This is a genomic window from Fusicatenibacter sp. (assembly GCF_977045365.1).
The window spans coordinates 1-42,989 of the sequence record NZ_CDRRUH010000020.1 but is presented as its reverse complement, the minus strand read 5'-3'; the positions used below and the strand labels follow the sequence as shown (position 1 = coordinate 42,989).

38 protein-coding genes and 3 pseudogenes are annotated in these 42,989 nt (G+C 48.0%); 31 read left to right on the top strand and 10 right to left on the bottom strand.

Annotated features, from left to right (window positions below; genetic code table 11):
• From ACY2VW_RS06520 to ACY2VW_RS06510, 3 genes are all read left to right on the top strand, one after another.
• Positions 1 to 364 (top strand): tyrosine-type recombinase/integrase (locus tag ACY2VW_RS06520; protein ID WP_461877484.1); only part of this gene is annotated, 364 nt, incomplete at its 5' end.
• Between the two features lie 385 nt (positions 365 to 749).
• Entirely contained in the window at positions 750 to 1,214 is a 465-nt protein-coding gene (locus tag ACY2VW_RS06515; protein WP_461877483.1) for a low molecular weight protein-tyrosine-phosphatase, read from the top strand.
• A 229-nt stretch (positions 1,215 to 1,443) separates the two neighbouring features.
• On the top strand, positions 1,444 to 3,342 hold the full coding sequence (locus ACY2VW_RS06510; protein ID WP_461877482.1) for a glutathione S-transferase C-terminal domain-containing protein: 1,899 nt from the start codon (positions 1,444 to 1,446) through the stop codon (positions 3,340 to 3,342).
• A 122-nt stretch (positions 3,343 to 3,464) separates the two neighbouring features.
• On the opposite strand, the gene ACY2VW_RS06505 is transcribed toward ACY2VW_RS06510, so the two are convergent.
• Positions 3,465 to 3,719, bottom strand: a complete 255-nt coding sequence (locus ACY2VW_RS06505) for a heavy-metal-associated domain-containing protein (RefSeq protein ID WP_022461058.1) — start codon at positions 3,717 to 3,719, stop codon at positions 3,465 to 3,467.
• Between the two features lie 288 nt (positions 3,720 to 4,007).
• Here ACY2VW_RS06505 and ACY2VW_RS06500 point away from each other — a divergent pair, with 288 nt between their 5' ends.
• Positions 4,008 to 4,910 carry a helix-turn-helix transcriptional regulator gene (locus tag ACY2VW_RS06500; protein WP_461877481.1) on the top strand — a complete coding sequence of 301 codons (903 nt, stop codon included), beginning with the start codon at positions 4,008 to 4,010 and terminating at the stop codon, positions 4,908 to 4,910.
• Positions 4,911 to 4,970: 60 nt separating this feature from the next.
• Here ACY2VW_RS06500 and ACY2VW_RS06495 read toward each other — a convergent pair whose 3' ends face one another.
• Positions 4,971 to 5,189 carry a hypothetical protein gene (locus tag ACY2VW_RS06495; RefSeq protein ID WP_461874936.1) on the bottom strand — a complete coding sequence of 73 codons (219 nt, stop codon included), beginning with the start codon at positions 5,187 to 5,189 and terminating at the stop codon, positions 4,971 to 4,973.
• Between the two features lie 314 nt (positions 5,190 to 5,503).
• On the opposite strand from ACY2VW_RS06495, the gene pckA reads away from it, so the two are divergent.
• The gene (pckA, locus tag ACY2VW_RS06490) at positions 5,504 to 7,108 is read left to right on the top strand and encodes a phosphoenolpyruvate carboxykinase (ATP) (RefSeq protein WP_461877480.1); all 1,605 of its coding nucleotides are present in this window, start codon (positions 5,504 to 5,506) and stop codon (positions 7,106 to 7,108) included.
• 150 nt (positions 7,109 to 7,258) lie between these two features.
• On the opposite strand, the gene ACY2VW_RS06485 is transcribed toward pckA, so the two are convergent.
• Both ACY2VW_RS06485 and ACY2VW_RS06480 read right to left on the bottom strand, forming a co-directional pair.
• Positions 7,259 to 8,749: an AAA family ATPase gene (locus ACY2VW_RS06485; RefSeq protein WP_461877479.1), complete on the bottom strand. Its 1,491-nt coding sequence runs from the start codon at positions 8,747 to 8,749 to the stop codon at positions 7,259 to 7,261.
• 132 nt (positions 8,750 to 8,881) lie between these two features.
• A complete protein-coding gene (locus tag ACY2VW_RS06480; RefSeq protein WP_461877478.1) occupies positions 8,882 to 9,808 on the bottom strand; it encodes a DMT family transporter in 927 nt (308 codons plus the stop codon).
• Positions 9,809 to 10,123: 315 nt separating this feature from the next.
• Here ACY2VW_RS06480 and ACY2VW_RS06475 point away from each other — a divergent pair, with 315 nt between their 5' ends.
• The 11 genes and pseudogenes from ACY2VW_RS06475 to ACY2VW_RS06425 form a co-directional block, all read left to right on the top strand.
• On the top strand, positions 10,124 to 12,064 hold the full coding sequence (locus ACY2VW_RS06475) for an ABC transporter substrate-binding protein (RefSeq protein ID WP_461877477.1): 1,941 nt from the start codon (positions 10,124 to 10,126) through the stop codon (positions 12,062 to 12,064).
• A 99-nt stretch (positions 12,065 to 12,163) separates the two neighbouring features.
• A complete protein-coding gene (locus ACY2VW_RS06470) occupies positions 12,164 to 13,168 on the top strand; it encodes an ABC transporter permease (RefSeq protein WP_461874930.1) in 1,005 nt (334 codons plus the stop codon).
• 15 nt (positions 13,169 to 13,183) lie between these two features.
• Positions 13,184 to 14,437 (top strand): ABC transporter permease, encoded by a 1,254-nt coding sequence (locus ACY2VW_RS06465; RefSeq protein ID WP_461877475.1) that lies wholly within the window; start codon positions 13,184 to 13,186, stop codon positions 14,435 to 14,437.
• A 10-nt stretch (positions 14,438 to 14,447) separates the two neighbouring features.
• Positions 14,448 to 15,455 carry an ABC transporter ATP-binding protein gene (locus tag ACY2VW_RS06460; protein ID WP_349142975.1) on the top strand — a complete coding sequence of 336 codons (1,008 nt, stop codon included), beginning with the start codon at positions 14,448 to 14,450 and terminating at the stop codon, positions 15,453 to 15,455.
• The gene (locus tag ACY2VW_RS06455; protein ID WP_461874926.1) at positions 15,448 to 16,266 is read left to right on the top strand and encodes an ABC transporter ATP-binding protein; all 819 of its coding nucleotides are present in this window, start codon (positions 15,448 to 15,450) and stop codon (positions 16,264 to 16,266) included. The genes ACY2VW_RS06460 and ACY2VW_RS06455 overlap by 8 nt, the downstream gene beginning before the upstream one ends.
• Positions 16,267 to 16,465: 199 nt before the next feature.
• The gene (locus ACY2VW_RS06450) at positions 16,466 to 18,331 is read left to right on the top strand and encodes a sensor histidine kinase (RefSeq protein ID WP_461877474.1); all 1,866 of its coding nucleotides are present in this window, start codon (positions 16,466 to 16,468) and stop codon (positions 18,329 to 18,331) included.
• Positions 18,303 to 19,751 carry a response regulator gene (locus ACY2VW_RS06445; protein WP_461877473.1) on the top strand — a complete coding sequence of 483 codons (1,449 nt, stop codon included), beginning with the start codon at positions 18,303 to 18,305 and terminating at the stop codon, positions 19,749 to 19,751. Before ACY2VW_RS06450 ends, ACY2VW_RS06445 begins: the two co-directional genes overlap by 29 nt.
• Positions 19,744 to 21,501 carry an ABC transporter ATP-binding protein gene (locus ACY2VW_RS06440; RefSeq protein ID WP_461877472.1) on the top strand — a complete coding sequence of 586 codons (1,758 nt, stop codon included), beginning with the start codon at positions 19,744 to 19,746 and terminating at the stop codon, positions 21,499 to 21,501. Before ACY2VW_RS06445 ends, ACY2VW_RS06440 begins: the two co-directional genes overlap by 8 nt.
• A gap of 115 nt (positions 21,502 to 21,616) precedes the next feature.
• The gene (locus ACY2VW_RS06435; protein WP_082424512.1) at positions 21,617 to 21,886 is read left to right on the top strand and encodes a spore coat associated protein CotJA; all 270 of its coding nucleotides are present in this window, start codon (positions 21,617 to 21,619) and stop codon (positions 21,884 to 21,886) included.
• Positions 21,883 to 22,164, top strand: coding sequence for a spore coat protein CotJB (locus tag ACY2VW_RS06430; protein WP_461877471.1), 282 nt, complete (start codon positions 21,883 to 21,885; stop codon positions 22,162 to 22,164). The genes ACY2VW_RS06435 and ACY2VW_RS06430 overlap by 4 nt, the downstream gene beginning before the upstream one ends.
• Positions 22,165 to 22,167: 3 nt before the next feature.
• Positions 22,168 to 22,266, top strand: a pseudogene (locus ACY2VW_RS06425) (manganese catalase family protein); the annotation flags it as partial.
• A 101-nt stretch (positions 22,267 to 22,367) separates the two neighbouring features.
• Here ACY2VW_RS06425 and ACY2VW_RS06420 read toward each other — a convergent pair.
• From ACY2VW_RS06420 to ACY2VW_RS06400, 5 genes are all read right to left on the bottom strand, one after another.
• Complete coding sequence (locus ACY2VW_RS06420) at positions 22,368 to 23,798, bottom strand: recombinase family protein (protein WP_461877469.1); 1,431 nt, start codon at positions 23,796 to 23,798, stop codon at positions 22,368 to 22,370.
• Positions 23,799 to 23,966: 168 nt separating this feature from the next.
• Positions 23,967 to 24,245: a DUF4160 domain-containing protein gene (locus ACY2VW_RS06415; protein WP_461874918.1), complete on the bottom strand. Its 279-nt coding sequence runs from the start codon at positions 24,243 to 24,245 to the stop codon at positions 23,967 to 23,969.
• Positions 24,229 to 24,519, bottom strand: a complete 291-nt coding sequence (locus ACY2VW_RS06410) for a hypothetical protein (protein WP_461874917.1) — start codon at positions 24,517 to 24,519, stop codon at positions 24,229 to 24,231. The genes ACY2VW_RS06415 and ACY2VW_RS06410 overlap by 17 nt, the downstream gene beginning before the upstream one ends.
• Before the next feature lie 105 nt (positions 24,520 to 24,624).
• Positions 24,625 to 25,233, bottom strand: a complete 609-nt coding sequence (locus ACY2VW_RS06405; protein WP_461874940.1) for a manganese catalase family protein — start codon at positions 25,231 to 25,233, stop codon at positions 24,625 to 24,627.
• Between the two features lie 77 nt (positions 25,234 to 25,310).
• Complete coding sequence (locus ACY2VW_RS06400; RefSeq protein WP_461877468.1) at positions 25,311 to 25,472, bottom strand: hypothetical protein; 162 nt, start codon at positions 25,470 to 25,472, stop codon at positions 25,311 to 25,313.
• 136 nt (positions 25,473 to 25,608) lie between these two features.
• Here ACY2VW_RS06400 and ACY2VW_RS06395 point away from each other — a divergent pair, with 136 nt between their 5' ends.
• From ACY2VW_RS06395 to ACY2VW_RS06330, 14 genes are all read left to right on the top strand, one after another.
• The gene (locus ACY2VW_RS06395) at positions 25,609 to 25,899 is read left to right on the top strand and encodes a phage holin family protein (protein WP_461877467.1); all 291 of its coding nucleotides are present in this window, start codon (positions 25,609 to 25,611) and stop codon (positions 25,897 to 25,899) included.
• A 62-nt stretch (positions 25,900 to 25,961) separates the two neighbouring features.
• Entirely contained in the window at positions 25,962 to 27,074 is a 1,113-nt protein-coding gene (locus tag ACY2VW_RS06390) for an N-acetylmuramoyl-L-alanine amidase (RefSeq protein ID WP_461877465.1), read from the top strand.
• Between the two features lie 188 nt (positions 27,075 to 27,262).
• Positions 27,263 to 29,110 (top strand): glycerophosphodiester phosphodiesterase, encoded by a 1,848-nt coding sequence (locus ACY2VW_RS06385; protein ID WP_461877464.1) that lies wholly within the window; start codon positions 27,263 to 27,265, stop codon positions 29,108 to 29,110.
• A gap of 30 nt (positions 29,111 to 29,140) precedes the next feature.
• A complete protein-coding gene (locus tag ACY2VW_RS06380) occupies positions 29,141 to 30,370 on the top strand; it encodes an FtsW/RodA/SpoVE family cell cycle protein (protein ID WP_461877463.1) in 1,230 nt (409 codons plus the stop codon).
• Positions 30,371 to 30,468: 98 nt separating this feature from the next.
• The gene (gene acpP, locus ACY2VW_RS06375; RefSeq protein ID WP_119207903.1) at positions 30,469 to 30,702 is read left to right on the top strand and encodes an acyl carrier protein; all 234 of its coding nucleotides are present in this window, start codon (positions 30,469 to 30,471) and stop codon (positions 30,700 to 30,702) included.
• A gap of 142 nt (positions 30,703 to 30,844) precedes the next feature.
• Positions 30,845 to 32,296 carry a glutamate--tRNA ligase gene (gene gltX / locus ACY2VW_RS06370; RefSeq protein WP_461877462.1) on the top strand — a complete coding sequence of 484 codons (1,452 nt, stop codon included), beginning with the start codon at positions 30,845 to 30,847 and terminating at the stop codon, positions 32,294 to 32,296.
• Positions 32,293 to 34,113: an ATP-dependent helicase gene (locus tag ACY2VW_RS06365; protein WP_461877461.1), complete on the top strand. Its 1,821-nt coding sequence runs from the start codon at positions 32,293 to 32,295 to the stop codon at positions 34,111 to 34,113. Before gltX ends, ACY2VW_RS06365 begins: the two co-directional genes overlap by 4 nt.
• A 149-nt stretch (positions 34,114 to 34,262) precedes the next feature.
• Complete coding sequence (locus tag ACY2VW_RS06360) at positions 34,263 to 35,255, top strand: 2-hydroxyacid dehydrogenase (protein ID WP_461874909.1); 993 nt, start codon at positions 34,263 to 34,265, stop codon at positions 35,253 to 35,255.
• Between the two features lie 164 nt (positions 35,256 to 35,419).
• On the top strand, positions 35,420 to 35,779 hold the full coding sequence (locus ACY2VW_RS06355; protein WP_461877460.1) for a zf-HC2 domain-containing protein: 360 nt from the start codon (positions 35,420 to 35,422) through the stop codon (positions 35,777 to 35,779).
• On the top strand, positions 35,776 to 38,451 hold the full coding sequence (gene polA / locus ACY2VW_RS06350) for a DNA polymerase I (RefSeq protein WP_461877459.1): 2,676 nt from the start codon (positions 35,776 to 35,778) through the stop codon (positions 38,449 to 38,451). Before ACY2VW_RS06355 ends, polA begins: the two co-directional genes overlap by 4 nt.
• Positions 38,452 to 38,483: 32 nt before the next feature.
• Positions 38,484 to 39,083 (top strand): dephospho-CoA kinase, encoded by a 600-nt coding sequence (gene coaE / locus ACY2VW_RS06345; protein WP_117510320.1) that lies wholly within the window; start codon positions 38,484 to 38,486, stop codon positions 39,081 to 39,083.
• Positions 39,070 to 39,867, top strand: coding sequence for an MBL fold metallo-hydrolase (locus ACY2VW_RS06340; RefSeq protein ID WP_461877457.1), 798 nt, complete (start codon positions 39,070 to 39,072; stop codon positions 39,865 to 39,867). The genes coaE and ACY2VW_RS06340 overlap by 14 nt, the downstream gene beginning before the upstream one ends.
• 99 nt (positions 39,868 to 39,966) lie before the next feature.
• Positions 39,967 to 40,239: an ACT domain-containing protein gene (locus tag ACY2VW_RS06335; protein ID WP_022462719.1), complete on the top strand. Its 273-nt coding sequence runs from the start codon at positions 39,967 to 39,969 to the stop codon at positions 40,237 to 40,239.
• 19 nt (positions 40,240 to 40,258) lie between these two features.
• The gene (locus ACY2VW_RS06330) at positions 40,259 to 41,623 is read left to right on the top strand and encodes a PFL family protein (protein WP_055218854.1); all 1,365 of its coding nucleotides are present in this window, start codon (positions 40,259 to 40,261) and stop codon (positions 41,621 to 41,623) included.
• A 352-nt stretch (positions 41,624 to 41,975) separates the two neighbouring features.
• Here ACY2VW_RS06330 and ACY2VW_RS06325 read toward each other — a convergent pair.
• A pseudogene (locus ACY2VW_RS06325) lies at positions 41,976 to 42,371 on the bottom strand (IS110 family transposase); the annotation flags it as partial.
• Positions 42,372 to 42,798: 427 nt separating this feature from the next.
• On the opposite strand from ACY2VW_RS06325, the pseudogene ACY2VW_RS06320 reads away from it, so the two are divergent.
• Positions 42,799 to 42,989: pseudogene (locus tag ACY2VW_RS06320) on the top strand (extracellular solute-binding protein); the annotation flags it as partial.

The following is a 42,989-nucleotide window of genomic DNA, read 5'->3' as shown; positions in this document are numbered from 1 at the left end:
GTTCCTTTGTTTTGATAAGGATAACAAGCCTATGGTAGCAATGCATTGGGAGAAGTACTTCCAGCATGCAGTGGACAGATACAATAGTATCTATCGTGTTCAGCTTCCTAAAATCACACCACATGTTTGCCGTCATACTTATTGTTCCAACATGGCCAAGTCCGGAATGAATCCGAAAGTGCTCCAGTACCTGATGGGGCATAGCGATATTTCCGTAACTCTGAACACTTACACACATCTTAAAATTGATGATGCTAAGGAAGAGATGGAGAAGCTTGTTAAAGCACAGGCTGCAGCAGAGGAGATTTCTAAGGCGAATGGTCAGGAGAAGAAGCTTAAGGATAAAGGTTGGAAGATGGCTTAAATAAAGGATAGGGCTCGTTTAGAGCCTATATATTTTTCTTTATATTCTGCCATATACACCATCCAAATGCTGAAAAAATAGGCAATGTGTAAAATGGTTTTTGAAGGGGCGTTTTACACAGATTTTTACACAGTTTGATGGAAAAAGCACGCCAAAATGAGCCAAAATAAGCCGAAATAATGGACACAGAAAGTAGTGGAAAACCAAGGAAAATCAGGGAGTTTAGGCATGAAAAAGGTACTATTCGTCTGCTGGGGAAACATATGGAATGAACCATACAAAGCCCATAAATAAAGAGTTTTTGGAAGATGATAGTAACTTTTACACAGCTTTTACACAGTACAATTTAGACGAAATTTGAAAATCAGAAAGAGAGTTAAAATATATGATTAAAGTCTTATTCGTGTGCCACGGCAATATTTGCCGTTCGACTCTTGCTGAGAGCGTTTTCACACACAAAGTAAATTCCCTCGGCCTTGCCCACAATTTTGAAATCGACAGCTTCGCCACCAGCCGCGAGGAGATCGGCAATCCGCCGCATTATGGTACGGTGAATAAGCTGCGAGAGGAGCACATTCCGCTCGTGCCGCATCACGCGAAGCAGATTACATGGAAGGATTACGAGCGCGCCGACTACATCATCGGCATGGATACCGCGAATATCCGCAATCTGAACCGGATGCTGAAGAATGATCCGGATGGAAAGGTTTACAAATTTCTTTCCTTCGCCGGTTCCGGCCGCGATATTGCGGATCCGTGGTATACGGGAGATTTTGAGACGACGTACCGCGATGTCGTAGAAGGATGCGATGGCTTTCTGGCGTATCTGCGGCAGGAAGGGAAAATCTGAAAAACAAAGAGCGCCGAAAACAAGGCCAGTGCCCATTTGCAGAGAATGCGGCACTGGCCTTTTACTATAAGAAAATCCTATAGCCATTCCAAAGAATTAGCAATTAGACGTAACCAGACAGATATGGTATGATAACTGCATAGAAAACATAGCGAAATAATAGGAAAACAAAAGCTTTCCTATTTGAAAATTCATTCGATAGAACACGCGAAAGAGAGGCAGAAAATCAATGGCGAATTATGATTATGAGATTGTAAATGGAAGAAAAATCCGCGTAAGACCAAAAGAAACCGTATCGGAGATCGACAAAAACGGCTATTTCCGCAGACAGCCGAATCACTTCACGACTCCGTTCGGCGACGGTGAAAACGATCTGAAGGCAGAAGGTAATAAGAGATACCGTCTCGTCTGGGCAAAGCTGTGCCACTGGTCCAACCGTGCGGCGATCGTAAGAGAGCTGGAGGGTCTGGAAGATCAGATTTCCGTCAATATGGTAGAGCATGCCCCGCATGAGAAAAACCTTGGCTGGGAATACGTTTACAATGAAAACAACATCGACCCGGTGCTCGGTGATCAGTTCCTCTCTGAGGCGTATTACCGTGCTGATGATGATTACCAGGGAAGAACGACCGTTCCGGCGCTGATCGACACAACGACGGGAAAGGTAGTCAACAACGATTACAACTGGCTGACCACTTATTTCGAGGTCAACTTCCGCCCATGGCACAAAAAAGGCGCGCCGGAGCTGTATCCGGTGGAGCTGCGGGAAGAGATTGACAAGATGAATCTCTGGCTCTTCGATAATATCAACAACGCGGTATACCGCAGTTCCTTCTCCAGAAGCAACGAAGGCCATTTCGACGGTGTGAACACCTTCTACGCTGCGATGGACCGCCTGGAAAAACGGCTGGAAACCAATCGTTTTCTCTTCGGTGATTACGTAACCGATTCCGATATCCGCCTGTACGTGACACTTGCCCGTCTGGACATCCGCTATACCGCACAGCTCGGCGAGACGAAGCATCCGCTCTACACTTACAAAAACCTGTGGGGCTACGCAAAAGAGCTGTGGGAGATCCCGGCATTCAAAAATAATACCTTCTTTGCAGATTTTGCCGTGCCGCCGGCAGACGCCAAGGGAAGCGCGGAGCGAAGCTTCAATGTCCGCTTCTTAAAACAGCTCGATTTTGCACAGTTCTGGGGCAATGTGGACGATCGTTCTGCTTTATCGAGTGATCCGGAGCACAAACTGAAAGCAGAGACCGATGCCGGAACTGCACGAAGCGATGCAGATGTTGAAACAGAAAAGAACCGTGAGGATGCCGCAATCTATGCGAAGATTCACGCCATCCCAAGCACAGAATTTGCAAAATATACCGAGGAGGAGCTGCCGACGAAGAAAGATCCGGCAAGCCTTCCGCCGCTGGCTGATACCAGAGAAGAAGATTATCAGACGATTCTTGCCGAAATCCGCGAACTGCCGGACGGACCGGAGCTGTCACCAACAGCAAATGCAAAATCGTCCACAGCAGCCGCTGAAGAAGTAAAGAAAAAGATCACCGAGCCGCTGGATACGATGCTGAATGCCGTAGAACTGGCACAGTACGTAGAAAGTGCAAAACAGTTCTACGGAGCCCTTGAAGAGCTCGAAACAGCACTTGGAGCCACCCGTTTCCTGGCAGGAGACTTTGTGACCGAGGCAGACGCAGCGCTTTATGTTACCCTTGTGCGCTTTGACCTCTTATATTCCCGTTACCTCGGACCGGTGAAATACCGTGTGCAGGATCTGAAAAATGTTTCGGATTACTTAAAAGATCTGTACCAGATTCCGGCATTTGCACATCACACAGATTTTGCAGCCATCATCCGCCAGGGAAGAATTGAGGGAGAGGAAGACGGCTTCCGCGCCAGCACACACTACGATCTGGCACTTCCGAAGATTGACTGGGATGCACAGTGGAAGGTTTCGACCGAGCGTGCCTGCCTGTCCTCAGACCCGACCCATCCGATCTATCTTGGAAACAACCGCAGATTCGACATCGACCCGACCTGGTACGATCTGGGCGCAGAATCTCCGAAAAAAGAGGAGAAAGAAACGCCGCCGTCCTGCGGATGCTGCTGTGGCTGATCAAATCATAGATAAAAAATAGAAAACACCGTTTCAGAGGCAGATTTCCGAAAGAAAATAAACTTCTGAAACGGTGCTTTTTTCCGACGCACAAACTGCAAAAGGAAAGGCATGAAATCCGCTTATCGTCCGAAATGGAAAAATCCCTTTTTCTCATACGGCTCACTCGTATACGAAACCAGCTCATATCCGATGTCCTTGATCTGCTGTTTCAGATACGGGATATCGAGCGGCGCTTCGCTGATGACAACGGTCTCGCCGTTTTTTGCAGAAGAGTTTACTTTCTTTGGAGAGCAGCTTTTGCGGACTACATCATTCATATGGGATTCGCACATGCCGCACATCATACCATCAATTTTTAAGACTGTTTTAATCATACAATACCTGCTTTCTTCCAGGAATACAGCGAAACGAAAGCGTGCCGGACTGTATTCCTGGAGTTTGATGAAAAATTTGAAATCACATACCCTATCGGGGTATCTAAAATATAGCGTGGATGAAAAGAAATGTCAATAAGCTGATAAAATATGATAATTATTATCATTTAAGAAGGAAAATACGGTCATGGAAGGGCGATTCGCCGGCAGAACATGGAAACTTGCCGGAATCGCAAAGTTCGTGTTACAATTGGGACAGCAGAGCAAAACAAGAGAGGAGACAAAAATATGCTCTCACAGATGAATTACCGAAAAGAAACACAGCCCCACGGCGATGAGCTTTTTCCGCTGAGCATTCACGTTTTCGAGACAGACCTGCAGAGCACCGTGCGGGTGTACTGCCACTGGCATGAGGAAGTGGAGCTCTTTTATGCAGTAAAGGGCGAAGCTGTTTTTCATATGGATACCGAGACCTTTCTCCTGCGGGAAGGGGAGACCGCCTTTGTCAATGCAAACCGTCTGCATGAGGTAGAGGGAATCGACGGACAGGAATTTACGTTTCTTGCCGTTGTATTCCAGCCGCGTTTTCTGTCCGGCACATCGCTTGACCGGATCCAGCAGCAGTATATCGAACCAGTGCTGTCCTCCGAGATCCGTTTTCCATCCAAGACAGAGCGGGGAACACGCCTTGCAGAAAAAACGGCGCGGGCCATGCTGGAGATCCGAAATCTGCAGGAAAGAAAAGAGCCGGGCTGGGAGCTGCTGTTAAAAGCGGAACTTCTGAAAATCTGGCAGGGATATTACAGCGCGGCAGAAAAGAACAGTGGAAAAATGGATGCCTCGACGAATTACCGTGTCAGCAGAATGAAAGAGATCCTCACATACATGAATGCTCATTTCTGTGAGGATCTCGAAATCGCGGAACTGGCGAGCCAGTTTCATATGAGTGAGAGCGCTTTCTGCCGCTTCTTTAAGTCGATTATGCATATTTCCGCCGTGACGTATGTCAATAACCTGCGGATTGCCGAGAGCTGCCGGCTGCTGCTTTCCACCGAGGAGGCGATCAGCAAGATCGCGAGCGACTGCGGATTCCGAAATATCAGCTATTTTAACCGCGTCTTCCAGGACCGCATGCACCAGACGCCGGGGCAGTTCCGCAGTTTATCCGCAGAAAACCGTACTGCGATATAAGATTCGGAACTTATGAAGGCGTCTGCGATCGGAATGCACGCCGCAGGAAGAAAAGTCCGGTCATATCAGCCAGTGCCCAGCCGATCGGAATGGCGATCCAGATTCCGGCAACGCCAAGCGCCGTGGCGGAGAAAAGGTATGCCAGCGCATAATGGAAAGCTTTAAGGAAGAAAGATCCTTCCGTCCCTGATAAATCGAAAAGAGCGCACCGGCGCCCATCGACAGGGCAAACAGGATAAGAGAGCGGGAGATTTTCCCGCGGGTCAGATCGTAATACATAAAGAAACCTCTTTCCGGACATAATTGTTAATATTATAACATACAAAATCAAAAAATGTCAATTTGCAGGATGAAGTGCACAAAAATGCAATTGTCAGAAAATTTAAAAAAATAGAAGTTTATAAAATTTTTACAGATTTTGGGACACGTTCTGTAAAAAAACGGAAGATTTTCAGTTGATTTTTTTGACCTTTTATGTATAATTAGAGTAGAAGAGGCCGGCTGGTCCGGTTTCTTAAAAAGGATACCTTCAAATTTCTGCATTTTGCAGAACGAAGCAGTATTACTATCAAAGGAAAGAGGTTAATTACAAGATGGCACAGATTGATTTAACAAAGTATGGCATCACCGGTACCACAGAAATTGTGTACAACCCTTCTTATGAGCAGTTATTTGAGGAAGAGACAAAACCAGAGCTGGAAGGCTATGAAAAAGGCCAGGAGACAGAGCTTGGTGCAGTCAACGTTATGACCGGTATCTATACAGGCCGTTCACCGAAAGACAAATACATCGTTGTGGACGAGAACTCGAAAGACACTGTATGGTGGACTTCCGATGAGTACAAAAACGATAACCATCCGGCAACCCAGGAAGCATGGACAGCAGTAAAAGAGATCGCTAAAAAAGAGCTCTCCAACAAGAGACTGTTCGTTGTAGATGCATTCTGCGGCGCAAATAAAGACACCCGTATGGCTATCCGTTTCATCGTTGAGGTAGCTTGGCAGGCACACTTCGTAACCAATATGTTCATCAAACCTACCGCAGAAGAGCTTGAGAACTTCGAGCCGGATTTCGTTGTTTACAACGCATCCAAAGCAAAAGTTGAGAACTACAAAGAGCTGGGTCTGAACTCTGAAACAGCAGTAGTATTCAACATCACAAGCCGCGAGCAGGTTATCATCAACACATGGTACGGCGGAGAGATGAAGAAAGGTATGTTCTCTATGATGAACTACTATCTGCCGCTGAAGGGCATCGCTTCCATGCACTGCTCTGCAAACACAGACCTGAACGGCGAGAACACCGCAATCTTCTTCGGACTTTCCGGAACAGGAAAAACAACACTTTCCACAGACCCGAAACGTCTCCTGATCGGTGATGATGAGCACGGCTGGGACGACAACGGAGTATTCAACTTCGAGGGCGGCTGCTATGCAAAAGTTATCAACCTGGACAAAGAGTCTGAGCCGGACATCTACAATGCAATCAGACGTGACGCTCTGCTTGAGAACGTTACCGTTGATGCAGCAGGCAAAATCGACTTCAACGATAAGAGCGTAACCGAGAATACTCGTGTATCTTATCCGATCAACCACATCGAGAACATCGTTCGCCCGATTTCTTCTGCACCGGCAGCGAAGAACGTAATCTTCCTGTCTGCAGACGCATTCGGCGTACTTCCGCCAGTATCTATCCTGACACCAGAGCAGACTCAGTACTACTTCCTGTCCGGATTCACTGCAAAACTTGCAGGAACCGAGCGTGGAATCACCGAGCCGACTCCTACTTTCTCCGCATGCTTCGGCCAGGCATTCCTGGAGCTGCACCCAACCAAATATGCAGAAGAGCTTGTTAAGAAAATGGAGAAGAGCGGAGCAAAAGCATACCTGGTTAACACAGGCTGGAACGGAACCGGAAAACGTATCTCCATCCGTGATACCCGTGGAATCATCGATGCAATCTTAAGCGGTGCTATCAACGAAGCTCCGACAAAGACTATTCCGTACTTCAACTTCGAAGTTCCGACTGAACTTCCGGGCGTTGATCCGGCTATCCTGGATCCTCGCGATACCTATGCTGACGCTTCCGAGTGGGAGACAAAAGCACTGGATCTGGCTGAAAGATTCATCAAGAACTTTGCAAAATATGAAGGAAACGCTGCTGGTAAAGCACTTGTTTCCGCTGGTCCGCAGAAATAATTTTTCTGAATCGATCAAAGATAAGCCCCTGGCATGAAAGTGCCGGGGGCTTTTTTGAACGAAAATACAGCTCCCTGTCCGAGAAACCGTGAGGCGGCCGGTCGAACAGGGAGCTGTGTCAGGTTTGGCATTTTATTCAAAGAAGACAGATCAGCAGGACAGAAGCAGTTCGCGTACCATCTCTGCATCAAAGACAACGGAAGAAACGTGGTTGACTTCGATCTGATACAGTGCATTTGCCGCGATATGCTCGGCGGCCTGCTCGAGATCGCGGATACCGCTTGTGTTTTCATGGCAGGCAATGACCGCATCAAGTCCTTCCGGTGTCAGAATGCACTCACCCTCTTTCATGCCGATGCGTTTTAATACCTTCGGAAGCGCATACCGTGAGAAGATAATCTTCTTTTCTTCCGGTGTGTAGTCCGGGATTTCGATGACCGCAAAACGAGACATCAGCGGAGCACTGATCTGGTCTTTGTCGTTGGCAGTTGCAATCGGATAAACGCCGACGGTCGGAATCATACACTCGATGTAGTTGTCGGTAAAGCCAAGGTTGTCAAGCAGCGTCAGCAGTACGTCCGCCGGATTTCCGTTTCCTTTGCCGGAAGCAGCCTTGTCGAGCTCATTGATGATGAAGACAAGGTTCGATTCGCCCGCCATGGAGAACGCATCCATGATAATACCTGGCTTTGCATTGGCATAGATCCGGGAGCTTCCGGTGAGCTGCTCCGGGTCGTTGATGGAACTCATATCGAGAGTTGTCCACGGCAGCTTTAAGATTCGGGCAACGGCGTAGGCAATCTGCGATTTTCCGGTTCCCGCCGGTCCGATCAGCAGCAGTCCGTAAGCCGGAAGCGTATGTGTACGGTTGATCTGAATAATCGTCTCGATGATTCTCTGTTTCACACGCTCCATGCCGTACAGCTCTTCATCGAGGATGCGGCGCGCTTCGACCGGGTCGATGGCTTCAAAATAATTGCTCTTCCACTGGATATTCATCATCATGGAAAGCGCACGCTGTGCGTGGCGGCGCTCCTCCGGGGAAACCTCGTGGGAGCGTGCGACGGCGAGATTCCGGCGTGCCCACAGGCGGATGTTGTCCGGCAGCGTTCTTCCGGCGCAGTTCATGAAATCGGTGATGGACTGAATGCTGGTAAGCTTCATGCTGTCGCCGGTTTCCTCCTGATCCTCGTCCTCGATTTCTTCTTCCGGCGCATTGCTGGCAAGGAGACGCTCGATCATAAACTGTAAAAAGCCGTCCTCGGCGGAAAGCTTTGCACCGCCGCCGAAAGCGATCTCGCGGATTTTATAAACGGCATAGCCGTCTGCGGTCTGTGTTCCGGAAAGACGGACATTGATATGGTTTTCGCCGAGCCATTTCAACAGACTGACAAAGCGGGCATCGATCTGGAGAATATCGGCGATGAAGGTTTCGTCTTCCTCTTTAAATTCAAACGAGGTCCGTTTCGTCGGATTCGTGAAAATGCCGCAGGGATGATGCGGGAATTCTTTCTCCTTCGTATCCAGAACAAGAATCGGCTGCTCCGGGGAAGTGAACGGTGCGTTTGTGCGGAAAACAGTATACGTACATTCGGAAACTTTTGCTTTTTCCGGTGAATTGCTGAAATCAAAAACAGGCATAACAGAACCTCCTAATAAAATAATTGCTTATGAAAGCACATAGGAACAGTGTAGCACGAATTAAAAAATCCTGCAATCAATATGCAGGATTTTGTGATTTTCTGTATTTTTATGCTGAAAATATGAATGGTATTACGAAACAGACGCTTTTTTCTGGAAATCCGGAAGCTGTACGAGTACAATCGCCGCAAACATCAGAATGCATCCGAAAAGCTCACGTCCGGAGAGCGCCTGATGCAGAATGATCCATCCCGCAAGAACGGAGAAAACGGATTCCAGACTCATCAGAAGGGAAGCTGTCGTCGGATTCAGCCCTTTCTGGCCGACAATCTGCAGCGTATAACCAACCCCTGAGGAGAGAATTCCGGCATAGAGAATCGGCATCCAGGCATGCAGAAGATCGGAGAGATTTACGGTCTCAAACAGCACCATGCAGACAGCCGAAAGAAGTGAGCACGTAAAAAACTGAATGCAGGACATCTTCACACCGTCAACGAGCGGGGAAAAATGGTCGATCACCAGAATATGTACCGTAAAACCAAGCGCGCAGGCGAGTACAAGAAGATCGCCCTTCTGTAAAGAAAACGATCCGTCCGTCATGCAGAGCAGATAGAGACCGGCGACCGCAATGAGAACGGCGAGCCACACTTTAGGCTGGACGCGTTTCCGGAAAAACAGGCCGCAGACCGGAACGAGTACAATATAAAGTGCTGTAATAAAACCGGCTTTTCCAACCGTTGTATACTGGATGCCGACCTGCTGCAGCGTGGAGGCGGCAAACAGCACAATACCGCAGAGAATGCCGCCCGTCCACAGCGTTTTTCTGTCGGCAGTGTGGTCCGCCGATGCCTGCTGTGCAGAGCTGCGTTTTTCCCGTGAGGAAAAGAAGGCAATCAGCGGAAGCAGGGCAAGACCGCCAAGCAGGCTGCGGGCCGCGTTGAACGTAAAAGGTCCGACGTAATCCATGCCGGTCTGCTGTGCAACGAACGCAGAACCCCAGATCGCTGCGGTCAGAAGCAGGAGCGCCGACTGCCGGTACTTATGAGAAACAGTATTCATAATAGAAAGAACCTCCTGAAATTGATACGGTATCCATCATAGCATAAAAGAACGGAAAAAGCGAATGGAAAGACGTCGGAAAAGACAGAAAAATGGTATAAATAATCAAAATGACGAAACTGTGCAGATCTTGCAAAAACAGTACGTGTAAAAATGTACATGAAAAATCAGCTTAAAAAAGTGAAACTGAGCAAATTAACCAATACGAAATAAAAAATAGACACCAAAAACAAAAAATGGACACTGTTTTTCCGCTTTTTTTTGTATATAATGAACTCATCAAGCAAGAACGAAAACCTTAAGGAGGTAAAAAGTATGAAAAAGCGTAACATGAAAGTCCTTGCACTGCTGATGACAGTGACAATGGCAGGAACGATGCTTGCCGGATGCGGAGACAGCGGAAGCACAAGTTCCAGTTCAACAGGAGGAACCACAGCATCCTCAAGCGGAACAGCAGATGCTTCCTCAGCAAGCGAAGAAGATACCACAGCAGCATCTTCCAGCACAGCAGATGCTTCCAGCGAAGATACCACAGGTTCGGATGATGTGGTAGGAGAGCTTCCGAGAAATGAAACTCTTTACTTCGCAGGCCAGCAGTGGGGTACCGTCAACGACTACAACCCGATGTCTGCAAACTCCAACAACGCCATGGTTCTGGCACAGGGCGATGCTTCCCGTGTACTCGTATATGAGACTCTTTACATGTGGAACCCGCTGGATGCTAAAATGTATCCGCTCCTTGCAGACGGAGATCCGGTTTGGAACGATGCCCGTACCGAAATTACCGTTAAGATCAAAGCTGATGCAAAATGGAATGACGGCACACCGGTTACTGCAAAAGATGTAGCAGCTACCTATCATGCACATGTAGATAATAATTCTTCTACCGGTGCTGAGATGAAGAACTACATCGCTGATATTGTTGCAGAGGATGACAGCACAGCAGTCTTCAAACTTGTAACCGATGACTCCGGAAAAGCTGTAAACCCGGTTCTGGCAGAAAGATATCTCCCGATGCTTTACATCTTACAGGAAAACTACTTGAACACCGTGGCAGAGAGAAATAACAACGATCCGGAAGCAATTAAACTGGACAAGATGGAAGATCTCGTATCATCTGGCCCTTACAAAAAATACTTTGACAATGACCAGAACGTAGTTCTGATTCGTGATGATAATTATTGGGGACAGGCAGACTCCATGTGGGGCAAGCTTCCGGTTCCGAAATATATCTCTCACCCGATCTTTAAAGACAACGCAGCAGCTACCACAGCATTCCAGAATGGTGATGTCGATGTGGCACAGGTATTCATCACAGACCTTCAGAAATTGTGGTTAGAGCAGGATCTTCCGATTTCTACCTATATCGATGAAGCACCGTATCAGCTGTGTATGACAATGCCTACCCTGTTCTTCAATACAGAAGTAGAAGGACTGGATCAGGTAGCTGTCCGTAAAGCAATTGCTATGGCAGTTGATTACGATCAGGTTATTTCTTCAGCAATGTCCGGACAGTCTCCTACTTTCGCAGATGTTCCGCGTTCTGTTATGAACCCGACCGATGGCGAGCAGGCACTGGTGGATCAGGATGCCTTAAAAGAGTATCAGTGGTCCAATGCCGATATAGAAGGCGCTAAGAAGCTTCTGGACGACGCCGGAATCGTAGATACTGACGGCGACGGAATCCGTGAGTACAACGGAAAGAATCTTTCCTACAAGGCTGAGTGCCCGACAGGATGGTCTGACTGGAATGCAACCCTTGAGATCGTAGCAGCAGCAGGAAAGAACATTGGTATCAACATTGAGACCTACTTCCCGGAAGCAGCAAACTACAACACCGATTACAGCACTGGAAACTTCGAAATCACCATGCAGTCCGGCCCTGGTACATCGGTTGCTAACCCGTACATGAGATGTCGTTTCTTCATGAGCTCTGATTACAACGCTCTCGAGGTTAACTACAGTGGTAACTTCGGTCATTATCAGAACGATCGTGTAGATGAAATCCTTGCAGCAATTCCTCAGGAAACTGACGATGCAAAACTGAAAGATTACTACACAGAACTCTCCAAGATTATGCTGGAAGACTGCCCGTGTGTACCGCTGATGTACAGACCGCAGGTATTCCATGAGGTAAATGAGTCCGTATGGACCAACTATCCGCAGAAAGACGATGGAACCAATGTTCCTCCGATGGACTGCACGGATGGTTATGGCGTAGCAGCACTGTACAATCTGGAACTGGTTGACGGCTGATTTGCTGAACAGAAAGAAAGTACATACTGAATTGTAACAGAGGCGGCCGGAGCCGGGGTGCTCCGGCCGCTTTTACAAAATCAGAAGGAGGGTTCCTCTATGAAAGGAATGAAAAAGTATTATACGCAGAAGATCCTGTGGTATCTTCTGACGTTAGTCTTTGCGGTACTGCTGAACTTCATTCTTCCGCGTCTGATGCCGGGCGATCCGGTTTCCACTATTGCGTCCAAATCGGTAGAAGGTATGACCGATGCGACTGCAATCCAGAAAGTATATGAAGACTATGCAGCAAAATTTGGTATTAACAAACCAATGTATGTCCAGTTTTTTACCTGGGTAAAAAATGCACTTCGCGGTGATTTCGGTGTTTCTTTCAGCCAGTATCCGCGTACCGTATCCGATATTATTTCCAGCTCGGTTCTGTGGACCATATGTTTGCAGCTCCCGGCCATTATTGTTGGATGGATTCTTGGTAACCTGCTTGGTGCAATTGCAGCTTATATGAAAGGCGTTTTCGACAAGGCAATCCTTCCGGCATTCCTGTTTATCAGTAACGTACCTGCCTTTGGTATGGCAACCATACTTTTGTTTATTTTCTCACTGAAATTACATATCGCACCTGCAGCAGGCGGCTATGCGAGCAGTATGATTCCGCATATGAGCCTTGCTTTTATGAAATCTGTGCTTTCGCATTACCAGCTGCCATTCTGGTCTATCGTAATCATCACGATCGGTGGTCAGGCTATTGGTATGCGTTCGATGTCAATTTATGAATTGAATGCCGACTATGTAAAATACAGTCGTTTCCTTGGTATCAAGGATCATACGATTGTGAAATATGTGTTCCGTAACGCAATGCTTCCGCAGATCACCGGTCTTGCAATGTCCCTTGGTACCATGATCGGCGGTAACCTGGTAGCTGAGATGGTATTCAGTTACCCGGGGCTTGGAACAACGATGCTCTCAGCAGTTACCGGCCAGGATTATCCGCTGCTTTCTGCCTGTACGCTAATCATTACTATCATGGTTCTGCTGGCCAACCTGCTTGTTGAACTTCTGTATGCAGTCATTGACCCGCGTGTCAAAGCATCCCAGCAGGATTAGAAAGGAGAATACGCTATGAAAAATACAATCAAACAGATTTTTCATTCAGGAAAATTCGTGACAGGATTTGTAATCTTCTTGGCAATTCTCCTGACTATTATCATCTATCCGCTTATTGTGGCGAAAGATCCGCTGGCAATGATCGGAAACGGAAACTTTTTCAAACCGGGTACCTATCTTTCAATTCAGGATACCGTGAATTCCGGCAAAACGTATAAGATGAATGTTGATGCAACCGCAACCATCGTTGAAAGCAAACTAACAATGGACAACCGTTCTATGATGGCAGAATGGCTGGAAAAATACGGCGGTGTAGATGCCAGTGAAATCGATGTTACCGATGCGGAAGGTCTGATTGCTCTCTGGGAGGAGAAGTATGACCCAAATGCAGAGCAGAAAGGCCTTATCGCAGCAAAAAAGAAAAAATATCAGCGTCTCGACAAAGAGATCGACGGTATTTTAGAAGATGTTCCAACCATTATTGCTGAGAAAAATGAAGAGACCGGCGAGCTGGAAGAGGTTCAGAGCATCGACAGCAAGCAGTATATCAATGAAAAAGATGTTATTAACCGTCAGACCTTCGTTCTTGGTACAGATAACTTTGGCCGTGATGTTTTGACCGAATTGATCTCTGCTACAGGATCATCCCTGAAAATCGGTCTGGTTGCGGGAACGATTGCAACCCTGATCGGACTGTTCCTTGGACTTCTTGCAGGTTACCTTGGAGGATTTGTAGACAACCTGATTCTGTTCTTTACCAACCTGTTCACCGTTATCCCATCTTTCGTTCTCCTGATCCTTATCTCCTACAGCGTAGGCGAGTCTCAGAGGGGAATCATGATGGTGGCGCTCCTGATCGGAATTACAGCATGGCCGTGGACAACACGTTCCGTACGTTCTCAGGTTATTTCTCTTCGAAACCGTGACCATGTAAACCTTTCCAAGCTGTCCGGCCACAGCATGCTGCGGATTGTCCTTACCGACATCCTTCCGTACGTTGCATCCTACGTTGTTATGGCTTTCATTCTCCAGATTTCCTCCGGAATTCTGGCAGAGGCACAGCTTTCTATGATCGGACTTGGACCGGCAACCACAAAGACCGCAACACTTGGTCTTATGATGCAATGGGCAACCCAGTACAATGCACACTTAAATGGTGCATGGTGGGCTTATTTCCCGGTAATTCTTGTAATCGCACTTATTTCATTCTCTCTTAACCTGATGAACACCGGTCTTGACCAGGTATTCAACCCGCAGTTAAGAGACTAAGGAGGCAGCTATGGGAAAAGTAATGCTGGAAGTAAACAATCTGAAAACGAAATATGTAACTCGTTTTCATGAAGATGTATACGCCGTAGACGGAGTCTCCCTGAAGATTGAGGAGGGAAAATCCCTCGGTGTAGCAGGTGAGTCCGGCTGTGGTAAATCGACGCTGGCGCTGTCCCTGATGGGCTATTATTTCGCACCGCTTCACTACATCAGCGGCGATATTATCGTAGATGGAAGAAAAATTTCCGGAATGAAACCGGATGATGTCCGGAAAAATATTCTGGGCAATGAGATCGCCTACATTCCGCAGGCAGCAATGAATGCTCTGAACCCGACACAGAAAATCATCCGATTTGTAGAAGACGTTATCCATGCGCATGATCCGAAAATGCCGAAAAAGGATATTTATGATCTGGCAAAAGAACGTTTTCAGATCTTAGGCCTGCCGGAGGAGGTATTGCAGAAGCATGCGGTAGAGCTTTCCGGTGGTATGAAACAGAGAACAGTAATTGCAATTTCCACCATCCTTTCTCCGAAGGTACTGATCGCCGATGAGCCGTCATCCGCGCTGGATGTAACTTCCCAGAAGATGGTTATCAAAATGATGCGTGACCTGATGGAAAAAGGATTTATCAAATCCATGATCTTCATCACACACGAGCTGCCGCTTCTTTATAATGTAACTGACGATATCATGGTTATGTATGCCGGACAGATCGTAGAAAAAGGTACCGCAAAAGAAATGGTATTCGATCCGCTGCATCCATATTCCAAAGGTCTGATGGGATCCATCATCGTTCCGGAGGAAGGCGTAAGAGAGCAGAAGCTGACCGCAATTCCGGGAACTCCGCCAAACCTGAAGCATCCGCCGGAGGGCTGCCGTTTCGCAGACCGCTGTCCTTATGCACAGCCAACCTGCCGCGGTATGAAACCAGATGTCATCGAGCTGCCGAACGGAAGAGAGTATCGTTGTCTGATGTCCGAGAGAAAGATTCGGGAGGTGTATGCAAATGCGTGATGGTAAAGAATTAAAACCATGCCTCTCCGGAAGAGGCGTAACGAAAGTGTTTGGCTTTGGTGATGCAAAAACGGTCGCTGTAGACCATGTGGATTTCGATTTTCATGAAGGCGAATTTGTTTCCATCGTAGGAGAATCCGGATCCGGAAAAACAACGCTTTCCAAGATGCTGCTCGGACTGATCAGTGTAACCGATGGCGAAATTGATTTCCAGGGCAAACCAAGAGATATCTCGAACGGAAAGAAGAAAAAAGAGTACTGGAAAGGAATCCAGGCGATTTTCCAGGATCCGTTCGCTTCTTACAATATGTTTAAACGTGTAGATTCTGTTCTGCTGGATTGCATTAATATGCGCGGTGACAAGAATCTGCCGAAAGAAGAAAAAGAACGTCTGATGACAGAGGCCTGCAGTTTTGTAAACTTAAAATACGCAGAACTGACAAACAAATATCCATTTGAGCTGTCAGGAGGCCAGATGCAGCGACTGATGATCGCACGTATTTTCCTTCTGAAACCAAAGATTCTGCTTGCCGATGAGCCGACATCCATGATCGATGCCTGCTCCCGTGCAACAATCCTTGATATGCTGCTGAAACTGCGTGATGAGATCAATATGACGATTATCTTCATCACCCACGATATTGGTCTTGCTTACTATGTGTCCGATAATGTTTATATTATGGAGCATGGAAAATTTGTAGAGTCCGGTCCGGCAGAAGAAGTAATTCTTCACCCGACAGCAGCGTATACCAAACGTCTGATCAGCGATGTTCCGAAGATTTATGAACCGTGGGATCTGACAACGGTATAACAATGGTACGAAAGCTGTTTCCCTGGAATCATGCTTTGCGTCATATATGAGTCTTGCGAAAAGAGAGACGGTGCACGGAAAAAAAGTGTACCGTCTTCTCTTTTTTGTCCATGATTTTTCTGAAAAAATTGCTTTTTGAAGAAAAGAATGGTAAAATTGATAAGGTTACAGAACAGAAAAGAAAACTGGGGGATGAAAAATGCGAAACTGGTTTCGCGGACTGAAGCTGAACCAAAAATTTACCATAACAACGTTGATCTTTGTTTTTATTCCACTTTTTGGCATGATGTGTTTCGAGTTTAGGAGCATCAAAAAGAATGCCATAGATCATGGGGTAAATGAAGCAGTAACGGCAACAGATCTTACCTGTGCGGAGGTGAATGCAAAAGCGAATGCCTGCTCAATGGTTGTAGATACGCTGCAGGAGTATGAACCGTTGGAGAAATATCTTCTTCATCTCAGGAGGGGAGAGGAGATTTCGGAGAGCTATTATCAGCAATTTCGGAACAACAGCATCAGTATTATTGATAAAATGCAGGAGGCAATGCCGGATCTGTATCAGATCCATATTTTTGCCATGGCAGACGGTTTTCTGGAGCAGCAGCCGATCCTGTACCAGAAGGAAAAGATGAAAAACTGCGCCTGGTACCGAAGCTATCAGGGCGGAGGACAGTGGTTTTTTGATATACAGGAAAAAAATATTATCTCCGGCACCAAAAAAGAAGGTTCCCATTTGATGACTTATGTACGGGAGCTGCGGGATCAAAGCGGAGGAAGGCTTGGCGTGATCGAGGTATCCATGCGTATGGCAGACATATTTCCAGAAATCTATCGCTCCAGTGACAGCAGCTGGGCCTGCTTTATTGATGAAAATTGGAATTTATATGACTGCGGGAAAACAGCGGCAGCCTGTAAATGGCAGTCCTATCGGGGGTTGATTCTGTTCCGGGCAGGAATCCGTGACAAAAAAGAGAGTCAGCAGAGCGCTGTGATTGACCGGAAAAACGTTGCAATTGTGCTTCGGAAAGTCGATAAACTCAATGGAATGTTTGTAACACTGACCAATTTGGATGATGCAACCGGAAACATGATCAAGCAGCAGCAGAGAATGCTGCTTGAATTTGCTGTTTTCGGGCTGCTTCTGATTGTGGTAGTCAATCTGATTGTGCGTGGCCTGTTGAAGGAGTTTTATGACGTCCTGTGTGAGATGCGTCAGATTGACAATGGAACAACAAAGATAAAGGTTTGTTACAGTGCAGAAGAGATGCGGGAAATGAGTTATGGGATCAACGGAATGCTGGAGAGAATTCAGAAACAGAACGAGGAAAGCATCAAAAGGGAGGCAGCTCTGAAAGATACGGCAATCCGGGCAATGCAGAACCAGATTAACGCTCATTTTATTTACAATGTGCTGGAATCCATTAAGATGATGGCTGAGATTGATGAAGAATATACGATTTCCGATGCTGTAACGGCACTTGGCGAAATGCTGCACTATAATATGCGCTGGAATAAATTCCTGGTAACCGTGCAGGATGAGATGAATTATATTCAGAACTATGTGGAGCTGATGAATCTGCGGTATGATTTCACAATAACACTGTCTGTTCAGATGCCGGAAAATCTGTATCGGCAGGATATCCCCAAGATGTCTCTGCAGCCGATTGTGGAAAATGCAATTACACATGGAATTGAGGAGCAGGATACAGATGCTGTCATTGAAATCAAAGGAATAGAGCATGAAAAGAGCTTTGAGATTGAAATCACAGATTCCGGAATCGGCATGTCAGAAAAACAGCTTGCAATTCTGAGACGCAAACTGAGGATGCGCCTGAATTCGGATACACAGCCGAAACATGGAATCGGGCTTCGGAATGTACAGGACAGAATCCACATTCAGTTCGGAACCGAGTATGGGCTGTCGGTTTATACAAAAGAGCATTGCTATACGAAGGTGAGTATTCATCTTCCCATCACGAGGGGGAAATATTCTCTGATGGATCAAGAGGGTGACGAGAAAGAGGAAGAAAAAGAAAATGAATACACTGCTGGTTGTAGAAGATGAAAAATTGATTCGACAGGGAATCGTGGCGATGATCCGGCGAAGCAGCGTGCCGGTGGAGGAGATTCTGGAGTGTCGAAACGGAGAAGAGGCATTGGAGATTTTGAGAAAACGGAGGGTGGATGTCATGTTCACTGATATCCGTATGCCCAAAATGGATGGTCTGACACTGGTCAACGAAATGGAGGAGTTGTCACAGAAACCTGTTGTTATTGTTTTAAGCGGCTATGATGAATTTTCCTATGCGGTTGAAATGATGAAACATGGAGTTCGGGACTATATTTTAAAACCGATCAAGCGGGAGACGATAGAACAGCTTCTGGAAAATCTGGAACGAGAGCTTTCGGAGACCCGGGAAACGGAAGAAGAGGAAGAACGGTGTTTTTTAAATCAGCTCCGTTATCTGATGATGAATGCAGAAATGGCCGAAGATAAAGAATGGATGGATATGGAAAGCAGGATCCGGCGATACATCGGAAACGACAGCTTCCGGATTTTACTGACCAGCAAGGCAAATGGGGAACGGTTTTCGGAATGCAGCGGAATTCTGCTGGAAGGCGTAGAAGGAGGAGTTCTGTATCTTTTGCCGGAATCGGAGGCAGAGCGGATCATGGAAGAAAAAGATGAGAGATTCTGTCTCGGAGTGGGAAAAGAACATCGTTCTGTGATGGAAATTCCAGAGGCATACCGGGAAGCACTGCTGGCACGGGAAATGGCATTTATACAGAAAAGTCCTGTGGAAGAATATCAGAAAAAATGCTTTGAGGAAAAGCCGGAGCTGACACAGTTTCAGGAAAAATTTATCCTGCAGGTGCCGACGGAACGGGTGGATGCTATGTTGCGAAAAATGCGGAACTGGTATTTTGAGGCAGCGCATCAGAGGGTTTCCCCCTATCAGCTTCTGGCAGTAACAGAAGCAATCTGCAAAGAGCTGGATCTTTTTCATCGAGTGCCGGAAAAACAGGAAAAATGTCCGCGCCCTCTGCAGTACCGTGATGCGGATCTGTTTCTGAATGCGTTTGAAGAATGGATACACGTTTACAGGGAAAGCCTGAAAAGTCAGACGGCCGGAAAAGAAAAAATGGAAGAGGCAATTTCATATATTCGGGAAAATTATGCAAAAGATCTGAATATGGCGATGGTATCTAACCATATTTGTATGAATTATTCGCTGTTTTCAGCAGCGTTTAAAGAACATACCGGTGTGAATTTTGTGAACTATCTGAAGGAGATCCGCATTGCGGAGGCAAAGCGTCTGTTGATTCAAACAGAAGATAAAATTACGGAAATTGCCAAACAGGTTGGATTTGAAAATGATAAGCATTTCATGAAATCATTTAAAACGGCATGCGGCGTATCACCGTCTGAGTTCCGAAAAGATTACAAAATGGTTTCCAACGGAAAGGGAGGACAGGATGAGTAAAGAAAAAGAAACCGGAAAAGAGAAGGGAAGAATCCGCCAGCTGGCGCGGTATTACATTCCATATAAGGGATTGTTTTTTACCGACATGTTTTTTGCAATGCTTGGAGCAGCCATTACACTGGTGATTCCGCTGATTGTACGGTATATTACGAGTACGGTTGTGGAAAAGCCGCTGGAGCAGGCAACGGGTGAGATTATCCGCCTCGGTATTCTGATGATTGTTATGGTTCTGGTCGAAATGTACTGTAACTTTTATATTGCCTATTACGGCCATGTAATGGGGGCGCGGATTGAGCATGATATGCGGAACGAGATCTTCGGCCATTATCAGAAGCTTTCGTTTGCTTTTTTTGATAACCAGAAGGTCGGCCATCTGCTGTCCCGCATTACAAGCGATCTGTTCGATATCAGTGAGCTTTTACATCATGGGCCGGAGGATATTGTCATTTCGTTTATCAAACTGATCGGCGCGATGATTATTCTGTTTGTGGTAAATCCGATGCTGGCGTGTGTGCCGCTTGTAGTCATTGTGGTGATGCTGCTGTTTGCGTTGGTGATGAACAGCCGCATGAAAAGTGCATTCAAGGAAAACCGCCGCAGAATTGCGGATATCAACAGTCAGATTGAGGACAGCCTTTCGGGGATCCGTGTTGTCAAATCGTTTGGAAATGAGACAGAAGAGATGCGTAAGTTCAATGCGGGAAATGACCGCTTTGTCGATTCGAAGAAGGTCAGCTACCGCTATATGGGAATTTACAATTCGGGAATGGGAGCCTTTTCGACGCTGATTACCGTTATTTCGCTGATTGTCGGCGCATTGCTGATGACAGGCGGGAAGCTTGGGGCGGCGGATCTGGTTACCTTTCTTCTGTACATCAACAACTGTACGGATCCGGTGAAAAAGCTGGTGAACTTTACGGAACAGTTCCAGAATGGTTATTCCGGCTATGAACGTTTTCTGGAAATTATGAGTATCGCGCCGGACATCCAGGACAAGCCGGATGCGTTGCCGATGAAGGATGTACAGGGTGAAGTAACATTTGAAAATGTTTCGTTCCATTATGAGGAGTCGAAGGAGAATGTGTTAAGCAATGTGAATCTGCATGTCCCGGCAGGAGACTATGTAGCGCTGGTGGGCAGCTCCGGTGCCGGAAAGACGACGCTCTGCTCTCTGATTCCGCGTTTTTACGATGTGACAGAAGGAAGGATTCTGCTGGATGGAAAGGATATCCGCGATGTGAAATTGAAGGATCTGCGCGATGAAATTGGTATTGTGCAGCAGGATGTGTACCTGTTTGCGGGAACGATCATCGACAACATCCGCTATGGCAGACCGGATGCGACCGACGAGGAGGTCATCCGCGCAGCGAAAGCGGCCAATGCACATGAATTCATCATGGAGCTGGCGGACGGCTACGACACCGATATCGGCCAGCGCGGCGTAAAACTTTCCGGCGGCCAGAAACAACGGCTTTCCATCGCCCGCGTATTCCTCAAAAACCCGCCGATCCTGATTTTCGACGAGGCAACCTCAGCGCTCGACAACGAGAGCGAAAAAGTCGTCCAGAAATCTTTGGAGCTTCTGGCGAAAGACAGGACAACCTTCGTGATTGCGCACCGGCTGTCCACAATCCGGAATGCAAAGCGGATTCTGGTGCTGACGGAGAATGGAATTGCGGAGGAAGGCACACATAAGGAACTGCTCGCGAAGGGCGGGATTTATGCGCATTTGTATGAGATGCAGTTTTGATGAAAATTTCATTAGTATGACAGAAAGGCAGCGGAAGAGAAACCGCTGCCTTTTTTGACACTTTCTTATTTTCTTCATACTCTATAAAGAACAGAAAATGAAAGAGGAACATGGTATGGATTCATCCCGTATGAATCGCGGCTGCTGCGGTGCGAACAATATGCAGAACCGCCGCGCCGCTTCAAACAATATGGAACTGAAGATGGAACCAAGGAATTTCCCGCGGAAAATGCAGCATGTAGATCATATGATACCTGCAATGGCGTACGTTCCGATGCAGCGGTTTGAACAGATCTATGATCTTTCCGCTGCATTAAAAAATGGAACCTTATTCCCGGAACTCTGTAAACCATTCTGTGGAAAGGGAGGAGGACAGTGCCTATGATGCCGCAGATGCCATCCCGCGAAAGGCTGCTCGCCTGGATTGATCAGGTCAGCTTTGCTGTTGTTGAAATGAACCTTTACCTCGACACCCACCCGGAGGATGAAGATGCACTTGCCTTTTTCCGGGAAAAAGTGGAGCTTCGAAAAGAAGCACTGAAACAGTACGCCGAACAGTACGGCCCGCTCACGATCGATACCGCCAACGACCGCATGAGCCGTTCTTTCGAATGGGTTATGCAGTCATGGCCGTGGGAAGTCAACCGGAAAGGAGGGTGCTGACGGATGTGGAATTATGAAAAACGCCTCGAGTATCCTGTAAACATCACGACACCAAACCCCAAAATCGCCCAAATTATCATGAGTCAATACGGTGGCCCGGAGTTCAATACCAGATAATAACTAATATGGGCACCGGATTTCCGTACCAGATGATACGGAAAAATCCAGTGTTTATGCGGCTTTGCAGACTTTAGAAGTGTAAATCAGGAGACGAAAAAGTCGAAATACATGGTTCCCGAAGCTTTTTCATAGACAATACGATCCACGATGGAACGGAGCAGAAGGCCCTTTTTCTCGGCCGGTTCCTCTGGATTTTTCAGAATATCATTAATATTTTTTATTTCTTCCCGGAAATCTTCTTTCGAGATTGTTTCCGGCGGGGCGGCGGGCGTAAGCACGCGGTCCAGTTCTTCCTGCAGGCTCTGCCGTTCTTCGGCGAGCCTTTTTTTATTGGCGCCGTATTCCTCCAGCGTATCAATCCCATTTTCGAAAGCCATTTTCACGCGGGACTCACGGACGGCCAGATGGTCCAGGGCCTGCTGCAGCCGCTGGATGGTTTCGTCGTCTTCCGGATCCTGTTTTCGGTTGCGGACGGTGAAAGAGAAGTCCGTACCGGTGAGGGTATCGTCAAAATAGCGATAGACGGTGCGCTCAGCTTTTGCAACCGTGATCGAGTTAGAACCCTTATGGAACCCTTTGGCATATTTCCAGCATTGAAAGTATGGGCAGGATGTATTTCCGGCCGTTACAGTCATCGTTGCGCCGCATATTGGGCATTTTAAAAGTCCGGACAGCCAATGGCGGCAGGTGGATGGACTGCGGCTTTTCGGTGCGCGTCTGCGGGCATCCATGCGTTTGATTCGTTCCTGATAACGTGCAGGATCCAGCCGTGTTTCATGTGTGCCCTCGAAAGAGACCCCATTCCAGACCACAGTACCGGCATAAAACGGATTGCGCAGTATGCGCTCGATCGAGCGGCGCTCCATAAGACTTCCACGCCGGGTGTGGTATCCAAGATCGTTGCACTTTCGGGCAATTGCTGTTGGATCGAGATGCTCGAAGTCATACTGGTCCATGATGTATTTGACGATTTGATATTCCGTTTCGTCAATTACGAACGGCTTGCCGCCGCCTGCGGCATGGTATCCCAGGCAGGGCGTTGTTTGATAACCGTGCTGCAGTGCTTTTTCCTTCATACCGCGCAAAACTTCGCCGGAGAGACGGATGGAGTAGTATTCATCCATCCATTCGATGATACGCTCGATCAATGTACCGAATGGACCGTCGATCAGCGGCTCGGAAATACTGATCACATCCACATTACTTTTTTTTAACAATGATTTGTAAACGATGGATTCCTCCTGATTACGTGCGAAGCGACTGTATTTCCAGACGAGAATCACATCAATTGGGTGAGATTCCTGTTTTGCAAGGGCGATCATCGCCTGAAATTTTGGCCTCTGTTCCGCGTGTCGGCCGGAAACCGATTCCTCAAAGATGAACTCTTTGCTGATTACAATGGCATTCTTCCTGGCATAGTCCAGGAGCAGGCGCTGCTGGGCATCAGGGGAAAGCTCTGTCTGGTCTGCGGTGCTGACGCGGATGTAGAGAGCACCATTTTTTAGTGCTGGCATAATATCACATTCTTCCATTAAGAACATAAGAAAAACACCAAAACAGGCAGAAAACTAATGAATTGGTGTTCTTTAAGTGATACAATTTATTTTTGAACATATACAATTATTCCTTAAAAGACGGCGGAATCCAATTTTAATCTGTAAATAGAGGACTCATCTATTGTTTTAACAATAGAACGTAATCTGCCGGAAAGTAGCATACCAGAGATCAAGGATATCTTTGCTTCGTGCCTCGACCGTCTGCATAATAAACCGGAGCTGTTTGGAAGGGATTTTGGATTTGTTATGGCATAACAGACATTTTCCGTTTCTGGTAATCCAGATTTTTGTGGCAGTAGGGGATGGAACGCCCTTACAGACATGAACATGTACAGGTTCGAGAGGATTATTTTCGTTTACCCAGAAATATACGACGTATCCGCCGATTTTAAAAACTTGAGGCATCTTCATTCCCTCCTTCAAATCCACCCTCGCGGGCAAGCTGCATAATGATATGTGCTACGGATGCGAGGTAATCCTGAAAATAGCTTAATTCTTCTTCGGAAAAGCCGTCTATATTTTCCCATTTATAATCAGGAAGCCAGCATGTGGCAGAGTGAAATCCGCCATAAACAGGCTTTTCAATCCTGACTTCGACCTGTTCCTTTCCGTCTTTTTGAAGAGTTCCGGAATGAACAATTTCAGTATTATCATTAAGGGTTAAAAATGGATATAACATGATGAGTGTCCTTTCTGTATTAGTGCGGCATATACACGGTAAGAAAAATCCCACCCGTGGAGAAAACGAGTGGGATTTATGAAAAGCAGTAGAAACTTCTCAGTGTTATCTGGTGCAGCAATTTTCCTGATTCGATGTCGGCTGCGGCGCAGAACAGAATGTTTTTGAGTCAAACGACGGGTTAAACGCGTAGAAGTTTTTCGAGTTCAACTCATCCTGAACAGAGCGCAGTGCTTCACCAAAACGTTGGAAATGCACAACCTCACGTGCTCGCAGGAAACGAATCGGATCAGCTACCTCCGGATCTTTTACCAAGCGAAGGATGTTGTCGTACGTTGACCGGGCTTTCTGTTCTGCAGCGAGATCTTCGAACAGATCTGTTAACGGATCGCCTTTCGACTGAAATTCGCAGGAATTAAACGGGACTCCGCCGGCCGCCTGTGGCCAGATTCCGGCTGTGTGGTCTACATAGTAATTAGCAAAACCGGAATTCTGAATTTCTTCCAGCGAAAGATTACAGGTAAGCTGATGAACGATCGTGGATACCATTTCGAGATGAGCTAATTCCTCGGTACCAACATCATTCAACACCCCCGCTACAATTCGGTTCGGTGCTGTGAAACGCTGAGAGAGATACCGCATGGATGCGCCCATCTCTCCATCCGGTCCACCGGAATGTAATACCAGATAATAATGAATTCCCCTTGTTTTAATTAGAACGGGATTTGTTTTATTTGAGATGTACTTAGTATACTAAAAGCAGAGTGTCTTGTAAAGGAGAATACGAGTTGTTACTGTTCACTTAGTTTCCTTTCCGAGTTGTATCCGATCGATTCCATAGCAGACTCTATTCGCTGCAGAACGATTTCCGAGGTTTTTTCCTTGCCTAATTCATCAGAAGTGTATTGGGTTTCTTCCAATATAATTCGCGTAACGAATACAATTTCCTTCATAAAAAGATCACCTCTTTATCACTATATGTACAATGTGATCAAAATGCGATTCTGAAAACACCTGATCGTAGAACGCCGTCCCATCATAATATAGAAAAAAGACTTTCAAAAACAGAACAGTCAGAAAGGATGTTCCATGGAAGCAATGAATTATGTAAAGCCCGAACTCATCGTCGTTGCGTTCGTGCTGTATTTTTTCGGTGTTGCTCTGCGGCAGGCGCAGGCGGTGAAGAATAAGTACATTCCGCTGATCTTAGGCGGCGTCAGCATGGTGCTGTGTGCGGTTTGGGTGATGGCGACGAGTGAGATTGAGACGGCGAAGGAGGGGGCGATGGCGGTTTTTACGGCGGTCACGCAGGGAATTCTGGTGGCGGGGCTGAGCAATTATGTGAATCAGATTATCAAACAGATTCATAAGCCGGAATGAACGGCGCTTCAAAAAAATCTGTGTTATGCCGGAGCAGTCTGAACCGGCAGAAAGGGGAGAATGTGAGAATTGATCGGTCATATCTTGGCAATCAGAATACGTATGCGGAAAACAATCCCGAATGTATCGTAGTCCACAACACCGACAACTTTGCAGCAGGTGCCGATGCGCGGGCACATGCGAGAGCACAGCATGACGGGAATTTCCAGAACATTTCCGCGCACTATTACGTTGATGACGGTGACACGGCCTACCAGGCGGCGCCGCACAGCCGGGGGTGCTGGCATATCGGTATTAATTACGGCGGAAAAAATCTGTTTCAGCAGTACGGCAACAAGAACAGCATCGGCGTGGAGATGTGTGTGCAGGCCGGGTATAATTATGAAAAAGCATTTGAGAACACTGCGGCACTGGTGCGGGAGATCATGCGGGAGACGGGGATTCCGCTGGAAAGAGTCTACCGTCATTATGACATCTGCAGCAAATACTGTCCGAGCCAGATCATGAACCGCGGTGACTGGGACCGCATGAAGCGGATGATCGGAAGCGGTGCAGGGAGCACAGGAACGGGAACAGCAGGCAGCGGAACAGGAAAAACGTATGCGCCCGGGATCTATCAGGTGCAGGCAGCGGCCCTCAACATCCGTCAGGCACCGGATGCGGACAGCAGGATTGCCGGAACGATCCGGGATCAGGGAAGCTACACGGTGACGGAAATCCAGAACACAAGCTGGGGACGGCTTCTCTCAGGGGCAGGCTGGATCAACTGCCATACAGCGTATTGCCGTTATGCCGGTCCCGCAAAAGAAAAATCGGCAGAGACAGCAAAGTCATCCGGAAAGACAGTCGCAGAGGACGGAATATGGGGTGAAAGTCTGACGCGCCGTCTGCAGGAACTTTTCGGCACGCCGCAGGACGGAAAAATCAGCAATCAGCTGGCTGCCAACCGGAAATTCTGCGATGGCATCACAGCCGCCGAGTGGGACAATACGCCAAAAGGCGGATCGGCACTTGTAAAAGAAATGCAGAAATGGGCATCGGCCGGCATGGACGGCTATATTGGTCCGCAGACAATCCGCGCCTGGCAGAAAAAACTCGGCACGCCGATCGACGGCACAGTAAGCAGCCCATCCGCCATGGTAAAAAAACTGCAGAAGTGGTGCAACCAGAAATAGAAAAAAGAATACTCAAAGACCCGGTTTTGTGTTATACTGAAAGATAGTTTAGAATGAACAGAAAGAAAAAGAGCTTCAAAAAAGACTCGAAGTGTCAAATGTAAAATACAAAAGAGAAAAAATAAAGGTAATTTTTGCATACAGATTCATCGGGGGGAATTGCGGCTGACAGGAGAGAACAACAGCAGATGAGAAAAAAGGCAGTAAAAAATGCAGGAATGATACGAATTTATCTGAATATGGCATGGAAACTTTTGCAGAAAAACCTGCTTAGCATCGTGATATTTGAGACGGTCTACCGCCTGTTTTCCAGCCAGCTCGTTTCAAGACTCGCCAATGCGGCGATCAACTTTTCCTTAAAACAGCTGGGAACGAGTTATATGACATCAGAAAACTTCAACAAGATCATGCTGCATCCGCTGACCCTTCTGCTGATTTTCGGAATTCTGCTTGTCTTCTTTTTCTGTATGCTGTTTGAAATCTATGCTGTCATGGCGGCTCTGGAGGCCTCCTGGAAACGAAAACGGATTTCCGTTCCTGTCATGATGCTTGCCGGCGGAAGAGGAGCCGCACAGTTTGTGCGCGCCCGCCCGTGGACCTGGTTTTTCTACATGGCAGCGAGCTTCCCGTACCTCTGGCTGCACAGCAGCTACAGCGCCATCCGCAGTATGAAACTGCTTCAGGTTTCCCTGACGAAGATTTTCAATGCCTTCCCGGCATACTGGATCCCGGTGGTGCTGACGGTTCTGCTTGTCGTGTTCTCGTTTGTGTTTTCCTACACCATCCCGTTCCGGTGCATGATGACGGAAAAAGAGAAAAATACCCATCTGCGGGTGCGCCAGACACTGGAAAAACGCGTTCTGCGCGAGCTTGGCATCAACGTCTCCTTCCAGGTGATGATTTTTCTGATTACGTGGGTTCTGTATCTGATTTTCGGAACGGCTGTCGTTGCCTATGCAAAGCTGGTGAAAACGCCGTCTACCGTTGTCAGTACCGTCATCGTCTACGGTGACTGGGTCAAATCGACGATGAGCCTGATCGGCGGAGCGTTCGGCCTTGTCGGAAGCATTACGTATCTGTATCTGATTTTTATCCGTTCCTCCCGAAAGGGCTACCAGAAGAGCCGGACAACGAAAAAGCCGCGCTCGAAGCTGGTACGCACCTTCTGCGGTCCGGTAACGGCGGTGGTTCTCACGATCACCATGCTGGCAGGAGAAACGGTTTATCTTGTATATGCCATGCGCGCAACACGTGCAGAGGCAACGGCTTCCTCCCAGTATATTTCGGTGTCAGCGCACCGGGGCGGAGCCAGAAAAGCACCGGAAAATACGATGAGCGCGATCAAATATGCAGTGGACAGCATGTCGGATTACGCGGAGATCGATGTACAGGAGACGAGTGATGGAGAGATTGTCCTTCTGCACGACACGAACCTGAAGCGGACAACCGGTCTGAATGCCAGCATCTGGACCCTGACCTACGACGAGATCAGCCAGCTCGATGCCGGTGTACGATTCAACAAAAAATTCCGCGGCGAGCAGATTCCGAAGCTGGAAGAAGTCATCGCGTACGCGAAAGGAAAAATCAACCTGAATATCGAAGTAAAATACAACGGCCACAACCAGAATATTGTCAAAAAAGTGGTGAAAATCATCGAGGACAATGACTTTGTGGATCAGTGTGTGCTGACTTCCATGAACTACAATTTCCTCAGGCAGGCAAAGAAAATCAATCCGGATATCAAGACCGGGTATACGATGAAAATGTCGTACGGAGGCCTGGAGGATATGGACGCGGCGGACTTCTTTTCTGTAAAATATACGTATATCACAGAAAGCTTTGTAGAGCATGCGCACAGTCTTGGTAAAGAAGTCTGTGCCTGGACGCTGAATTATCAGGGAGATATGCAGCGGATGGTCAACTGCGGCGTGGACAACATTATCACGGACGATCCGGAGCTGGTGCGTAAGGTTATCCTTGGAACGACCGACCGAAATCCGGGCTTTGTCAGCCTGCTTGGCTACGCACTGAAATAAATGGAGTAAAACAATGGAGGTGGAAACTTCATGGCAGAGAAAGTAAACATGCCATCCCAGAAGAAAGAAAAGAAGAAAAAGAGGAAGAAAAAACTTCCTTCGGATTTTTATGATTATAACCTGCTGGCCTGCACTATTTTGCTGGTCAGCTTCGGACTGATTATGCTGTACAGCGCGAGCGCCTACGAGGCGGCCAGCACATTCAAAGGAAATGATATGTATTATTTCACGCATCAGGCGGGGCTTTCTGCTATTGTTCTGGTGGGGATTGTGATATTGTCGAAGTTTGTAGATTATCATAGTGTATGGTTCCAGCGGATTGCAGCACTGGTATACTGGGGAAGTCTCCTTCTGATGGCGGCGGTAAGGTTTACGCCGCTTGGTTATGAAGCCTACGGGGCGAGAAGATGGCTCCGGATCGGCGGTGTCAGTCTTCAGCCTGCGGAGATTGGAAAGCTGGGGCTGATTCTGTATTTGCCATACATTATCCTGAAGATGGGAAAAAATATGCGTACCAGCCGCGCCAAAGCGATTGTCCTTGGACTTGGCGTGCTGCAGGCGCTGGCTGCGTGGATTCTGACGGACAACCTGAGTACCGCCATTATTCTGGGACTCATCGCCTGCGTCATTTTGTTTCTGGCGGACCCGGAGGTAAAATTTTATGCGCGTGTGATTCCGGGCGCGGCGGTAATTGGCGTTCTTGCGATTATCATTTTAAAAAATAATCTGCAGATCTTTGAAAGAATAGGCGGTGACTTCCGGTCGAACCGTATCTATGAATGGCTTTCCGGAGGCAGCTATCAGATTCTGCAGGGACTTTATGCGATTGGCTCCGGTGGATTTCTCGGAAAAGGACTTGGCAACAGTACGCAGAAGATCACAACAATTCCGGAAGCACAGAACGATATGATCTTCTCGATCATCTGCGAGGAGCTTGGAATATTTGGCGCGCTTCTTGTATTGCTGCTGTTTGGCTACCTGCTGTACCGCCTGTTTGTGGTTGCACAGAATGCGCCGGACGCGTATGGAATGCTGATGGTGAGCGGCGTTTTTGCACATATTTCCATTCAGGTTATTCTGAACCTGTGCGTCGTTCTGAAGCTGATGCCGGCAACGGGAATTACCCTTCCGTTTATCAGTTACGGAGGAACATCGGTGCTCTTTATCCTGACGGAAATCGGCATTGCCCTGTGCGTCTCCCGCTTTATTGTGTTCCAGGAGGGAAAGAGCGGAGAAGGAGAGGCACCGGCGGAAGAATAGTAAAAGTAGAAAAATCTATTGACAAATGCCGGAATAACAGATACACTTTTTTCGAAAGAAATACTGGCTGCCGGGTAGAGGCAGGAAGGAGCAGAACAATGTTAGAAAAGATAAAAGAAATTTTAGTAGAACAGCTCAACTGTGATGCAGACAGCATCAACGAAGATACCTCTTTTAAAGATGATCTGGGAGCAGATTCCCTGGATCTCTACGAGATGGTTATGGCATTAGAAGACGAGTACGGAATTGAAATCGACACCGACGAACTGACAGACCTTTCTACCGTCGGCGACTTTATGGAATATATGAAACAGCACGGCGTAGAGGTCTGAAAAAGAGCATTGCCGCTGGCAAAAGTGGAAGGATGGTACAGCTCGGAAGAAACGCCGGGCTGTTTTCCATTCTAAATAAATGGTGGAAGGGAACAGACAAAAGGATTGTTCCAGAAAAAGCAGAAATCAGGAGAAAAGAAAAATGAGCAATGTAAAAACAAGATTTGCACCGAGCCCGACAGGCCGGATGCATGTAGGAAACCTGCGTACTGCCCTGTATGCGTATCTGATCGCAAAACACGATGACGGAACTTTTATGCTCCGCATCGAGGACACCGACCAGGAGCGTTTCCAGGAAGGCGCACTTGATATCATCTACCGCACCTTAAAAGAGACCGGTCTGGTACACGACGAGGGACCGGACAAAGACGGCGGCTGCGGCCCGTACGTACAGAGCGAGCGTAATGCAGCAGGCCTGTACCTGAAATACGCAAAACAGCTGGTAGAGCAGGGTGATGCCTATTACTGCTTCTGCGATGCAGAGCGCCTGAGCCAGTGCAGACGTAACGTAGGCGGAAAAGAAATCTCCATCTACGACAAACACTGCCTTGGTCTTTCCAAAGAGGAAGTAGAGGCCAATCTGGCAGCCGGCAAACCGTACGTCATCCGTTTCAATATGCCGACCGAAGGAACAACCACTTTCCATGATGAGATCTACGGAGACATCACCGTAAACAACGAGGAGCTGGAGGACCTGATCCTGATCAAATCCGACGGATATCCGACCTACAACTTCGCAAACGTCATCGACGACCATCTGATGGGTGTAACCCACGTTGTCCGCGGTAATGAGTATCTGTCCTCATCCCCGAAATACAACCGTATTTACGAGGCATTTGGCTGGGAAGTTCCGGTTTACGTACACTGTCCGCTGATCACCAACGAGGAGCATCAGAAGCTGTCCAAACGCTGCGGCCATTCTTCTTATGAAGACCTGATCGATCAGGGCTTCTTAAAAGATGCCATTGTCAACTTCGTAGCCCTTCTTGGCTGGAGTCCGGAAGGAAACCGCGAGATCTATTCTCTCGAGGAGCTGGTGAAAATCTTCGATTACCACCACATCAGCAAATCACCGGCCGTTTTCGATATGACAAAACTCCGCTGGATGAACGGCGAGTACATGAAGGCAATGGACGACGAGAAGTTCTACGAGATGGCGCTTCCGTACATCCAGAAGACGATCCACCGTCCGCTCGATTTCAAGAAAATCGCAGCCATGGTAAAAACAAGAATCGAAGTATTTCCGGATATCGCAGACCTCATTGACTTCTTCGAGGAAGTTCCGGAGTACGACGCTTCAATGTACACCCACAAAAAGATGAAGACAAACGAGGAGACTTCCCTTGCACTTCTGCAGGAAGTAAAACCGCTGCTGGCAGCACAGGAAGATTTCAGCAATGATGCTCTCTTTGAGATGCTCAGCGCATTCGGAAAAGAAAAAGGATACAAGACCGGTTATATCATGTGGCCGATCCGTACCGCCCTTTCCGGAAAACAGATGACACCGGCCGGCGCAACGGAAATCCTTGAGGTTCTGGGAAAAGAGGAGTCTCTTGCCCGCATCGACAAAGCGATTGAGAAATTATCCAAATGATATATAATGATTCACAAAAAAAAGCGGTGATGCATACCACCGGCCCCATGATGGTCCTTGCCGGACCGGGGTCGGGGAAAACCGCGGTGATTACGGGGCGGACCTGTCAGCTTACAGCAAGCGGCATTTCCGCCTTTCGTATTCTTGTCGTAACGTTTACGCGTGCGGCGGCAAAAGAGATGAAAGAGCGGTATTTGAAGGCGGCAGGGAAAGCGAGTACCCAGGTCACCTTTGGAACGTTCCACGGGGTATTCTACGCGATCCTGCGCCATACCTACCGTATGTCCGGCAACAATATTCTAAGCGAGGAAGAGAAAAAGCGGCTGATGCGCGAGCTGGTCAACCATTATGCCAGAGACCTGGAGGAAGAAGATCTCGAGGAAAATCTGGCGCGCGAAATCAGTACCGTGAAGAACAATCAGATCCCGCTCGAACATTACTATTCCGCCTGCATGCCGCAGGAAAAGTTCCGGGAAATCTATGAGGCGTATGAAAAATGGCGGAAAGAGAACAAAAAGCTCGATTTCGATGATCTGATGGTGCAGTGCAAACGTCTCTTTCTGGAGCGGCCGGAGGTCCTCTGCGCCTGGCAGCAGAAATTCCAGTATATTTTGATTGATGAGTTTCAGGACATCAGCCCCGTGCAGTATGAGATTGTGCGGATGCTGGCTCTGCCGGAAAATAACCTCTTTATTGTCGGGGATGATGACCAGTCGATTTACCAGTTCCGCGGGGCAAAGCCGGAGATCATGCTGAATTTTCCGAAGGATTACCCGGGCGCGGCGCAGGTAGTGCTCGATAAAAATTACCGTAGTACGGAATTTATCGTGAAGCGGTCCCAATGCCTGATCCACCACAACAAAAAGCGGTATGAAAAGGCAATTTCCACCGACAACGAGAAAGGTGCTCCGGTTGCGATCCGGGGATACAAGAACCCGCGGGAGGAGATGCGCGCCGTTGCAGAGGAGCTGCGGGAGGCGGAGAAAAACGGCTGTCCGTATGAGGAGATGGCGCTGTTGTTCCGTACGAATCTTGGCTGCCGTACCGCAGTAGAAGAGCTGATGGAAGCGCAGATCCCGTTCCAGATGCGGGATGCCCTGCCGGATCTCTACGACCACTGGATTGCCAAAGATCTGCTGACGTATCTGAATCTTGCGATGGGAAGCCGCAAACGCGGTGAGTTCTTAAAGATTGCCAACCGGCCGAACCGTTATCTGTCGCGGGATGCGTTTGAGGAGGCGGTCGTTTCGTTCGATGCACTTCTGGAATATTACGAAGAAAAAGACTGGATGTGCCAGCGGATCTGTAAACTGGAGCAGGATATCACGACGCTGACGCATTTATCGCCGTTCGGCGCGGTCAATTACATCCGCTATGCGATCGGCTATGAACAGTATGTGAAGGAATATGCTGCATACCGCCATCTGAAAGAGGACGATCTGATTTCCGTTCTGGACGAGCTGCAGGAGGCGGCAAAGAGCCAGAAAAGCATCGAGGGCTGGTTTGCGCATATTGAAGAATATCAGCAGAAGATGAAGGAAAAACAGAAGCAGAGGGCAGAGAGTGCGGAAGGAGTCACCGTTTCTACACTGCACAGCGTCAAGGGCCTTGAGTACGACAAAGTCTATCTTCTCGATGTCAACGAGGGCGTAATGCCGTACCAGAAAGCAGTCCTTGCGGAGGCGATCGAGGAGGAGAGGCGGATGTTCTACGTCGGAATGACGCGCGCCCGGAAGGAGCTGACCCTCTGCTATGTTGAGGAGCGGTTTGAAAAGAAAGTCGAGCCGTCCCGGTTTCTGGACGAGGTGATATCGTAAATCGTAAGCGTTGTGCAAATCGGCAAAAATAAATTTTCTAATTGATAAAATTTTAACAAATAAAACATTGACAAAGTTTTAACAATAAAGTATAGTAATACCTGTAAGCGGGAACAATAAAACAACCGCAAAGTGAGGAGGAAATCATTATGAAAATTTTATTTTACGATACCCAGAACTACGACAGAGAATCTTTCGACCGAACAAAAGAGCAGTTTCCGGAAATTGAAGTGGAGTATTTAAAAACCGGCCTTGCTGCAAGAACCGCTTCCCTGGCAAAGGGCTACGATGCTGTATGCGCCTTCGTAAACTCCGATGTCGGAACAAAAACCGTAGAAGCACTGCATGAGGCAGGCGTCAAGCTGATCCTGATGCGCTGCGCAGGCTTCAACAACGTAGATTTAAAGACAGCTGCAAAATATGGCATTGATGTGCGCCGTGTACCGGGTTACTCCCCGGAGGCTGTAGCTGAGCATGCGATGACACTGGCCATGACGGTCAACCGCCACATGCATAAAGCATATACAAAGGTAAGAGAAAACGACTTCAGCCTTGGCGGACTGATGGGATTCAACTTCTATCAGAAGACCGCCGGAATCGTCGGAACCGGAAAAATCGGTGCAGCCATGGCGAGAATCTGCCGCGGCTTCGGCATGAAAGTTATCGCATACGATGTATACCAGAACGAATCCTTAAAAGATTTCGTTACGTATGTAACTCTCGATGAACTGCTGGCCGAGAGTGATCTGATCTCCCTGCACTGCCCGCTGATGGACAGCACATACCATATGATCAACCGCGAGAGCATCAAAAAGATGAAAGACGGCGTGATTCTGGTCAATACGTCCCGCGGAGGTCTGGTAAAGACAGACGATCTGATCGAGGGAATCCGTGCAAGAAAATTCTTCGGCGTCGGCCTTGACGTATACGAGGAGGAGACCCCGAACGTATTCGAGGACCGTTCCGATGAGATTCTGGAGCACTCCACCACAGCACGTCTCCTGTCCTTCCCGAACGTTATGATCACTTCCCATCAGGGATTCTTCACCGAGGAAGCACTGCGTGCGATTGCAGAGACCACACTGCAGAATGCACTGGATTTCGAGGCAGGAAAAGAGACTCCGAACATTGTCCGTGCATAATGGAGATCCACTAGAAAACAGTTATCTTATAAGAGAACAAGAGACAACCCATTTTCGGCGGGTTGTCTCTTTTAAATTATGAGAAAATAGTGTATGATGGTAGATAGCAGAAAAAAACGGTCAGAGAAAAACACTGGCCGGATACAAAAGGAGAGCAGGATTTTATGGACTGTAAAGAAGCAGAAAAATTAATACAGCCATACGTGCAGGGAAATATGCCGGAGAAAGAGATGGAACCGTTTATTTCCCATATCCGGAAATGCCATACATGCCACGAGGAACTGGAGACATATTTTATTGTGAACCGTGCGATGGCATATTTCGAGGATGACGCGCCCGATTCCTACAATCTGACAGGACTTCTGGAATGCGATCTGGAGAAAAAAGAGGAAGAAGCGAGACACCGCCGCTATAAAGATACGTTTTTCCGGGTGCTGATGCTGATTCTCGTTCTGTTTCTGATACTCCTGGCTCTGCACTATTTTGAAGTGATAGAATTACCCTGGCTGAAAGGATTATTATGAGTGATAAAATCGTATTACTGGACGGACACAGTATTCTGAACCGGGCTTTTTACGGCGTACCGGATCTGTCCAATGCAGAAGGCCTGCACACGAACGCCGTATATGGATTCCTGAACATTCTGTTCAAAATTCTCGATGAGGAGCAGCCGCAGTACCTCGCCGTGGCATTTGACCTCCATGCACCGACATTCCGCCACAAGATGTATGACCAGTACAAGGGAACGAGAAAGCCGATGCCGCAGGAGCTGCGTGAACAGGTCCCGGTGATCCAGGAAGTGCTCGCGGCGATGGACATTGAAATCGTCACCAAAGAGGGCTATGAGGCAGATGACATCCTCGGAACACTCGGCCGCAAATGCGAGGCGGAGGGGATGGAAGTTACGATTGTATCGGGTGACCGCGACCTGCTGCAGCTTGCAACGGACCACATTCTGATCCGGATTCCAAAGACCGTGAAGCGTGTGACGACGATCGAAAATTACCACACGGCAGAGGTGCTGGAAAAATACAGTCTTCTCCCGAAGCAGATCATCGATCTGAAAGCACTGATGGGCGATACCGCAGACAATATCCCGGGACTTCCGGGCGTCGGTGAGAAGACGGCGACAAAAATCCTGCTGCAGTATGAGACGCTGGAAAATGCGCATGAACATTTCGAGGAGATCAAACCGAACAAGGCAAAAGAGGCGATGCGCGATCATTATGATCTGGCGGAATTAAGCAAAAAACTTGCAACGATTGATACCGACGCGCCGGTGGAGCTCGACCGTGAAAAAGCGGCGCTCTCGAATTTTTATACGCCAAAAGCGTATGAGATGTTCAAACGTCTGGAGTTTAAAAACCTGCTGGGCCGCTTCGAGGAGACGAATGCAGAACCAGAGGATGCCGTCTTTCTGCGCACCGTAACGGATTTTTCCGAGGCAGAAGAACTCTTTGGAAACATCGCGAAGGAGAAGAAGGCAGGTGCCGCTCTTCTTACAGAAGAAACCCCGAAGGACGGACCGATGGCAGACCGGAGCCGTTCTCTTGTCGGTATGGCAGTTGCGTACGGAAGTGGAGAGCCGGACGTCGTCTACTTCCCGGCAGAAGGCTTCCTGACCGGCGATTATTTAAAAGAAAAGCTGGCCGAACTGCAGAAACAGATTCCGGTTTTCTGTGTCATGGACGGAAAAGAGTTTCTGAAGGATGTGCCGGACGCAGACGAAGCCCATCTGTTTGATGCCGGAATTGCCGCGTATTTATTAAATCCATTGAAATCACAGTATTCGTACGATGATATTGTAAAAGAGTACGTACACCGCTACGTGCCGGCAGTGGAAGAGATCTTCGGCGGAAGTAAAATTCCGGCTGCAGGAAAGATGACGCCGGAACAGCAGGAGTCCTATGCGGGCCATCAGGCATATGCCGTGTTTGCGGCACAGGAAAACATGGAAAAGCTGCTGAAGGAGCAGGGCATGTGGGATCTGTACCGGAATGTGGAGATTCCGCTGGTGTTTACGCTCCGTCAGATGGAAACGGAGGGAATCGCCGTAGAAAAAGAAGCGCTTTCTGTCTACGGAGCCGAGCTGGCCGAGCGGATCGGAGAGCTGGAAGCACAGATCTACGAGGAGGCCGGTGAGGAGTTCAATATCAATTCCCCGAAACAGCTCGGTGTGATTCTGTTTGAAAAGCTGCAGCTTCCAGGCGGCAAAAAGACCAAGACGGGTTATTCCACCGCCGCAGATGTACTCGAAAAGCTCGCACCGGATCACAAACTCGTTGCCGATATTCTGGAGTACCGTCAGCTTGCAAAACTGAAATCGACGTACGCCGACGGTCTGCAGGCCGTGATCGGAAAAGACGGAAGAATCCACTCGACCTTTAACCAGACCATCACTGCGACCGGCCGCATCAGCAGTACCGACCCGAATCTGCAGAACATTCCGGTGCGGATGGAGCTTGGCCGTCTGATCCGGAAAGCCTTCGTGCCAAAGCCTGGCTGTGTCTTTCTGGATGCCGACTATTCCCAGATCGAGCTCCGCGTGCTGGCTCATATGTCGGGCGATGAAAATCTGATTGAAGCATACCGCGAGGCGGAGGATATCCACCGCATGACGGCATCGAAAGTGTTCCATGTGCCGCTTGAAGAGGTAACACCGCTGCAGAGAAGAAATGCCAAGGCGGTCAACTTCGGAATTGTCTATGGCATCAGCTCGTTCGGACTCGGACAGGATCTCGGTATCAGCCGGAAAGAGGCAGAGGCCTATATCCAGCAGTATTTCGAGACGTATCCGGGCATCCATGAGTTCCTGAACCGCTGTGTGGAGGATGCCAAAGAGAAAGGCTACTCCGTGACGATGTTCGGACGCAGACGGCCAATGCCGGAGCTGAAATCGAGCAACTTTATGCAGCGGTCATTCGGCGAGCGCGTCGCGATGAATGCGCCGATCCAGGGAACGGCGGCGGATATTATTAAAATAGCGATGATCCGTGTGGCGAAACGGCTGAAAGAGGAGCAGTTAAAAACAAGACTTCTTCTTCAGGTACACGATGAGCTGCTGCTGGAAGTGCCGGAAGACGAGCTCGAAAAGGCAGAACAGATCCTCGAGGAGGAGATGACAGGAGCTGCACATCTGGCCGTCAAACTCGAGATCGATATGCATACAGGAAAGAACTGGTACGAGGCTAAGTAACAAGCAGTTTGTACCGGAAAGGATACAAAAGAATGAAAGTTTTTGGAATTACAGGCGGCGTGGGTGCCGGAAAAAGCGAGGTGCTCACGTATCTTGGACAGAATTATGATGCAACGGTGATCCAGGCGGACGAGGCAGGTTACCTTGTGATGCTGCCGGGCGGCGAATGCTATGGAGAGATTGTGAAGCTGTTCGGCAGACAGATCACCACAGAGACCGGCGAACTTGACCGGAAACGGATTGCCGAGATCGTTTTTCAGGATGAAGAAAAGTTAAAAGCCCTGAATGCGATCGTTCATCCGGCGGTAAAACGGTATATCAAAAAAGCCATTGCCGCCGCGGAAAAAGCAGGGACGGAATACGTCTTTGTGGAGGCCGCACTCTTAATCGAAGAAAAATATGATGAAATTTGTGATGAACTGTGGTATATTTATGCAGATGAAGAAGTCCGGAAGGAGCGGTTGATCGAAGGACGCGGCTATTCCGAGAAGAAAGTACGCGAAATCATGGCAAATCAGCTCTCCGAGGATGAATTCAGCAGCCACTGCGATTTTGAAATCGACAACAGCGGCGATTTTGAGGAAACAAAAAAACAGTTAGACCATAGGATGAAAAAATATGAAACTTTGTAGTATTGCAAGTGGTTCGAGCGGAAACTGCATTTTCGCGGGAAGCGAGACCACAAGCCTTCTGATCGATGCGGGCATCAGCGGAAAGCGCGTGGAGGCCGGGCTGGCTGTTCTTGACCGAAGCGCGAAGGAGCTGGACGGCATTCTCGTAACACATGAGCATTCTGATCATATCCAGGGACTCGGTGTTCTGGCAAGACGGTACGGTATTCCGATCTACGCGACGGATGGAACAATTCAGGCGATGCAGCAGACGAAGAGTCTTGGAAAGTTCCCGGAAGGGATTTTCCACACGATTTACGCGGATGACACGTTTACGCTGGGCGATATCGCCGTACATCCGTTTAGGATCTCCCACGATGCGGCAGAGCCGGTCGGTTACCGGATGGAATCCGGCGGGAAATCGATTGCGATCGCGACAGATCTTGGCGTGTACAGTGACTACACCGTGCAGAACCTGACCGGGCTGGATGCCGTTTTATTAGAGGCAAATCACGACGAGAACATGCTTGCGGTCGGACCGTATCCGTATCCGTTAAAACAGCGGATCGCCGGTGCGAAAGGCCATTTATCGAACCTGGCGGCAGGCCATCTCCTCTGCGAGATTCTGCACGACAATCTGCAGGAAGTGCTGCTCGGCCATCTGAGCAAGGAAAATAATTACGAGGCGCTGGCCTTTGAAACCGTGGCCTGTGAGGTCACAACGGGTGATAATCCGTATCACTCGGGTGATTTTCATCTCGCTGTCGCTAAAAGAAGCGAAGTATCACCATTAATTGAGGTTTAAGCATACATTTTTAGAGCTACATACCATGTTTTTCGCAAGGCCGCCATTACCGGTTTTTCCGGGGCTTTGACATAAAACCAGAAAAAGGAGAATGGAAACATGAAGAAGACAATTATCACTGTCGTAGGCAAGGACACCGTGGGCATTATCGCAAAGGTATGTAATTATCTGGCAGAGAACCAGGTAAACATCGAAGACATTTCTCAGACGATTGTGCAGGGATATTTCAACATGATGATGGTAACGGACGTCTCCAAGAGCGAGAAATCCAACGCAGAGCTTGCAAAAGATCTGGAGGAGCTTGGAAGTTCCATCGGCGTTGTTATCCGCTGCCAGCATGAAGATATTTTCAATATGATGCACCGTATCTAAAGCGAAGGAGAAAAACGACATGATAAATCTGTTTGAAGTAAAGGAAACGAACGAGATGATCGAAAAAGAGAATCTGGACGTTCGTACCATTACCCTTGGAATCAGCCTTTTAGACTGTATTGACTCCAATCTTGACAAGCTGAACCGCAAAATCTACGACAAAATCACGACGACTGCCAGAAATCTGGTTTCCGTAGGTGAGGAGATCGAGGGCGAGTTCGGTATTCCGATTGTAAACAAGAGAATTTCCGTTACCCCGATTGCCTTAGTCGGCGCAGCAGCCTGCAGAACCCCGGAGGATTTTGTGACGATTGCACAGACTCTCGACCGTGCGGCAAAAGAAGTCGGCGTCAATTTCCTCGGCGGTTACTCCGCTCTGGTAAGCAAAGGCATGACGACAGCAGATGAGCTTCTGATCCGTTCCATCCCGCAGGCACTGGCAGTGACGGATTTTGTCTGCAGTTCCATCAACCTTGGCTCCACCAAAACCGGTATCAACATGGACGCTGTCAAACTGATGGGTGAGATCATCAAGAAGACGGCGGAGGCAAGCAAAGAGAACAACTGCCTTGGATGCGCAAAACTCGTTGTTTTCTGCAATGCACCGGACGACAACCCGTTCATGGCAGGCGCTTTCCACGGCGTAACCGAGGCGGATGCCATCATCAACGTCGGCGTTTCCGGTCCTGGCGTTGTCAAACATGCTCTGGAAAAAGTACGCGGCGAGAACTTTGAGGTACTCTGCGAGACGATCAAGAAGACGGCATTTAAGGTAACGCGTGTCGGCCAGCTCGTTGCACAGGAGGCTTCCAAACGACTGAACATTCCATTCGGAATCATCGACCTTTCCCTGGCACCGACTCCGGCGATCGGAGATTCCGTTGCAGATATCCTCGAGGAGATCGGTCTTGAGCACGCAGGCGCACCGGGAACAACAGCGGCTCTGGCACTTCTGAACGATCAGGTGAAAAAGGGCGGTGTAATGGCATCTTCCTATGTCGGCGGCCTTTCCGGCGCGTTCATCCCGGTTTCTGAGGACCAGGGTATGATCAACGCAGTCAACGACGGCGCACTGACCATTGAAAAACTCGAGGCAATGACCTGTGTCTGCTCCGTAGGCCTTGACATGATCGCCATCCCGGGAGACACGAAAGCATCGACCATCTCCGGTATCATCGCAGATGAGCTTGCCATCGGTATGGTCAACCAGAAAACAACGGCAGTCCGCCTGATCCCGGTCATCGGAAAAGGCGTGGGCGAGACCGTAGAATTTGGCGGCCTTCTTGGCTATGCACCGATCATGCCGGTCAACAACTTCTCCTGCGAGGCATTCGTCAACAGAACAGGAAGAATCCCGGCACCGATTCATTCGTTTAAAAACTAAAGAGAAAGCTGAAAAGCCGGCAGTGATCCTGAATGGAAAGGATCACTGCCGGCTTTTTTTACTATCTGCGCACAGAGATTTCGCTTTTAGAAAATAATATCCCCGTTTTGCCGAGAGCGCATCCAGCAGAACGGGGAATTCCCTTATTGAAAGAAAAATTACTGTTTTTTCTGGATAAACAACCAAAAAGGACACCTTTTATTTGATTTATGGCACAAATAGAAACTGATAAAAAGGTACTCAGTTTTCAACGTTTACCATGTACCGGCTGTTCTTTTTTTGCCTTTTAACGCTAAAAGGTAATGTTTTTCTTGTGTACAGTAAAGTATTAGAGTATAATAAAACCAGTTTTTTGCAGTTCTCTGATGTCAGCAGGTGGAATAAAAGAAGGTTTCACCATGCCGCACATGTATAGATCACAGATCCATTTGGCATCTTTGCGGTCGGTCTTGTTTCCTTTCATGGGTTTGGTGTATTTCGGATGGGATAGAGTAACCCAGATTTTGTGTTGCTCTAAGATATTGAAAACAGGGATCCAATACTTGCCGGTAGATTCCATACAGACATCGTTACAGTTGTATTTAGCAAGCCAGACACACAGCTGATGCAAACCTTTAGAAAAGGAAGAAAAGCGAGCCTGCTTATACTCTGTACGATTATTGGAATCCGTGATACCGATACAGGCATAAATCCATGTTTTATGGACATCAAGTCCACAGCAGTTAAATTTAAAAATTTTAAAAGACAAGTAACTACCTCCTGATAGCATAATGATAAAACGGACAGTGACTGGTCATCTGGCGAGATCGAGTCGACTTCGGAAGAGATAAGTTTCCGGGCTACAGTTATGCGCCACTCATTGATGCCTTAACGGATGACCGACAACATATAAATATGCGAGGTTGTCGCTACACAGCCCCGCCACTCACCTCCACGTGTTCTGTAGTGTGTCAGTCTTATGGAACCATCATATCAGAAGGGAACAAAAATAGAAAGTGAAGGTAACCAACACGTTTCATGGCGCATTGGTGGCTTTCGCAGAAAGACGGGAAATAAATATGAAAATCAAAAAAGTACAAAGTGTATGTTTTGTTTTGGCATGTATAGCAGCAACAGGACTGACAGGATGTGGGAACACAGATGAAACATCAAAGAAACACGAAGCAATTACCTTTATGGCTCCATATCTGGATGTGGACAGCTTTATAGAAGAAGTGCATAAAACCTATCCGGAGATTGAACTGGAAGTAGTTCCGTACAGCGGAGCAAATACAACGGTGTATCTGAACACAATACTGGAGGAAAATGATCTGCCGGATATCTGTACACTTTCCCTTTATGATCCGGAACTGCTGGATCTCAGTGA

Excerpts from the sequence above, each read along its gene's own strand:
- ACY2VW_RS06340 (WP_461877457.1), top strand. The coding sequence starts at position 39,070 with ATGAAACTTTGTAGTATTGCAAGTGGTTCGAGCGGAAACTGCATTTTC.
- ACY2VW_RS06510 (WP_461877482.1), top strand. The coding sequence starts at position 1,444 with ATGGCGAATTATGATTATGAGATTGTAAATGGAAGAAAAATCCGCGTA.
- ACY2VW_RS06465 (WP_461877475.1), top strand. The coding sequence starts at position 13,184 with ATGAAAAATACAATCAAACAGATTTTTCATTCAGGAAAATTCGTGACA.
- ACY2VW_RS06420 (WP_461877469.1), bottom strand. The coding sequence starts at position 23,798 with ATGCCAGCACTAAAAAATGGTGCTCTCTACATCCGCGTCAGCACCGCA.
- ACY2VW_RS06500 (WP_461877481.1), top strand. The coding sequence starts at position 4,008 with ATGCTCTCACAGATGAATTACCGAAAAGAAACACAGCCCCACGGCGAT.
- ACY2VW_RS06470 (WP_461874930.1), top strand. The coding sequence starts at position 12,164 with ATGAAAGGAATGAAAAAGTATTATACGCAGAAGATCCTGTGGTATCTT.
- polA (WP_461877459.1), top strand. The coding sequence starts at position 35,776 with ATGAGTGATAAAATCGTATTACTGGACGGACACAGTATTCTGAACCGG.
- ACY2VW_RS06410 (WP_461874917.1), bottom strand. The coding sequence starts at position 24,519 with ATGTTATATCCATTTTTAACCCTTAATGATAATACTGAAATTGTTCAT.
- ACY2VW_RS06400 (WP_461877468.1), bottom strand. The coding sequence starts at position 25,472 with ATGAAGGAAATTGTATTCGTTACGCGAATTATATTGGAAGAAACCCAA.
- ACY2VW_RS06330 (WP_055218854.1), top strand. The coding sequence starts at position 40,259 with ATGATAAATCTGTTTGAAGTAAAGGAAACGAACGAGATGATCGAAAAA.
- ACY2VW_RS06460 (WP_349142975.1), top strand. The coding sequence starts at position 14,448 with ATGGGAAAAGTAATGCTGGAAGTAAACAATCTGAAAACGAAATATGTA.
- ACY2VW_RS06440 (WP_461877472.1), top strand. The coding sequence starts at position 19,744 with ATGAGTAAAGAAAAAGAAACCGGAAAAGAGAAGGGAAGAATCCGCCAG.
- ACY2VW_RS06445 (WP_461877473.1), top strand. The coding sequence starts at position 18,303 with ATGAATACACTGCTGGTTGTAGAAGATGAAAAATTGATTCGACAGGGA.
- ACY2VW_RS06435 (WP_082424512.1), top strand. The coding sequence starts at position 21,617 with ATGGATTCATCCCGTATGAATCGCGGCTGCTGCGGTGCGAACAATATG.
- ACY2VW_RS06450 (WP_461877474.1), top strand. The coding sequence starts at position 16,466 with ATGCGAAACTGGTTTCGCGGACTGAAGCTGAACCAAAAATTTACCATA.
- ACY2VW_RS06365 (WP_461877461.1), top strand. The coding sequence starts at position 32,293 with ATGATATATAATGATTCACAAAAAAAAGCGGTGATGCATACCACCGGC.
- ACY2VW_RS06485 (WP_461877479.1), bottom strand. The coding sequence starts at position 8,749 with ATGCCTGTTTTTGATTTCAGCAATTCACCGGAAAAAGCAAAAGTTTCC.
- ACY2VW_RS06480 (WP_461877478.1), bottom strand. The coding sequence starts at position 9,808 with ATGAATACTGTTTCTCATAAGTACCGGCAGTCGGCGCTCCTGCTTCTG.
- coaE (WP_117510320.1), top strand. The coding sequence starts at position 38,484 with ATGAAAGTTTTTGGAATTACAGGCGGCGTGGGTGCCGGAAAAAGCGAG.
- ACY2VW_RS06385 (WP_461877464.1), top strand. The coding sequence starts at position 27,263 with ATGAGAAAAAAGGCAGTAAAAAATGCAGGAATGATACGAATTTATCTG.
- acpP (WP_119207903.1), top strand. The coding sequence starts at position 30,469 with ATGTTAGAAAAGATAAAAGAAATTTTAGTAGAACAGCTCAACTGTGAT.
- ACY2VW_RS06395 (WP_461877467.1), top strand. The coding sequence starts at position 25,609 with ATGGAAGCAATGAATTATGTAAAGCCCGAACTCATCGTCGTTGCGTTC.
- ACY2VW_RS06355 (WP_461877460.1), top strand. The coding sequence starts at position 35,420 with ATGGACTGTAAAGAAGCAGAAAAATTAATACAGCCATACGTGCAGGGA.
- ACY2VW_RS06475 (WP_461877477.1), top strand. The coding sequence starts at position 10,124 with ATGAAAAAGCGTAACATGAAAGTCCTTGCACTGCTGATGACAGTGACA.
- ACY2VW_RS06415 (WP_461874918.1), bottom strand. The coding sequence starts at position 24,245 with ATGCCTCAAGTTTTTAAAATCGGCGGATACGTCGTATATTTCTGGGTA.
- ACY2VW_RS06455 (WP_461874926.1), top strand. The coding sequence starts at position 15,448 with ATGCGTGATGGTAAAGAATTAAAACCATGCCTCTCCGGAAGAGGCGTA.
- ACY2VW_RS06335 (WP_022462719.1), top strand. The coding sequence starts at position 39,967 with ATGAAGAAGACAATTATCACTGTCGTAGGCAAGGACACCGTGGGCATT.
- ACY2VW_RS06495 (WP_461874936.1), bottom strand. The coding sequence starts at position 5,189 with ATGTATTACGATCTGACCCGCGGGAAAATCTCCCGCTCTCTTATCCTG.
- ACY2VW_RS06430 (WP_461877471.1), top strand. The coding sequence starts at position 21,883 with ATGATGCCGCAGATGCCATCCCGCGAAAGGCTGCTCGCCTGGATTGAT.
- ACY2VW_RS06515 (WP_461877483.1), top strand. The coding sequence starts at position 750 with ATGATTAAAGTCTTATTCGTGTGCCACGGCAATATTTGCCGTTCGACT.
- ACY2VW_RS06505 (WP_022461058.1), bottom strand. The coding sequence starts at position 3,719 with ATGATTAAAACAGTCTTAAAAATTGATGGTATGATGTGCGGCATGTGC.
- ACY2VW_RS06380 (WP_461877463.1), top strand. The coding sequence starts at position 29,141 with ATGGCAGAGAAAGTAAACATGCCATCCCAGAAGAAAGAAAAGAAGAAA.
- ACY2VW_RS06360 (WP_461874909.1), top strand. The coding sequence starts at position 34,263 with ATGAAAATTTTATTTTACGATACCCAGAACTACGACAGAGAATCTTTC.
- gltX (WP_461877462.1), top strand. The coding sequence starts at position 30,845 with ATGAGCAATGTAAAAACAAGATTTGCACCGAGCCCGACAGGCCGGATG.
- pckA (WP_461877480.1), top strand. The coding sequence starts at position 5,504 with ATGGCACAGATTGATTTAACAAAGTATGGCATCACCGGTACCACAGAA.